Origin of the sequence: Cohnella thermotolerans DSM 17683, from assembly GCF_000429825.1 — a bacterium.
GTDB classification, from domain to species: Bacteria; Bacillota; Bacilli; order Paenibacillales; family Paenibacillaceae; genus Cohnella; species Cohnella thermotolerans.
Map to the genome: position 1 here is coordinate 1 of NZ_AUCP01000035.1, position 57,671 is coordinate 57,671.

Annotated in this window: 45 protein-coding genes and 1 pseudogene (1 of these 46 running past the window's edge); 6 read left to right on the forward strand and 40 right to left on the reverse strand. The window is 58.9% G+C overall.

What is annotated here, in order from left to right; genetic code table 11:
- Positions 1–314, forward strand: a 314-nt coding sequence (locus tag G485_RS30595; RefSeq protein ID WP_027091817.1) for a hypothetical protein, incomplete at its 5' end; no start/stop codon positions are given.
- Positions 315–400: 86 nt separating this feature from the next.
- Here the strand turns inward: G485_RS30595 and G485_RS0106030 are convergent.
- From G485_RS0106030 to G485_RS25310, 7 genes and pseudogenes are all read right to left on the reverse strand, one after another.
- Positions 401–1,258 carry a carbohydrate ABC transporter permease gene (locus G485_RS0106030; protein ID WP_240489075.1) on the reverse strand — a complete coding sequence of 286 codons (858 nt, stop codon included), beginning with the start codon at positions 1,256–1,258 and terminating at the stop codon, positions 401–403.
- 14 nt (positions 1,259–1,272) lie between these two features.
- The gene (locus tag G485_RS0106035) at positions 1,273–2,208 is read right to left on the reverse strand and encodes a carbohydrate ABC transporter permease (protein ID WP_084423139.1); all 936 of its coding nucleotides are present in this window, start codon (positions 2,206–2,208) and stop codon (positions 1,273–1,275) included.
- Positions 2,209–2,287: 79 nt separating this feature from the next.
- Positions 2,288–3,667, reverse strand: a complete 1,380-nt coding sequence (locus G485_RS25295; protein ID WP_084423140.1) for an extracellular solute-binding protein — start codon at positions 3,665–3,667, stop codon at positions 2,288–2,290.
- Positions 3,664–4,617 (reverse strand): amidohydrolase family protein, encoded by a 954-nt coding sequence (locus tag G485_RS0106045; RefSeq protein ID WP_051318058.1) that lies wholly within the window; start codon positions 4,615–4,617, stop codon positions 3,664–3,666. Before G485_RS0106045 ends, G485_RS25295 begins: the two co-directional genes overlap by 4 nt.
- 404 nt (positions 4,618–5,021) lie before the next feature.
- Positions 5,022–5,474, reverse strand: a complete 453-nt coding sequence (locus tag G485_RS29745) for a class I SAM-dependent methyltransferase (RefSeq protein ID WP_156922168.1) — start codon at positions 5,472–5,474, stop codon at positions 5,022–5,024.
- A gap of 313 nt (positions 5,475–5,787) precedes the next feature.
- Positions 5,788–7,605, reverse strand: coding sequence for an ABC transporter ATP-binding protein (locus G485_RS25305; protein ID WP_084423142.1), 1,818 nt, complete (start codon positions 7,603–7,605; stop codon positions 5,788–5,790).
- Positions 7,583–9,405, reverse strand: a pseudogene (locus tag G485_RS25310) (ABC transporter ATP-binding protein). Before G485_RS25310 ends, G485_RS25305 begins: the two are co-directional and overlap by 23 nt.
- A 253-nt stretch (positions 9,406–9,658) precedes the next feature.
- On the opposite strand from G485_RS25310, the gene G485_RS0106070 reads away from it, so the two are divergent.
- Positions 9,659–10,111, forward strand: a complete 453-nt coding sequence (locus tag G485_RS0106070) for a MarR family winged helix-turn-helix transcriptional regulator (RefSeq protein WP_035155001.1) — start codon at positions 9,659–9,661, stop codon at positions 10,109–10,111.
- Positions 10,112–10,176: 65 nt separating this feature from the next.
- Here the strand turns inward: G485_RS0106070 and shc are convergent, their stop codons facing one another.
- The 10 genes from shc to G485_RS0106120 form a co-directional block, all read right to left on the reverse strand.
- Positions 10,177–12,087 carry a squalene--hopene cyclase gene (gene shc / locus G485_RS0106075; protein ID WP_027091823.1) on the reverse strand — a complete coding sequence of 637 codons (1,911 nt, stop codon included), beginning with the start codon at positions 12,085–12,087 and terminating at the stop codon, positions 10,177–10,179.
- A 456-nt stretch (positions 12,088–12,543) separates the two neighbouring features.
- The gene (locus G485_RS0106080) at positions 12,544–13,923 is read right to left on the reverse strand and encodes an ABC transporter substrate-binding protein (RefSeq protein WP_035155003.1); all 1,380 of its coding nucleotides are present in this window, start codon (positions 13,921–13,923) and stop codon (positions 12,544–12,546) included.
- 163 nt (positions 13,924–14,086) lie between these two features.
- Complete coding sequence (locus tag G485_RS0106085) at positions 14,087–15,058, reverse strand: carbohydrate ABC transporter permease (protein WP_027091825.1); 972 nt, start codon at positions 15,056–15,058, stop codon at positions 14,087–14,089.
- Positions 15,059–15,073: 15 nt separating this feature from the next.
- Positions 15,074–15,943 (reverse strand): carbohydrate ABC transporter permease, encoded by an 870-nt coding sequence (locus G485_RS0106090; RefSeq protein WP_027091826.1) that lies wholly within the window; start codon positions 15,941–15,943, stop codon positions 15,074–15,076.
- Complete coding sequence (locus G485_RS0106095; RefSeq protein ID WP_027091827.1) at positions 15,940–18,183, reverse strand: DUF5696 domain-containing protein; 2,244 nt, start codon at positions 18,181–18,183, stop codon at positions 15,940–15,942. The genes G485_RS0106090 and G485_RS0106095 overlap by 4 nt, the downstream gene beginning before the upstream one ends.
- Positions 18,180–20,414, reverse strand: coding sequence for an SMP-30/gluconolactonase/LRE family protein (locus tag G485_RS0106100; protein ID WP_035155006.1), 2,235 nt, complete (start codon positions 20,412–20,414; stop codon positions 18,180–18,182). Before G485_RS0106100 ends, G485_RS0106095 begins: the two co-directional genes overlap by 4 nt.
- Before the next feature lie 19 nt (positions 20,415–20,433).
- The gene (locus G485_RS25315) at positions 20,434–21,282 is read right to left on the reverse strand and encodes a carbohydrate ABC transporter permease (RefSeq protein WP_084423143.1); all 849 of its coding nucleotides are present in this window, start codon (positions 21,280–21,282) and stop codon (positions 20,434–20,436) included.
- A gap of 2 nt (positions 21,283–21,284) precedes the next feature.
- Entirely contained in the window at positions 21,285–22,181 is an 897-nt protein-coding gene (locus G485_RS25320) for a carbohydrate ABC transporter permease (protein WP_338027733.1), read from the reverse strand.
- Positions 22,171–25,158, reverse strand: a complete 2,988-nt coding sequence (locus G485_RS0106115; protein ID WP_027091829.1) for an extracellular solute-binding protein — start codon at positions 25,156–25,158, stop codon at positions 22,171–22,173. Before G485_RS0106115 ends, G485_RS25320 begins: the two co-directional genes overlap by 11 nt.
- 27 nt (positions 25,159–25,185) lie before the next feature.
- Positions 25,186–26,295, reverse strand: coding sequence for an ABC transporter ATP-binding protein (locus G485_RS0106120; protein WP_027091830.1), 1,110 nt, complete (start codon positions 26,293–26,295; stop codon positions 25,186–25,188).
- A gap of 658 nt (positions 26,296–26,953) precedes the next feature.
- Here G485_RS0106120 and G485_RS0106125 point away from each other — a divergent pair.
- Together G485_RS0106125 and G485_RS25325 are read left to right on the forward strand one after the other, a co-directional pair.
- A complete protein-coding gene (locus G485_RS0106125) occupies positions 26,954–28,294 on the forward strand; it encodes an LLM class flavin-dependent oxidoreductase (protein ID WP_027091831.1) in 1,341 nt (446 codons plus the stop codon).
- Positions 28,295–28,321: 27 nt separating this feature from the next.
- Positions 28,322–29,548 (forward strand): LLM class flavin-dependent oxidoreductase, encoded by a 1,227-nt coding sequence (locus G485_RS25325; RefSeq protein WP_051318061.1) that lies wholly within the window; start codon positions 28,322–28,324, stop codon positions 29,546–29,548.
- Positions 29,549–30,268: 720 nt separating this feature from the next.
- Here G485_RS25325 and nfsA read toward each other — a convergent pair.
- Positions 30,269–31,024 carry an oxygen-insensitive NADPH nitroreductase gene (gene nfsA, locus G485_RS0106135; RefSeq protein ID WP_027091832.1) on the reverse strand — a complete coding sequence of 252 codons (756 nt, stop codon included), beginning with the start codon at positions 31,022–31,024 and terminating at the stop codon, positions 30,269–30,271.
- 432 nt (positions 31,025–31,456) lie between these two features.
- On the opposite strand from nfsA, the gene G485_RS0106140 reads away from it, so the two are divergent.
- Positions 31,457–32,596: an NAD(P)-binding domain-containing protein gene (locus G485_RS0106140; protein ID WP_027091833.1), complete on the forward strand. Its 1,140-nt coding sequence runs from the start codon at positions 31,457–31,459 to the stop codon at positions 32,594–32,596.
- Between the two features lie 233 nt (positions 32,597–32,829).
- Here the strand turns inward: G485_RS0106140 and G485_RS0106145 are convergent, their stop codons facing one another.
- The 15 genes from G485_RS0106145 to G485_RS0106215 form a co-directional block, all read right to left on the reverse strand.
- Entirely contained in the window at positions 32,830–34,170 is a 1,341-nt protein-coding gene (locus G485_RS0106145; RefSeq protein ID WP_027091834.1) for a sulfatase family protein, read from the reverse strand.
- A 39-nt stretch (positions 34,171–34,209) separates the two neighbouring features.
- Positions 34,210–35,037 (reverse strand): carbohydrate ABC transporter permease, encoded by an 828-nt coding sequence (locus tag G485_RS0106150; protein WP_027091835.1) that lies wholly within the window; start codon positions 35,035–35,037, stop codon positions 34,210–34,212.
- Between the two features lie 13 nt (positions 35,038–35,050).
- A complete protein-coding gene (locus G485_RS0106155) occupies positions 35,051–36,355 on the reverse strand; it encodes a carbohydrate ABC transporter permease (protein ID WP_051318062.1) in 1,305 nt (434 codons plus the stop codon).
- 90 nt (positions 36,356–36,445) lie between these two features.
- Positions 36,446–37,792, reverse strand: coding sequence for an ABC transporter substrate-binding protein (locus G485_RS0106160; protein WP_027091837.1), 1,347 nt, complete (start codon positions 37,790–37,792; stop codon positions 36,446–36,448).
- Between the two features lie 79 nt (positions 37,793–37,871).
- Complete coding sequence (locus G485_RS0106165) at positions 37,872–38,891, reverse strand: LacI family DNA-binding transcriptional regulator (protein ID WP_027091838.1); 1,020 nt, start codon at positions 38,889–38,891, stop codon at positions 37,872–37,874.
- A 238-nt stretch (positions 38,892–39,129) separates the two neighbouring features.
- Positions 39,130–40,326, reverse strand: coding sequence for an amidohydrolase (locus tag G485_RS0106170; protein ID WP_035155011.1), 1,197 nt, complete (start codon positions 40,324–40,326; stop codon positions 39,130–39,132).
- 22 nt (positions 40,327–40,348) lie between these two features.
- Positions 40,349–41,008: a carboxymuconolactone decarboxylase family protein gene (locus tag G485_RS0106175; protein WP_027091840.1), complete on the reverse strand. Its 660-nt coding sequence runs from the start codon at positions 41,006–41,008 to the stop codon at positions 40,349–40,351.
- 173 nt (positions 41,009–41,181) lie between these two features.
- Positions 41,182–42,516, reverse strand: a complete 1,335-nt coding sequence (locus G485_RS0106180; RefSeq protein WP_027091841.1) for an LLM class flavin-dependent oxidoreductase — start codon at positions 42,514–42,516, stop codon at positions 41,182–41,184.
- A 25-nt stretch (positions 42,517–42,541) separates the two neighbouring features.
- Positions 42,542–44,572, reverse strand: a complete 2,031-nt coding sequence (locus G485_RS0106185) for an ABC transporter ATP-binding protein (protein ID WP_027091842.1) — start codon at positions 44,570–44,572, stop codon at positions 42,542–42,544.
- A gap of 13 nt (positions 44,573–44,585) precedes the next feature.
- Positions 44,586–45,479: an ABC transporter permease gene (locus G485_RS25330; RefSeq protein ID WP_035155014.1), complete on the reverse strand. Its 894-nt coding sequence runs from the start codon at positions 45,477–45,479 to the stop codon at positions 44,586–44,588.
- Positions 45,476–46,426 carry an ABC transporter permease gene (locus tag G485_RS0106195; RefSeq protein ID WP_027091843.1) on the reverse strand — a complete coding sequence of 317 codons (951 nt, stop codon included), beginning with the start codon at positions 46,424–46,426 and terminating at the stop codon, positions 45,476–45,478. Before G485_RS0106195 ends, G485_RS25330 begins: the two co-directional genes overlap by 4 nt.
- A 15-nt stretch (positions 46,427–46,441) precedes the next feature.
- Entirely contained in the window at positions 46,442–48,091 is a 1,650-nt protein-coding gene (locus G485_RS0106200; protein WP_027091844.1) for an ABC transporter substrate-binding protein, read from the reverse strand.
- Between the two features lie 50 nt (positions 48,092–48,141).
- The gene (locus G485_RS0106205) at positions 48,142–49,467 is read right to left on the reverse strand and encodes an LLM class flavin-dependent oxidoreductase (protein WP_027091845.1); all 1,326 of its coding nucleotides are present in this window, start codon (positions 49,465–49,467) and stop codon (positions 48,142–48,144) included.
- 69 nt (positions 49,468–49,536) lie between these two features.
- The gene (locus G485_RS25335; protein ID WP_205620119.1) at positions 49,537–50,784 is read right to left on the reverse strand and encodes an MFS transporter; all 1,248 of its coding nucleotides are present in this window, start codon (positions 50,782–50,784) and stop codon (positions 49,537–49,539) included.
- Between the two features lie 332 nt (positions 50,785–51,116).
- Entirely contained in the window at positions 51,117–51,350 is a 234-nt protein-coding gene (locus G485_RS0106215; protein WP_027091846.1) for a sensor histidine kinase, read from the reverse strand.
- Between the two features lie 153 nt (positions 51,351–51,503).
- Between G485_RS0106215 and G485_RS25340 the strand changes: the two genes are divergently transcribed.
- Positions 51,504–52,427 (forward strand): LysR family transcriptional regulator, encoded by a 924-nt coding sequence (locus G485_RS25340; RefSeq protein ID WP_051318063.1) that lies wholly within the window; start codon positions 51,504–51,506, stop codon positions 52,425–52,427.
- On the opposite strand, the gene G485_RS29750 is transcribed toward G485_RS25340, so the two are convergent.
- The 7 genes in view from G485_RS29750 to G485_RS0106245 are tightly spaced (at most 45 nt apart) and all read right to left on the reverse strand, a layout consistent with a single transcriptional unit that may run on beyond the window.
- Complete coding sequence (locus tag G485_RS29750; protein ID WP_156922174.1) at positions 52,361–52,615, reverse strand: hypothetical protein; 255 nt, start codon at positions 52,613–52,615, stop codon at positions 52,361–52,363. The two genes, G485_RS25340 and G485_RS29750, sit on opposite strands and share 67 nt — an antisense overlap.
- Before the next feature lies 1 nt (position 52,616).
- Entirely contained in the window at positions 52,617–53,015 is a 399-nt protein-coding gene (locus G485_RS28800) for a M20/M25/M40 family metallo-hydrolase (protein WP_084423146.1), read from the reverse strand.
- Complete coding sequence (locus tag G485_RS25345) at positions 52,991–53,833, reverse strand: M20 metallopeptidase family protein (RefSeq protein WP_051318065.1); 843 nt, start codon at positions 53,831–53,833, stop codon at positions 52,991–52,993. The genes G485_RS28800 and G485_RS25345 overlap by 25 nt, the downstream gene beginning before the upstream one ends.
- A 45-nt stretch (positions 53,834–53,878) precedes the next feature.
- Complete coding sequence (locus tag G485_RS0106230; protein WP_027091847.1) at positions 53,879–54,868, reverse strand: ABC transporter ATP-binding protein; 990 nt, start codon at positions 54,866–54,868, stop codon at positions 53,879–53,881.
- Positions 54,846–55,862, reverse strand: a complete 1,017-nt coding sequence (locus G485_RS0106235; RefSeq protein ID WP_027091848.1) for an ABC transporter ATP-binding protein — start codon at positions 55,860–55,862, stop codon at positions 54,846–54,848. The genes G485_RS0106230 and G485_RS0106235 overlap by 23 nt, the downstream gene beginning before the upstream one ends.
- Positions 55,840–56,763, reverse strand: a complete 924-nt coding sequence (locus G485_RS0106240; protein ID WP_027091849.1) for an ABC transporter permease — start codon at positions 56,761–56,763, stop codon at positions 55,840–55,842. Before G485_RS0106240 ends, G485_RS0106235 begins: the two co-directional genes overlap by 23 nt.
- A gap of 18 nt (positions 56,764–56,781) precedes the next feature.
- A protein-coding gene (locus tag G485_RS0106245; protein ID WP_027091850.1) for an ABC transporter permease crosses the window boundary here: on the reverse strand, positions 56,782–57,671 show its 3' portion. Its footprint extends 61 nt past the window's final position; only the last 890 of its 951 coding nucleotides appear in the window; the start codon falls outside the window, past its right edge — the gene reads right to left on this strand; the stop codon is at positions 56,782–56,784.

Here is a 57,671-nt window from a genome sequence, read left to right on the forward strand (position 1 = left end):
ACCTTCCGCGAACGAACAATGATTTAGAGCAATTTTTTCGGCAGACGAAGGCTAACCACCGCCGCATCACGGGACTTCGGAATTGGAATACCTACATCCAGCGCAATGGCGAATTGATCGTCCTCATTCGGGACGCACTTGGTCAGGAACACATTGAAAGCCGCTTACGCTCCGTTGACTATACCACCTATAAGAAATGTAAATTGGAATGGTGTTCCCGTTTGAACGAGCATGTAGAGCGCAGACGTTTTAATCGAGATCCCAAGGCGTACCTGGCTGCACTTGAGCATGAATGGGAGCAATTGTTTTGTTAGCTAATTATGCTGTCGTAGAAAAAAAACCATCCCGAAAAGGATGGCGGCGGAACTCGATGGCCACGGCCCACTCTTGGGCGATGACGTCATTTCATGCCGCTCAACGCGATGCCCTGAATAATTCGCTTCTGGAAGATCAGAAACAGAACGATCAGCGGGAGCACGGAGACGGTCGCCCCCGTCATGATGAGAATCCACCCGCTGTTGTCTTTTAATTCACTCGAAAAATAGACCATGCCGACCGGAAGCGTATACTTGGTCTCCGTCTGCAACACGATAAAAGGCCATATAAATTGGTTCCAGCTTGAGATGAGGTTTAGAATCGCAAGCGTCACGACGGCCGGCTTCACCAACGGAACCGCGATGGAGGAGAACACCCGCCATTCGTTCAAGCCGTCGATGCGCGCGGCGTCCAGCAGCTCCGATGGCAGGGTTTCCATGAATTGCCTCATAAGGAAGATCCCGAACGCCGTCATTAACCCGGGCAGTAATACGCCGGCGTACGTATCTGACAACTGAAGGTTCGAAGCAAGCAAATACCACGGGATAATCAGCATCTCCGTCGGTACCATCAATGTGCTGATGATCATGAGAAAAATAATCTTCTGCCCTGCGAACGTGAATTTGGCCAATACGTACCCGACGGCGGTGTCGAAAACCAACACGGACAGCGTCGTGATGAACGCAATCGCCGAGGTATTGGCAATCCAATGGCCGAACGGAGCCTTGGCGAACAGTTCCGTGTAATTATGCCAAGTCGCGGGTGAAGGGACAAGACTCAGGTCGAATAAATCCTGGGGCCGCTTGAACGAGGACGCCGTCATCCATAAAAACGGGAACAAGGTCACAGTGATGCCCGCGAACAACAGCGTATATCGAATGACCGACAGAGCCGCTCGCAAGGCGAACGTTCTGCCTCCCCTGTCTGTTGTTTTCGGATTCAACGGTTGCCCCCTCCTCAATAGTCGACCTTTCGGTTTAGGATTCGCAGTTGAAGCAGCGTGAACGCCAGGATGATCGCGAACAGAATGACCGTTGCGGCCGCAGCGCTGCCCATATCGAAGCTCTTAAACGCCAATTTGTAGATGTGATAGACAAGCGTTCTCGTCGAATTCAGCGGGCCGCCGTCCTGCGTCATGCTGACGATATGGGCGAACGCCTGCAGATAGGAGATGCCGGCGATGACGGCCGAGAACAGAATAACGGGGTTGAGCAGCGGGATCGTAATATGGCGGAATCGCCGCCAGGCGGTCGCGCCGTCGATGTGGGCGGCCTCATAGTACATCTTCGGAATGCCTTCCAGTCCGGTGATGAAGATCAGCATCTGGAACCCCAAACTCTGCCAGATCATGGCCAGGATGACGACATACGGCGCCTGATGCGGAGACTGGAGGAACAACTGCGCTGGCAGACCGAGATTCAGGAGCTGTTCGTTCACCCACCCGTTGGGCATCAACAGCCATCGGAATACCCAACTGACGGCGACGATGCTCGTCACATAGGGAATGAAATAGACGGTACGGAAAAACCCGCGCAGCTTCGTCGTGCCCTGGAGCAGCAGGGCGACCGCAAGTCCAACGGCAAGCTGTCCGGGGATGCCGACGGCGACGAACAGGAAGGTGTTCGCGAGCGACTTGCGGAACGCTTCGTCTGCAAACAGCGAGGCGTAATTCGCTAAGCCGACATAAGGTTTGGACCGGGAGAGGATATCCCACTCCCGGACGCTGATGCTGAAGGAATAGACAATCGGAACGAGCCTTGTGACGAAGAAGTACAGCAGGGGAATCCCTATCGTCAAATAAATGAACAGGTACCGCTGCATCCGATAGGTCGCCCGCATCGCCAGCAGCTTGCGCCCTGCCCGGGTGCTCCGCCGAATCGCGTTCGTGATCATGCTCCCCACCATCCCTCCTCTCCGGATGCCGGCCGGGCGCCGGCTCGCGCCGCGCCGGATTCCAGACGGCCATGCCGTATTATTTGCCGTCCGCTTTGGCCCAATAATCGTCGTACAGCTTCTGGGTTTTGGATACGAGATCGGCGAACGCCTTATCGACCGGGACGTGATTGCGGAGGACTTCGTTCGTCGCGTCGACGAACAACGTTCTCTCCGCCGTCTCGTCGATGAAGAAGTGGGCCTTGCTGTTGTCCAACTGGCTGATGAACGCCCCCAGCTTCTCGTCGTTCAGGTACTTGTCCTGCGTGGCGACCGCTTTCTGCGCCGGCAATTCGCCGACCTTCTCCACCCATTGTTCCTGGACCTCTTGGCTGGTAAGAAATTGCAGGAACTTCGTAGCAGCCTCCAGCTTCGCGCCGGATACGTTCGCCGGTATGGCGTTCGCCCAGAACGAGGAAGGCACGGACTTGTTCTTGTAGGACGGCAGCGGCGCGATGCCGTAATTCAAATCGGGAGCGTCCGTCTTCAAGGATCCGAGGCGGAACGAGCCGTCGATGTTGATGGCGGCGTGGCCCGTCTTGAAGGCGGTTGCGTCGTCGGTGAACACCCCGGTCGTACCGACTTTGTGCTTGACCGCAAAATCGATCAGGTATTGAAAGGCCTCGAGCCCTGCCGGCGAATCCGCCCACAGAACCCGACGGCGGTCTTCGCTAAGATCCTGTCCGCCCGCCTGGGGCAGCAAGCCGTCTCTGTACCAATGATGAAGCTGCGCGCCCGGCTCCCAGGCCAGACCTTCGACGACGAACTGTCCCTTGGCATCCTTCTGCGTCAGCTTCAGAGCGTCATCGACAAGTTCCTCCCACGTAGCGGGGGGCTGCCCGATTTGGGCTTTGGCGAATAAATCCTTGTTATAGAATAAGGCAAGCGTGCGGACGGCCGTCGGAATGGCCCAATAGGAGCCGTCGATTTTGGCTGCGCTCACGAGCGGATAGTAATCGCGCTCAATCTCCGACGCCGGGAAGGCGGATTCCGGCAGCGGCTGCAGGAACCCGGAGGATACATACTTCGGCAGCCAGCCGTAGTACAGGTTGATCACATCCGGGCCTTTGCCGGCTGGCACGAGAGTAGCCACTTTCTCGTTGTACTGATCGTAAGGAAAATTCGTCTGCTTAACCGTTATGTTTGGGTTCTGTGCCTCAAATTGCTTGATCAGTTCGTCGATAAGGGACACTTTGGCCGGATACTCGTATTGCCAATATTCGATGGTCACCTTCTCCTGGCCTTCGTCCTTGGAAGCTGCGGACGAAGCCGGAGAAGCCGAGGATCCGCTTGATCCTAGGGGCGACGAAGCCGCACCTTCGGCGTTATTGCCGCCGTTGCCGCCGCAAGCGGCAAGCAGCGCCGCCGTAACGGCGAGTATGGTGGACAGCTTGGCAGGAACCGCTAAGCTAGATTTCATCGGATCGTCTCCTTAAGTTCGGATAATGGAATGGACGGTTCAAGGCGAAGCAGCTTTCTCGCGTTGTTGCCGAAAACGCCTTCGATCTCCGATTCGGAGAAGCGCAGATCACGTGCCGCTCGTACCTGATCCTGCAAATAACGGTAGTTGTACCCTCTGGGAAAGCCGAGCGAATCGCTGCCGAATATAATTCTCTCCGGGCCGATCAGCTCGTAGGTCTTGCGGAACAACGTCTCCAGCGTCAGCTCGTACGGCATCCAACGGATCCATTGGTTGGATCCGGACGTATCGACGAAGATGTTCGGACAGCTCCAGCAAAGATGCAGCAACTCTTGGAAATACCCGCAGCCGAAGTGGGGAATGATGATCGGAATGTCAGGATAACGGCGGGCCACGTTGAAGATGGACAGCGGGTTTATATTTGTATGCTGGACGATCCCGCCGGCATGGCCGAGCAGGCCGAAGTGGATGAGCACCGGGAGCTCCCGTTCGGCCAGAAACGTCCATACGGGAGCAAGCGACTCGTCGTCGAACGCAACGGGCGTGAGCGGCCCGAACAGCTTGTAACCCTTCAGGCCGAGCTCGTCGACGGCCCGCTTCAACTCTTGCGCAGCATCCGGTCGCTCAATCGGATGGGAAGCAAATCCCGTGAACCGGTCCGGCGCGAAGGCGATCTGCGCGGCCAGTTCATCGTTTGTCCACCCGGTCAGAAAGTTCAGCCCTCCGATCCCGTAGCGATCCAGTTCGTCCTTCCACCGCGCGACCAGCGGCCTCTTCGCTTGGCCGGGATCCGCTTCGGAAGCCGGGAAGTCCCAAGTTAACCGCATCCGTTCGGACCGTTCCCTACCGTACTGTTGAATCTTCTCGTGCTTCTCCCCCGTGCTCGGATAGTTATAGGGCAAATGCCCGTGGATGTCGAATACCTTAAAGCCCTCTCTGAACAAAACCATCCCTCCTTATAGCGATCTATCGGCGGCTGTTGGATAAAGAAAAGGAGACCCCTATCCCACATCGGGCAACGGTCTCCAGTGATCTGGTAGAAGGATTGCGGTTCCTTATCCATATAAATCCCAGTTGTTTACATTGGTTAACCCATACTAACACCCATAATCCCAAGGTGTCAAACGGATTTATAATAGAAAATTCCAATCCAAGAATTTATTTCTTTTATTAAACTTATGAAGTCACCCGAATGATTCCCCTAGCGCCCGATGACCCTGAAGGTCGTAAAAAAAGGGCCCGCGCGTCCACGTACAGACCAGATGCATGAGCAATTCCGCCGTCATCCGCTCCCGTAACGCGAACCGCGTTCGTCCTCGTATAAACGTCTGCCCGCGACATACAATATTGTCTCTTATTTCTTTCTCCAAAGTGAAGTCCATAGAAATGGGACTCCAAAAAGATCACTTTCTTGATCCTTAGCTTCCATTATTCTTAATTCGGTGCATTCAAAATAATCAGACATTAAATATCGAATTTTCTCGTCAGAGAAAGCAAGCCCACCCTTCATGGTCTTCTCTTCATATACTTCCCAGTCATTCATTGTAAATTGCGGCCCTCCAACTTCCCCATATCCTGGTGCAAAGCAAGTCAATCCAAAATATCCGCCTGATTTTAAACCATTATAAATCATATTTAAGCATTGAATTCTGCGATGAGGCAAAATTCCATGCATACATCCGGAATCATAGATCAGGTCAAATTCATTGATTGGATTTAAATCAAAAACGGACTGACATTTAAAATTAATATCTAAGGCTAATTCAATAGCTCGCTCTTTGGCCCAATCGATTGCAACTTGCGAAATATCTCATTCCAGACTTATTAAAACGGATCCCCCGCATTCACGACACGACCCGGCCCTAGATAGTTCCTATCTTAGGCCGGGTCGTGTGTTGTCTAAGCTTCTTCATGATCATACATCTGACGAACAAAGGGCGAAAGCCCCGCAACGTGAACGCAATGTTCTTGATCAACATTTCAATGATCTTTCCGTCCAAGTTAACCCTTCCGCCGGCGCTGTTCTATTTCCTGGCCATGAATTAAGAAGTTCCGCCAGAGGCAAGACCCGGATGCCGCTCAGCGGTGCGGGGTCCTCTTCGTCCGGGCGCCCGCTCGGCTCACGCTTCATCCGCCTGATCGCCATGCGAATGCCGGTACAGTTCGGCGTAATAGCCTTGCCGCGCCAGCAGCTGCGCGTGAGTGCCTTCCTCGGCGATGCGGCCGGCGCGCATGACAATGATCCGGTCGGCGTGCCGGATGGTCGACAGCCGGTGGGCGATGACCAGCGTAGTGCGACGGCGGGAGACGATGCTGAGCGCGTTCTGGATGAGCTGCTCCGTCTGCGAGTCAAGATTCGCCGTCGCTTCGTCGAGCACCAGAATCTGCGGCTCGAACACGAGAATCCGGGCGAACGAGATCAGCTGCCGCTCGCCGGCGGACAGGCTGCTTCCCCGCTCCGACAGCATCGTATCGTAGCCGTCCTTCATCCGGCCGACGATGGTGTCGGCGCCGACGAAGCGGCACGCTTCGATCGCCCTCTCGCGGGAGATCGATTCGTCGAACAGGCGGACGTTGTCGATGATCGTTCCGGTGAACAGATACGGTTCCTGCTGGATCAGCCCGATCATCCGGTGCAGCTTGTCTGACGGAATGTGCCGCACGTCGACGCCGTCGATCTCCACCGCACCCTGCCCGACATCGTAGAACCGGCAGAGCAGTCCGATCAGCGAGCTCTTCCCCGCACCCGTCGTGCCGGCGATGCCGATCATCTCGCCGGGTCGGATATGCAGGTCGATGTCCCGGATGACCGGCACGTCTTCCTGATAGGCGAAGGAGACGCGGTTGAAGTCGATCCTTCCCTGAACCGGTAGCCGAATCGACCGCGGAAGCTCCGGCTCGGCGATGGCGGGCTCGATCGCCAGCAGACTGTTGATCCGGTTCATCGACACGATCGTCGACTGCATCGTGTTCCACTGCTGCGTAATTTGGTTGATCGGCTGGAAGAACTGGCGAATATACGAGATGAAGGCGTACATGACGCCGTATTCGATGCTGTGGTTCAGCACGGCTTCGCCGCCCAGCCACGCGACGAGTGCGACGGACAGGTTGCCCAGCGTATCGAAGGAGCGGTTGAACAGCATGTTCGCTCCGACTTCCCGCAGGCTTGCCCGGTAGTAGCCGCCGTTGCGCTCCGTGAACCGCTCCCGCTGCTCCTTCTCCTGATGAAACGCCTGCACGATGCTCATCCCCGCCAAATTCTCCGCCACGAACGCGATCAGCCGCGACAACTGGGCGCGGGACTGCTGATACGCCTTGCGCATGTAGGAGCGAAAGCCAAGCGCGATGGACACGATGACCGGAATGAGCAGGAAGCAGTAGCCGGTCAGCCGCGGGTCCAGTTGGAACAGGATGACGAGAATGAAGATCAGCGTCATGCTGTCGCGCATTAGACTGAGCAGCACATTCGAGAAAAATTGATTCAGCGTCTCCGTATCGCTCGACACGTTCGTAATTAGACTGCCGCTGGACATCCGGTCGAAGAATGACATCGACTGCTTGGAGATGTGCGCCATCAAGTCTTTGCGAATGCTCGACACGATCGTCTGTCCGGCATACTGCAGCAAATTGTTTTGCAGGTAGCTGAAAAAGAAGCTGAGCAGCGTCAGCCCCACGTAGACGCCGATGATCCCCAGCAGCTCCGCGAAGTCGGCGCGGCCGGCCATCAGGTGATCGTCGATCGCCACCTTCACCAGATAAGGCTGCAGCAGGTCGGCGGCAATCGCCAGCAGGGCGCACAGGAAGACGAGCAGGAACGTGCGACGCTGCGGCTTGGCGTAAGCCAGCAGCGCGCGCAACGCCGACTTGGCGTCGTCCCGCCGCAGCGGCGGCGGCGGCGATTGGCCCGTCTGCAAATCAGGCTGGCCCGTTCTCGGCATATCGGTCGCTTCCTCCCTGAATAGCATACAGACGGGCGTATATGCCGTCTTGTTGTCGGAGCAGCTCGGCGTGGGTGCCTCGCTGCACGATGCGTCCTTCGTCCAGCACGACGATCTCGTCCGCGTGCCGGAGCGCGCTGATGCGGTGCGCGATAATGAGCGTAGTCTCGTTGCGCCGCTCTTCGCGCACGGCCCGGATGATCTTCTTCTCCGTCACCGAATCGACGGCGCTGACGCTGTCGTCCAGCATGAGCATCGGAGATCGCTTGATCAGGCCCCGGGCCAGACTCGTCCGCTGACGCTGTCCGCCCGACAGCGTAATGCCCCGCTCTCCGAGCCTCGTCTCGTACTGGTCGGGAAATTCGAGAATGCTCTGCTCGATCTGCGCCTGTTCGGCCGCCCGGCGCACGGGCCAAGCGCCGAGTCCCGGCGGTAGAAGGCGATGTTGTCGCGGATGGTGGTGCTGAACAGGAAGCCGTCCTGCGGAACGTAAGCGATCTGCCTGCGCAAGCTCTCCAGACGGATCTGGCGGATGTCGACGCCGCCTACCGCAATCGTGCCTGCCGGCGGCTCGTACATGCGGAGCAGCAGCTTGACGAGCGTCGTTTTGCCGCTGCCCGTCTTGCCGAGAATGCCGACCGTGCGGCCCGGCTTGATCGTCAGATCGATGTCGTGCAGCACTTCGCGGCCCGCTTCCGGATACGCGAACGACAGGCCGCGAATCCGGATCGTATCATGGCGCAGATCGCATTCCGCGTCGGAGGGCTCCGCCGGGTCCTCCGCGCCGGTCGAAAGCATCCGGCCCAGCCTCTCGAATGACGCCTGCGACCGCTGCATCGTATTGATGACGTTGCCGATCTGTTGCAGCGGGTTGACCATCATGCGCACATACAGCGTCAGCGCCACGAAGTCGCCGAGCGAGATGCGGTCGCGGATCGTCAGGTAGCCGCCGAAGCCGAGCGTAATCGCCAGCGACAGCGAGCCGAGGAACGGGATCAGCGCCTGGAACAGCGAAGACACCCGCACGAGGCGCACCTGGCTGTCGCGAATGCGGTCGACAGTCTCCTCGAACCGGCGAAGCATCGTCCGCTCCGCGGCGAATTTCTTCGTCACCCGGATGCCGCAGATCTGCTCCTCCGCCGATGCCGTCATTCGGCCGAGCGATTCCTGCACCGCCAGCGAACGCTGGCGGATGAGCGGTTTGAACCGGTATACGAGCACCGGAATCAGCGTCAGCGGCAGCACGCAGACGGCGATCAGCAACAAAGGCACGTCGCCCAGCAGCATCATCGTGATCGCCGATACGATCAGCATGATCGAGTTGACCGACTGGCTAATGCCTCTGGACAGCGCCTCCCGAACGGCCGTCACGTCGTTCATGAAGTAGCTGAGCAGCCCTCCGACGCTCTGCTTGGAATAGAAGCTCTCGCTAAGCCCGGTAAAATGATCGAACAGCCTTTGCCTCATGACCGCTTCGAACTTCCGTCCCAGTCGCATGATCGTCGACTGCCCGGACATCCCGAGAATGCCGAAGGCAAGACCCGTCCCGAGCAGCAGCAGGGTGTACTCGAGCAGCATGGACGGCGTCAGATCGCCGCGCTCCAACCCGTCGGTCAGCTTGCCGAGCAATCGCGGCGAATACGATTGCGCGAGATTGGCCAAGCAAGTAAGCAATATGGCCGATGAGTAGTACAACCCGTTCGATTTGACGTAAGGCAACAATAAACGCTGGCTTTTCAACAGCCGATCCCTTCCTCCTGCAGTTCCTCTTCCACCAGGCAACGGCAAAAAGAGGCACATCGCAAACGTGTGCCTCCAGTGATCTGGTCAACAGCCATATATATTCCTAGTTAAACGCTCGGAGAAATCATAGCATTGTAAAATCTTTATGTCAACTATATATTCTTACCCGATTTGAGGGCACCGCTGCGAATAATCGGCTTTAAACCGGCCGTTTTCCGTCGATTTCGAAGAATTGAATTGACTTTTTATTTAGCTAAACTATATATTTGAGGGTAAAGAATCTCGGCTGCGGCTGGAAGGAGGAGCGCCCATGGAACCCAACGAAACGGCCGACGAACGGCTGCTCAGGCTGACCCATCTGCTGGTCGCCATCAACCGCCGCTTGCGCAGGAAGTCGTTCGCCTTCGAGCAAGGCATCGTCACCCGCGTCCAATGGCAGCTGCTCCGTCAGATCGGCCAACAGCCCGACCCGACGGTCGGACAGCTGGCCAAGCGGATGGGCGTACGGCAGAGTACGATGACGCAGATGCTCGACCGGCTGGAGAAAGCGCAGCTGATCGAGCGCCGGCCGTGGCCTCGCGACCCGCGGGTCCGGACCGTGACCATTACGGCCGAAGGCCATTCGCTCATCCGGCAGACGGAGGCGATGTGGACCCGCGAGCTCGCCGAGCCGTTCGAGCGGCTGTCGCCGGCCGAGCGGCTGATGCTCGTCGAGCTGCTGGGCAAGCTGTGGGACGGCCTGGCCGAGCCGGAAGAGCGGTAGTCCCGAAGGGAAACGAAGCTGGCGCGGCCGGCTTGTCCCGCCGGCTCGGCCCGGCCGAGCGCTGTCTATGAAGAATATTTGCTTTTATAGTGAGCGAGCGCGAACAGCGGCCAAATGTACCGGTAGCTGTAATAGTGGGAATAGAATATGCCCGGAAGACCCGCGCCGGTCGGATAGGCGGCGAACCGGCTCTCTTCCTGGAGCAGACCGATCAGCCGGCGAATTCCCCTGTCGATCGTCGGAGTCGGCGCCTCATGAACCGCGATGAGCGCATCGAGCGCCCAAGCGGTCTGCGAAGGCGTGCTCTCCTCAAGCGGAATATAGCGCATCTGCCGATCGCTGTCGCAGGATTCTCCCCAGCCCCCGTCGGCCTGCTGAATGTCCGTCAGCCACTGCGCTCCCGCGCGTACGGCCGGATGATCGGCTCGGATGCCCGCCGCCGCAAGCCCTGTTAAAGCGGCCCATGTGCCGTAGATGTAGCAGACGCCCCACCGCCCGTACCAGGAGCCGTCCTTTTCCTGATGGCCGATGAGCCAATCCGTTCCTCTGCGGATGAACGCGTGACCCATTCCCAGGCCTGCGTAATTCCCCAAGAATTCCAGCGTTCTCCCTGTCAAATCCGACGTCGACGGATCGATGGCCGACGACTTGGCTTCCCGGAGCGGAAGCAGGACAAGAATCTGGCGGTCCGTGTTCTTCTCGAACGCCGGCCACCCGCCGTCATCGTTCTGCATCGACAGCAGCCAGTGCAAGCCGCGGTTCCACGCTTCCCGATAGGCCGGGTCGGCTCCCGCTTGGCGCTTGATCGCTCTCAAAGCGGCCGTCGTATCGTCCACGTCCGGATTGATCGTGTTCGTATCCGAGAATCCCCACCCTCCGGGAACCGCGCTTGGATTATGCACCAGCCAATCCCCCGGTTTGCGATGCTGCTTGGCCAATAGATACGCGTTCGCGCGGCGGATCATCGGACTGTTCGCGTCGGCTCCCGCTTCCTGCAGCGCGCTGCTCAACAGGGCCGTGTCCCATACGGTGGAAGGAGCGTTCTGCAGGAAAATCGGTTGGGCGCCGCGGCAGACCATGGCCCGTAGGCCTTGAACGGCGTTGCGGATGACCGCGTGGCGTTTATCGTAGCCGATGGCGAGAAGCGCGAGAATCATCAGGAACGTGCTGGTAGCGTAACTGTACAACGTTCCGTCCGCTTCGATCCGCTCCAGCATGTAGCGCTCCGCTCGCCTGACGGCTTCCTCGTGAAGCTGCGACGGTATCCCGTTCAGACGTTCTATACCTTTGCCGATCTGCTCCAGCAGCGATTGAAGCTCACGGGGGTGACCGCGGCCAAGCGCCGGGTCGAACCAAGACGGCGGCTCCCGCGATCGGTCTCCGGCCAGCTCGGACAGATCGGGGGACGTCTTCGTCCGGAGGGAGAACCGCCGGTCGGCGAGCAGCAGAGCCGGAATCATATGAACGCGTGCGTATCCGGAAAAGTCGAAGACGCTGAGCGGAAATTGGGAAGGCAGCAGCAGAAATTCCAAGGGGATCTTCAGGGAACGCGGCCATGGATATTGGCCCGTCGAGGCCAGCATGACTTTGGTCAGCAATCCGCCGATCTGCTGAATCCCGCCCTTAGCCAGAATGAACGCCCGGGCTTTGACCAGCGGAGGATCTGCATCCCGGCTGTAGCCGGAATAGAGAAGCGCGTAATAACATTCGACCGTGGCGGACAAATTGCCTTCCCGCTCATCGGGATAAGCTCTCCAGGCACCGTCCGCGTACTGAGTCGCCAGCAGCCGGTCGCGGAGCTGGCGGATCAGGGGTTCATCCGCAATCTCCAACGTCCTCAGCGCGATGATCATATAGGCGTCCGTTAGCACCGCGTTTTCGTAGCAGAATCGCCAGGAGCCGTCATCCGATTGCATGCGGGACAAGGATTCCGACAACCGTCCGACGGCTTGATCGACTTGGCCGCTCAGATTCATTCCCCATCATCCCCTCCCCCACTATCTTATTAGCGAAAACAGCCTTCATGCGGCGGAATCCCGATAAAGACCGGTCGTTCGCGTTCCGGGCGCAATCGGTCTTGAAGAGGGGGGGATTTATCCCGAACTTCGGAACGAATATACCGGATCGTAGACCACGCTTGTTATGCCGTCGAACAGCACGAATGCCATTCGCATAACCGCGCCGGCCCTGTCTTCATCTCGAAAATAAAAAAAGCGTTTGATCGTCGTCCTGCTTCCGGATACGGGCGAACGCTACCTGTCGACCGAGCTGTTCCCGGCCGAGGTCATCTGAATCCGCCGCATGCCCGGAACGCCGCGCGGGCGATCCACTCCCCGCCTCCGATACGGAAGCGGCAATCGCATGCGAACAGAACGGAAGGACCGGGCCCCCTGGCTCGGTCCTTCTCCCTTCCTATTCGCCTATCAATCCGATTACGGCTCTCCGATCGTCGTCCGCAGCGTCTCGACCTTCTTGTTGATCGCGTCGGTCGCCTTGCGGATCGCCGAGTTCACATCCAGGCCGTTAATCGCCAGATCCTCGGCCGCCTGCGTCATCTCGTCGCCGATCTCCAGCTCGTACGGGCTCGTATAGTGCTCCTGCAGCGGCTCGCCGACGAAGATGTTGGATACCGTCTTGCCTTGCAGCACCGGAACGTCCTTGCCGTAATCCGCATTCAGCGATTCGTCGTTAATCGCCGGTACGCGGCCGTTGCGGGACAGAATGTCCTGGCCTTCCTCCGACAGAATCTCGGCAATGACGTCGAACGCTTCATCCTTATGCTTCGACTTGCTGTTGATGGATAGCGTATGCACCTGCGCTTCTCTCGTCTTGCCGAGCTGATCCTCGAAGTTCGGCGCCGGCGCGAAGTCCCAGTCGAACTCGACGCCCTGCTGACGCAGCTCCTCGAGCGGTCCGACCATGTTGGCCAGCCAGGAGACGCGCATCGCGATCGTCTGGTCCTTCATGAACTGGTCGCGGCCGAAATTCCACGTCTTGTCCGGGCCGACGTAGCCGGGAATCTCGAAGATCTTCTTCTGCAACTCGAACGTGCGCCGCCAATCCGGCGTATCGAGAGCGGCGTTGCCCGTCTGCCGGTCGACATACGGCAGGCCGAGCCCTTTGGCCAAGCCGGTCAGGTTGTCGACAGCGAGGCCGACATAGTGAACACCGTTCACCGTCCGCGTCAGCTTCTTCGCCAGCTCGAGCGTCTGATCCCACGTCATCTGCTCGCCCGTCGGATACGGCACGCCGAACTTGTCGAAGATGTCCTTGTTGTAATACAGCACGTGCTGGTTGGAGTTGTAGGGAATGGCGTAGATCTGGTCTCCTTTGCCCTTGGTCATGTCAAGCACGTAATTCCACAGGAACGGCTTGATCTTCGACGTATCGAAGTTGTGCGTCCGGATCAGCTCGCGCAGATCCTCGTAAGCGCCGGCCCGGATAATATCCTGGTGCGAGGAGGAGGACGAATAGATGATGTCCGGCGTATAGGTGGACAGCACTTCCTCGTTGGTCGTCTGCGCAGCCGGCGTAATCCGTTCGATCGTCACGTTCGGATACTTCTTGTGAATCGGATCCGCGATCTCCGCTTTGAACTCGGTATCCGTGAACGTGCCGCTTGTGACGTACAGCGTCAGCGTCAACGGCTCGTCGCCGAGCTTCTTGTACGTCGGGGCGGCGGAAGCGGAACCTGATGCGGCGGAATTGTCCGATCCCGATGCCGCCGGAGCGGCGCCCTCATTCTTGCCGGCACAGCCGGCCAGCAATCCGACCGCCGCCAGCGCACTAAGCGATAAAGCCCCTTTTCTCATAGTTGTCACCAATCCTTTTCCTATTGAATTAAGTAGATTTCTCTACGTCTCGCTTATACCGCGATGGAAGGCTTGCCCTGACTCCTCATTTCCGGCGACAATCATACAAAGAGCCGGCCGGCTGCCGATGCATCTTGATCACCTCCCCGTTGAACCGCATCCCTCACTCGACAATCCCCGTCCGTTCCACGCCTTCGATGAACCAGCGCTGGGCGAAGAAATACACGATCAGCAGCGGGAAAATAATGAGGAACGAGGACGCCATCTTGATCGCTTCCTGATACACCGACATCTCGCCCGCGCCTTCTGCGGCCGCCATCTCGGCGGCCACCCGCGCCAGCGTAATCGACAGCGGCACGTGCTCGGCGGTGAACATGAAAATCGACGGCAGGTAGAAGTCATTCCAGTTCCAGACAAAGGCGAACAGCACAACCACGACGATGACCGAACGGGAGAGCGGAAACATGACGCGGAAGAACAGCCTGAAGGCGTTCGCCCCGTCGATGCGCGCAGCCTCGTCCAACTCCTTGGGCAAGGTCGAAAAGAACGAGCGATAGATGATGACGAACATCGCGCCCTTGAGCCCGTGACCGAAGATGGCCGGCACGATCATCGGCAGCACGGTGTCCATCCATCCGAAGCTCTTGAACAGCATGATCGTCGGCAAGATGACGACCTGCGGCGGCATAATGAACGTGAACAGCAGCATCGCGCCCCAGAAGCGCTTGAACGGAAAGTCCAGCCGCGCGAACGCGTAGCCCGCGACGGCGCACGAGAACACTTGCAGCACGGAGACGGAGCCGGCCAGCGTCACGCTCAGGAGCAGGCTTCGGCCGTACTCCAGCATCTTGCCCGCCGTCTTCAGATGCCCGAGATAGATGGTCTTCGGCACCCAGATGACGGTCGGATCGAGAATGTTCTTCGCATCCTTGACCATCGTCGTCACCATGTACAGAATCGGCTTGAGATAGATGAACGCGACGTTGATCAGCAGAATGTAGATGATGAGCTTGAACAGCAGGCCCTGATCGATCTCCCGGCCGACGATCCGGTAGCGGAGCCGTTGGAACGTTCGCAGCCAGGTGTCCCGGGAGCCGCTCCACGGGACGGGCTTGCCGATGGGGATTTTAGCCAATGTTCTCGCCTCCTTCTACCGGCGCGCGCCGGAGAGCGCCTTGTCTACCCGGCTGTAGAGCAGCAGCGTCAAGCCGACGAACAGCAGAATGATCGTAAAGTAGATCCACGCCAGCGCGCTGGAGCTGCCGTAGTTGGTCGTGTTGACCTTGCTCACGATCGGATTCGACGGGAAGGTGAACAGGTCGACGACCGTGTACATCAGATTCAGGAAAATGTAGGGCACGAGTCCCGGCAGCGTAATTTTCCAGAACGTGTTCCACGGCCCGGAGCCGTCGATGCGGGAAGCCTCGTACATCGATGCCGACAGCGTCTGCCGGCCCGCCAGGAAGATCAGAATTTGCACGCCCGAATACCAGAGCACCAGCACGAACGAGCTCATCACCGTCGTGATCGGATCCGCCCATCCCGCCGGCACGTAATCCCGCAGATAGCCGTCAATGTTCAGCGACTGCAGCACCGTGAGCGAGCCTTCCCCCTGATTGATGAATTCCTGCACGATCTGCCCCGACGAGAAGATGACCGGCAGGAAGAAGATGACCCGGAACAGCGTCCTCCCCGGGAACCGCATGTTCAGCAGAATCGCCACCAGCAGCGAGAAGACGAGAATGATCGGAATCATCATGAGCGCCTGCTTCAGGAACGGGATCAGATCCTCATAGAGGAGGCTGCCGTTGGCGATCAGAATTTCTTTGTAATTCTGGAAGCCGAGAAACGTATAGACGACGGAATGGACCGTAATGCGCACCTGGAAAAAGCTCATGTACAGCGAGTAGCCGAGCGGAAAAGCGACGAACGCCAGAAATCCGAACACCCACGGCGCGATGAACAGGGAGCCCTCGATCTTCCGCTGCGTAGCGGCATGAAGCCGGCCTTTTCCCCTCATGGCGTCTCCCCTCCCTTCACGATGGCGAAGTCCTGCGCCGGCACCTTCACGCTGCCGACGTCATACGCCGACTTGCCGTAGTTGACGACGACGCGGTAGCCGCCCTCGTAGATCGTCTCTTTGACCTGCGGAGCCAGCGCGCGGTGGCCGACGATGAATTTGTCCTGCACCGGCGCGAGCGCCTCGTCGGCCTTCCGGTACTCTTCGGTCAGCTCGGGCAGCCAATCCCGGCCGTTCATGCTGTAATACCAGGCGGAATACGCGCCTTTCAGCCGGTCCGACGGCGCCGTCGTGAGCAGGTAAGTCGGGTATGCCCCGTATTCGATCATCCGCAGGAACTCCGTCCGCGACTCGTTGCGCAGGTTCGACCATTGGGACGTATAGGGGATGAGCCCGTGCAGCGCGATTTGTGCGAAAGGCACCGCCTCGTCGGTGAAGATGTCGTAGGAATCGTCGTCCGTCAGCAGCGGGATATGATCGATCAGATCATACGTATAGGCGTTGGCGTTCGACACGGCGACGGAGCCGAGCGTTTGCTTCGTCTGCTCGATCACCTGCCTCTGAATGCCGATCTCATCGGTGCGGCTCCCCCCGTAACGGCTGTTGAAGTCGGTGGTGAGCCGCTCGCCGATGCCGTTCTCGAAGCGGATGCCGTCCGCGCCGAGCTTCTTGAATTCCTTCAGATCGGAGGCCAGCGTCTTGCGGTAGAAGCCGGCGCTGACGAGCTTGGCGCCGTCCGGCGCCTCCAGCACATTCCCCGACAGGTCCCGCACGCCGTCCCGCCGCGACCAGAAGCCGTCGTCTCCGTTGTTGTTCTCCGTATAATTGGCGGTCAGGTAGACGGGAATGCCGAGCGTATGCGCGAAGTCGATGAACGCCTTCATCCCCTTGCTGCCCCCGATCCGCGAATCGACGGGAAAATAACCGCCCTGCGTGCTGTAGCCGTCCTGCTGCCAGCCCGCGTACTGCACGACGATCCGATGAATGCCTTGATCGTAAATCTCTTGCAGCAGCCCCTTCGCCTCCGAGGTCGGCGTGGCCGTCATGTAGTCGTCCAGCAGCAGCCCTTTGCGAATGTCGCCGCCCATCAGATCCAGGTAGAACGGGATGTCGGACGGAACGTTCGCCAGCCGCTGCACCTTCTGTTCCTTCATTAGATAGTTGCGGTAGACGCTGGCCATCCCGACGTAGCCGCTGTCTTCGCCGCTGAGCGGATAGTAGCGTACGGAACGGCGCGGGGATTCGAAGCGGTCCTCGCCGTACGTGTAGAAGCCCGCGTTCGTGCTGCGGCTGACGCTCTGGAAAAATCGCTTCCGGTACTGCCACTCCGCCGTGACCCAGTTGGACGTTCCGATCGCGCCGGACGGCGCCGCGAACACTTTGGCGAAGGCCGCCCCGTCCGTCACCACCGCCAGAAACCCTTGATCGCCGGACTTGAGTCCGAATACCGGCAGCAAGATGCGCTGTCTGTTCGGATCGTCCAGGTAGAAGGCCGCGTCGTCGCCGAAAATGCTGTAATTGTAGACCGATTGCGGCAGAATCCGCCCGGACTTGAAGCGGATCAGCGAGCCGGAGCCGTCCGGCACGAACAGATAGCCGTCCTGTCCCTTCGTCGCCTGCCCGCCGAACAGCGGGTACAGCTTGACATTCAGCAAGCTGTTGTCTCCTTCGGCAAGCCCCTGATCCAACAGCGCCGTCTCTACGTAATCGTCGTGCAGCGTCACCTCCACCGGCAGCTTGAAGCCTCCCGCCGGAAGCACGAACGTCGCGGTGAAGCCGTCCGGCTTCGTCTGGAAGTTCTCTACATAACCTTTCTCATCGACAAGCCCCACCGTCTTCGAGGCCGCCTTGTAGTTCGACAGATTCGCGTACTCGACAATGACGGGCGAGAGCAGATTGTTTTTCCAGACGCCGGTCAGCTGCTCTTGCTTCCAGTCCTCCGGATCCGGATAAGAACGCCAGACTTGCCCGGTCGTCTTGCTGACGACCTGGAAGTGCGCCGTCGCCGGATCGGCCAGAAGCGTCAGCGACGCCGATTCCGCCGCCTTGCGGAAGCTTCCCTCGTTCGGCAGCTGCGGCCGGAACAGCGCGGCGCCCGCCGGTGTCTCGATCGCGGCCGACGCGGCGGCCTCTTCGGTGCCCGGCGTCTGGGCGACCCGGAGCGCGAGCCAGCCGATTGCCGCCAGTACGATGGCTCCGGCCAGAAGAGGAACGATGCGGCGCCAAGGCCATCGGTTCATCGGATCGCCACCTCCTGGTAGATGGAATAGATAAAGTCGATCAGTTCGCCGCTCAGGCTGACGAAGATAAAGATCAGCACCGCGATCATCGCCAGCGTCAGCAGCGAGAACAGCATGTTCAGCAGCGCTTCGCCGACGTTGTAGTTTTGAATGCCCTGCACCATCCAGAAAAATTGCAGCGCCGTCCAGACGAGCATCGCCAGCTGCAGGAAGTCGAAGATCGGCTTCTCGCTCAGCGTCAGCGCATGCGACAGAATCGTCAGCGGAACGCCGAGGGCAATGATCGGCAGCAGCGCGTAACAGCTGCCGTAGAACACGTCGCGGAAGCGGCCTTCGCCCCGCATGAGCGAACTGACCAGATAGTTCGAGACGACCCAGCCGAGCCAGATGCCCGCGAATTGCACGAGCAGCGGTCCCAGATTGACCCCTTTGTATACGGCGGTGTTAAACGTGAAGCTCGTCCCCGCCTCGATCCACGAGAACGAGGCGACGGCGGCCGCCAGCACAATCAGGCTGCTGACCGCCCCGGCCTTGCCCTGATAGCGGATGGCGTGATAGCCGTCGATCGGATGCTTCACCAGGTAGCGGACGTGATTGAGCTGCAGGATCAGCTTGTGCCGCGGCCGCAGCCGCTCCCGCAGGCGGTCCCGCCATTCCCGGTTGCGCGTGAAGCGGTGGAGCAGGAAGGCCGCGAGCAGCACGCCGATCGCCAGATCCATCCAGAATGCGAAGTGCCGCTGGAACCAGACGAGCCGGAGCTGCCAGAAGGCGTCGGAATAGCCTTTGTTCACGCCCGCCTTGTAGAACAGCTCCTTCGCCCGCGAGTAGTCCTCGCGTTCGTAGGCGGCTTTGGCTAGGCCGATCAGCGCCGGCGTGTAGTAGGCGTTCTGCCGGTACACCTCCGCCCAGAGCGGCTCGCTCTCCGCATAGCGGCCGTCGCGGGTCAGGCTGTTCGCCTGATGAACCAGCGAGCCGAACTCGGTCAGCTGCAGCCGCTGAATGAGGCCGTTCACGCTGTCGAGCACGAGCAGATCGCCGTCTGCGGTCGTCGCGATCGCGGCTGGCGTGTCGACGATGCCGAGCTTCGGGGAGCCTTCGGCGTGCGTGCCGTTCCAGAAGAAGAGCAGGCTGCCGTCGCCGTCATACTGACTGATCGTGCCGGTGACCGCGTCGATCACCGTGAAGTTGCCGTCACGGTCGACGGCGATATCCTGCAGTTGAACCGCCGGCACCCAAGCGGGCGCCGCCGGCGCGACGCTCGAGGAGGACGAAGCGGACGAGGATGTCGTCTGCACCGGAGCGGGCGGCGACAGGTCGCCGTAATATTCGCCGAACTGCTTTTTCTTTTTCTTCTTGACTTCGAATTCGCCCCCGGTCTCGAGCTGATTGAGGCCGGCGATGTTGAACTTCTTGACCTGCTCGTTGCGGATGTCCTTCGTCACGGTGTAGATGAAGCCGTCGTCGTCGATCGCGGTATTGACGATCGCCCCCGGCAGCTTGCTCAGCTCGCGCTGGTACATCCGCCGCGTATACACGAGCCGCTTGAAGGCATCGAATAGCGTGAAGGCGACCTTGTTGGCGCCGAAGAACGTCTGGAAGCGGCCTTCCGGGTCCAGCTCCAGCAGCCCTTGGAACGCGCCGAGCGTCGTCACGTACAGGAATCCGCGTTTGTCCACGACCAGCTTCGTCGGCTGGTACTGGAACGAATCCGGCAGATAGCTCGATTCCGGACGGCCGTATTCGCGCAGCAGCCTGCCCTCCGGGTCCAGCTTGACGACGCGCCGGTTGCCGGTGTCGGCCACGTAAATGTCGCCGTTATCGTCCACGAACAGTCCGCTCGGGCTGCTGAGCGGGCTCTCCTTCACCGCAAACGTTGCGAGCAGGTTCCCCTGCCGATCCAGCTTCACGATCCGGTTGTTGCCCGTGTCCGCAATGTAGATCCGGTCCTGCCGGTCGACGAACAGGTCCTGCGGCTGGCTCAGTCCGGCGGGAAGCGGCTCCTCGCCGGCCGCGGCCTGCCCGCTGTCCGCACTCTCGCCGCCGGCTCCCAGATTAAAGCCGATCACGCCGGCCGGCCGGTAAGCGGACTGAATTTGCATATATTGCTGATAGGCGTCTTTGTAATAGGTCGCATAAGGGGAATATGCGTCCGCCGCGGCCGGCTTCAGCGCCGCTGTCAAAGCCGCCGCCAGAACCGCCGCCGAGACGCGCAACCACCACCGACTGTTCATGCTGCGCCCTCCCCTTGTCTCATTTGATGCCGGAATGGGCCATCGTATCGATGACTTTCCGCTGCAGAAGGATAAAGAACACGAGATTGGGCAGGAGCACAATCAGCGTCGCCACCGCCGCCGCTCCCTGACGGGCGACATTGTTGGCCAGGTTGCTCGTCAGCGTCGACAGGAAGAACGGGAACGTCTTCATGTCGTCGTCCTGCATAAAATAGGCGGATGTCTCCAGATTGCTCCACGAGCCTTGGAAGGCCAGAATGGCGACCGTCGCGACGGCCGGCATGCAGACCGGCACGGCGATCTTCAGGAACAGCCCGAATTCGGTCGCGCCGTCGATGCGCGCCGCTTCGAGCAGCGAATTCGGAATCTGCTCCATGAACTGCTTGAGCAGGAAGACGCCGACCGGCAGCGCAAGCAGCGGCAGGATGTGGCCCGGATACGTGTTCATCAGCCCCAGGCGGCTGACGACCAGGTAGCGCGGAATCTGCACCACCTCCGGCGCGAACATCAGCATCAGCACGATCGTCGAGAAGACGAGCTGCCGGCCGGGGAACGGATGCTTGGCGAGCGCGTAGCCGCACATCGCGCTGATGATCGTCGACAGCACGACCGTCAGCGCGGAGACGACGATGCTGTTGAACAGGTAGCGCGAGAGCGGAATGAGCGAATTCGACGTCACCTGCATCAGCTCGACAAAGTTCTGCGTCGTCGGATGCTTCACCAGAAATTCGGGCGGATAGACGAACAACTCGTCGTACGGCTTGAACGCATGGCTGATGATAAAGACGATCGGCAGCAGCATGAACGCCGCGAAGAGCAGCATCAGGACGACAAACGATATGCGCGACAGCGAAAAACGGAGTCTCATGCCTATTCATCCCTCGTTCCGAACAATCTCCAGCTCAGCCGGTTGGAAGCGTACATCAGCAGCAGGAGAAAGACCGAAATCGCGGCGGCGTAACCCATCTCGTAACGAATGAAGCCGAAGTCGTGAATGTGGTTGACGATCAGGTTGCCCCCGTACTGCGGCGTCGGATTCTGCCCCGACAGCTCCACGCCGATCTGCCCGGTCTTCAGCGTCGTGACGATGGCCATGACGCAGCCGAACAGCATTTGCGGCTTCATCGAAGGGATGGTCAAATACCAGACCTCCTGCAGCCGGCTGCGGATGCCGTCGATGCGGCCGGCCTCGTACAGCTGCGGGTCGACGTTGAGAATGCCCGCCAGCATCGCCAGAAAGCCGACGCCCATGCTCGACCAGAGCGAGACGACGATCATCGAGCCCATGAGCAGATGCGGATCGGTCACCCACAGCTTCGGAACGGAGATCAGGCCCTGGTTCAGCAAGAAGCTGTTCAAATAGCCGATGCGGTCGCCCGACAGCAGCGGCAGCCAGATGATCGTCATCGCCGTGCCGGCCGTCAGCGACGGCGCGTAGACGGCCAGCGCCACCCACTTGCGCAGCCGCTTGCCGAGCAGGGAGATGAGCCAGGCCAGAACGAATCCCGCCGCGTAGCCGCCCGGTCCGACGACGATGGCGAACTTGAACGTGTTCGGCAGCGCGTACTGCAGGAACAGCAGATCCTGAGAGATCAAATATTGGAAGTTGCTCCAGCCGATGAACCGCGGCGGTTCGATCCCGTTGTAGTACGTAAAGCTGAGCCCCGCCGTCATGACGACCGGAATGACGATAAAGGCCAGGAAGACGAGCATGAACGGAGCGATGAACAGATACGAGACGCGATATGACCAGATTCTACTCCACATAAGGATCGATTCCTTCCCACGGCTTGCGGATCACCGGAATGTCCAGCCGCTTCAACCGGTTGCCGCCGGCGTCGACGAAGCCGAATTCCTGCTGCTTGCGGCGAAGCTCCCGGTTGATGTCACGGTTGGCTTGCTCCAGAGAAGCGCGGTAGTTGACCTTGCTCACGACCGTCCGGTTCCAGGCGTTGTTCAGCTCTCTCGTCAGGAAGTAGCCGCCGGGCACGTTCGGAATGTCTTTGTACCAGCGCCACTGCTCGAGAATGACGCGGGCGTCCTCCTTCTTCCAGGGAAGCCGGGAGAACGCTTCGACATTGGCCGTGTTCCAACGGAAGGCGACGCCGTTGATCGCCTCCAGATCCTCTCCGAACGCCTGCTGGACATCGGCCGACGTCCACCATTGCAGGAACCGCCACGCTTCGTCCTTCTTGTTCGAGCGCTTGAACATGACGTCCGTCTGCTGGCCTCCGCCCGCCCAATGGGTGACCGTCCCGTCCGCCTGGCGGACGCCGGGGATCACCGCGATGCCCCAGCGGCCGTTCAGTTCGGGCGCGGCCGCGGCCAGCTGCACGTACGTGTTGTAGTCGGAGATGCCGATCGGCATCGTGCCGTCGCGGAAGTGCTCGTAGAAGCTCGGCACCTGCTGCTCGACGGCGTACGTCGTGAACAGATCCGTCCACCGCTTGAACGCGCTGAACGCCGCGGGCGTGTCGAGCGCCGTCTTCAAGCCGTCCTGATCGTAAAACTCGACATTGTTGTTGTAGAAATATTGCGAGAATTGCGTCGGATCGACATAGAAGTTCATCGCGTTCTGCTGCAGCGTCGGCAGCATCGCGTACACGTCGTCCCACGTCTGAGGCACCTTCAGGCCGAGGCGGTCCAGAATGTCCTGACGGTAGAAGAGCACTTGGAACGACTGCGTCTCCGGCAGCGCGTAATAGCCGCCGTCGTAATACAGCGGGAGCCAGGAGCCCGGGCTGAACCGTTTGTACGTGTCGTCGAAGCCGCTCATCTCCGACAGATCCTGCAGGCTGCCGCGAATGGCCAGGTCGACCGGCATATCCTGCGTCAATCCGAGCGCAAGGTCGGGTTGAACGCCGGCCGCGTTGGACAGCAGCAGCAGCTCCTGATTGGCGATCAGGTTCACCTTGACCTGAATGCCGGTGGCTGGCGTAAACTCTTCGTCCGCCAGCTGCTGCAGCTGGTCGACGTAGTCGCGGCCGCGCCGCACCCAGACGTTCAGCTTCGTGTCGTCCGTCTTCGCGATGCTGTCCCGGCTGTTGAACGAATAGGCGAAGTTTTGCAGACTGCCGGTCACCCGGTTCCAGATGGACGCCTTCATGCTCGGGAACTTGGCGTCCTTCGGCGCGATATACAGCTCGTCGAGCTGCAGCGCCTGATCCAGCAGCGAGTCGGCTGACACATTCAGCTTCTCTCGGATCGCCGTAATCTCGTCCGTGTTGTACGGAATATCCTCCGGTTTCTTTAGAATCGTACGGATGTCCTTGGCGCCCGCCTTCAGCGCTTGACTGACGGCGTCCGAACCGCCGTTGATCCGCACGGAATCGTCCGCCAGCCGATCCATTCGTTCCGCCAGCTCCTGCAGCTTGCCGGGCAGCTCCGGATAATCCCGCTCCGGCACCCACGTCCGGTTGCGGTCGATGACCGCTCCGACTAGCCCGCGAAGGTCCCAGTTCACGGAATCGAGATCGTCGGACAGATGCTGAATCCCTTCCAGCACCGGTTGCACGGGTGCATGGGTGACCGCCAGCGAGATTTGGTGCGTCCCCTTTGTCAGATAAACCAGATAGGGTTTGCCGTCGCCGTCGGCGATCACCTTGCCCTTCCAACTCGCGGTATAGGGAAATGCGTAGGCTTCGAATTCCCGGAACGGCACCCGGCCGTCGATCCGGATCGTGCGGAACGACGTCTTCTGCGACACGAGATTTTGCAGCATGCGGAACGCGAACTTGTACTCGCCGTCGGCCGGCACCTCGAACGTCCACGTGATTTCCTGATTTTGTTCCACCCATCTTGTCCCGCCGACGGTGTTGTAGGTAATTCTCCCTTTCGCGCGGGGCACGCTGCGCGGATCCCGGTCCGAGAACAGCTTGATGGCGGTGTCGTTCTTGTATGTAAAATCTTCGGCCTGGATTGTCTGCGCTTTGCCTTGCGACCGCTGCGCTTCCGGCGTCTGCTCCGGATACCCGGCGGAGACTTCGGCATAGGATGCAACCGGCTTGCTCGGCGCCAGATCGAACCGCTCCAGCGCAACGGGCTCGTTGCCGGAGAAGCGAATGACATGCTTGCCCTGCGTGAAATACCATTGCAGCGGTTCGGAATAACCGCCGGCCGCGTCGAGCAGCGGCTTCACGCTCCAATCCGACACCTCTTCGGAGCGCGGCCGGATCTGGTCGCCGTCGGCATTCTTCAGGATTGGACGATCGTCCTTCCAGAGACGGTACAGCGCGGTTGAGGAAGATTCTTCGAACTGGCGCTCCCCGTCGATCGAGACGTCCCACAGAATCGGTCCCGTGCCTTCTCCGGCGATCGGTTCGTAGGAGACGTCGATCTCGTACAGTGCGCTCTCCGGCACGCTCGCCTCGTACTCCACCCAGTTCTCGTTCGAGGAGCGCCACAGCAGCACTCCCGACTTGCCCGCGTAGTCGCCGATCGTCAGCTTCGCGGCATCCGAGACGCGATGCGGCTGCCCCGCGTCGACCGACACCGTCTGCCGGGCGCCGGCGATCCCCTTCGCTTGCCACTCGAGCTTCTTATCCGCATAAGAGGGATCCCTATGGATGGAAGTCTCCGAAGGAGCAACGGCGGCCTGCGCCTGCCGGACGGACCCCGCCGCGGCATCGCCGCCCGTATCCGCTGGGCCGCCGGATTCGGAGAAGCCGAGCTGCGACGGAATGACGAAGATCAGAGCGGCGGCCGGGACAAGAGCGCAAGCTTTCTGCCACAATCGAATATTCAATGTTGTCCTCTCCTTCCAGACGGAGGTCTAGTCCGCGAACCTCACGCCGGTGTCCGGGTGGAAAAACAGCATTTTCAGCGAGTCGATGCCGAGACGGACTTTGTCGCCGGGTTCGAAGCGGACGGAAGGACTGACGCGGGCCGTGAGCAGCTGATCCTGGCCGATGTCGAGGTAGATGAACCGGTCGGCGCCCATCAGCTCCGTGAACCGGTACGTTCCGGTGACGACCGCGTCGGAGAACAGCGCTTCGAGGCTGATGTTCTCGGGACGGATGCCGAGCAGCACCTGCCGATTCACCTGCCCGTGCTTGCGCAGCAGCTCGGCGTTCGACTCGTGAATTGCGATGCGCAGCCGCGAGGTGAGGAATTCAAGCCCTCCGAGCGCATTCTCCTGGATGCGGCCGCTAATCAGATTGATCTGCGGCGAACCGATAAAACTGGCCACGAACGTATTGCTCGGCAGCGTATAGATGCGCTCCGGCGTATCGATCTGCTGGATAACGCCTTCCTTCATGACGACGATTCGGTCGGCCATCGTCATCGCCTCCACTTGATCGTGCGTCACATAGATGAAAGTCGTCTCCAGGCTCTGATGCAGCTTGATGATCTCCATCCGCATCGCAACCCGCAGCTTGGCGTCCAGGTTCGACAGCGGTTCGTCCATCAGGAACAACTTCGGATTGCGCACGATCGCCCGGCCGATCGCCACGCGCTGCCGCTGGCCGCCCGACAGCTGACGGGGCTTGCGGTGCAGGTAGGATTCAATCTCCAGAATGCGGGACGCCTTCTTGACGGCAAGCTCGATCTCGTATTTGGGCAGCTTGCGCATGCGCAGCCCGAAGGCGATATTTTCAAAGACGCTCATGTTCGGGTACAGCGCGTAGTTCTGGAACACCATGGAGATGTCGCGGTCCTTCGGGGGCAAATGGTTGACCAGTTGATCGTCGATATAAATCTCGCCTTCCGTAATGTCCTCCAGCCCGGCGATCATGCGCAGCATGGTCGATTTGCCGCAGCCGGACGGACCGACGAACACGATAAATTCCTTGTCTCGGATCTCCAAGTTGAAATCCTTCACGACCGGATGTTTGTCCTTGCCGTAGCGCTTATAAATGTGGTCGATTCGAATATTCGCCATAGAATTCCGCTATCTCCCTTGTCGTCCACGACGCAAAAAAAACGGAGACGCTCGGCGGGATTTAAGGGAATCCCTGCCGAATGTCTCCGTTCGAACGGTCGCTTGTCGTTATTGCGGCCTTGCGGCCGGTGGAAACGAATTCCTAATAAAACCGATTAACTTGGTCTGCTTTATGATCGGGTCTTACTATAACAATCCCTTTTCCCATTTGTCAACCAATGATTTTAATTTTTGTCGTTCGTCCGTGATCATGTCAGCCCGTAACTGTTCTGAGATCATGTCACTATGGGACAGGAGAGAATGATATTGACAAACGCTGAGTGGGATGGCCATATGACGAATCTGAAGCGAGCGCAGAAGCCGGAGTATCGGCCGAAGGCGAAAAAGAAATAGGCGGGCGCTGCGCCGCCACGCAAACCCGCCGCCGGTCACCTTGGAGAAGGGCGCACCGCGGATTTTAATTTTTTGTAAGGTGATTGACGAATCCGTCGACATCCGTTAATATGCGGGTAAACGGATTGGTTTACATATAAATTGGTCCAGATACCGGTCAACCGGATTCATGGCGTTGCCGCCACGGGTCCGGTTTTTTGCCGTCTCCCGGGCATGTTGCAAGCCGATGGTCCGTACCATGCACAAACCGAAGGAGAGATGTAAAGTGGGAAAGAAGCGGAAACAGGTTCATTTTAACGTATTTATCCGCGGAGCCGGCCACCATGCGGGCGCATGGAAGCACCCGCTGGTCAATCCGCATACCGATCTGGATCTGGAGCATTACGCGAATCTGGCCGCCATCGCGGAACGCGGACTGTTCGATTCGCTGTTCATGGCCGACAACTACTCGGGCCTTGGACGCCGGCTGGAGCCGTTCACGCTGCTGTCTGCGCTGGCGGGGCTGACGAAGCACGTTGGCTTCATCGCCACGGTCAGCACCACCTACAACGATCCGTACCATGTCGCCAGGAAGTTCGCCTCGCTCGACCACATCAGCAAAGGACGCGCTGGCTGGAACATCGTCACCGGCCATTCGCAGGAGGACGCGGACAACTTCGGCAAGCCCGGCCATCCCGAACATTCCACGCGCTACGACATCGGCACCGAATTCATCGAGGTGACGAAGCAGCTGTGGGACAGCTGGGAGGAAGACGCTCTCGTATACGACCGCGACAACGGAGTGATGATCGATAACAGCAAGGTGCACGAAATCAACTTCAAGGGCAAATACTTCAACGTCAAAGGCCCGCTCAACATTCCCCGGCCGCCGCAAGGCTATCCCGTTCTCGTTCAGGCCGGCTCGTCGGAGAGCGGCAAGGAGCTGGCGGCGCGCGCGGCGGAAGTGATCTTCACCGCGCAGCAGACGCTGGGCGCGGCCCAGGAGTTCTACAATGACGTCAAATCGCGGCTCATCCGCTACGGCCGAACACCGAACGAGCTGCTCATTATGCCGGGTCTCAGCCCGATCGTCGCGGATACCGAAGCCGAGGCGCGCGACCTGCAGGAGGAGCTCGATTCGCTCGTGGATGCGAAGCGTTCGCTGAAGCGGCTGTCGAACTACTTCACCGTCGATCTCTCCGAATACGATCTGGACGATCCGGTGCCGGTTGAGAAGTCGAAGCCTTACGGCTTCTCGCAGAACGGCATTACGAGCCGCCACGAGGCTGTCGTCGATGCGGCGATCCGCGACAAGATGACGATCCGCCAGTTCCTGAGCCGCAGCTACGCGGGTCACGGCCATGTCTCGTACACCGGCTCGGTGCTGCAGGTCGCCGACTTCATCGAGAAGTGGGTGACCGAGAACGGCGCCGACGGCTTCAACATTCTGCCGCCGCTGTTCCCGAGCAGCCTCGAGACCTTCGTCGACAAGGTCGTTCCCGAGCTGCAGAACCGCGGGCTCTTCCGCACCGAATACGAAGGAACGACCTTGCGCGACCGTCTCGGCCTGACGCGGCCCGAGAACCAGCACAAGCAAATCTGGGCGCTGAACCGTGAGGCCAATTAACCGAACCGTTCGAACGGAGTGAAGCAGATGGCAGATTACCAATCAGAAGATATCGAGTTCGGCTGGTACATGCCCACGCGGGGAGACGGGCCTTATATCGGCGTCGAATCCGAACGGGTGGTGGACACCGCGTACATGATCCGGGTCGCTCAAGCGGTGGAGGAAGCGGGCTATACGTTCGGCCTGATTCCGACCGGCGGCACTTGCGCCGACGCCTGGATCATGGGCGCCACGTTGGCCGCCCACACCCGCGTGTTCAAGCCGCTGATCGCCATGCGGCCGGGGCTGATCGCCCCCGCCCTGGCGGCGCGCATGGGTGCGACCTTGGACGAGGTGACAGGGGGACGGGCGCTCTTCAACATCGTCACCGGCAGCTCGCCTGACGACATGCGATCGATGGGCGATCCGCTCGCCGATGACAAGGAAGCCCGCTACGAACGCACGCTTGAGTACATCCGAATCGTGCGCGAGCTGTGGATCCGCTCGCACGGCGCGGAAGGCCGCCGGCTGCTCGCCGGCGGCAATCTGGCGGCCGGCAATGCGGAACAGGCGGCGCCGACGCTCGACTATCAGGGCAAATACTTCTCCCTCGAAGGAGGTAAGAGCTATCCTCCGCCCGTACAACGGCCGCATCCCCCTTTCTACTTCGGCGGAAGCTCGGCGGCGGCCCAGCGCACGGCGGCAGCGATCGCCGACGTGTATCTGATGTGGGCGGAGCCGGTCGACTGGATTCGCGAGCAGATCGCGGAGGTCGAGCGGCACCGCGAGGAGCTGCGGCGAACGGAGGGAACCGAGCGCCGCATCCGTTACGGCCTGCGGGCGCAAGTCGTCATCCGCGACACCGAGGAGGAAGCGTGGGCAGCCGCTTGGCGCATTATCAGCAAGGTTGACCGCAGAGCGCTGGAAGCGTCGGAGCTCCAGTTCGCGTCCTCGCCGTCGGTCGGCCAACAGCGGCAGAATCAAGTCCGCGAGTTGGCCAAAGCGAACGATTACATCATCGGCCCCAACTTCTGGGCCGGCCTGTCCGCCATCCGGGGCGGGGGCGCCATGGCGTTCGTCGGCACGCCCGACCAGGTTGCGGACCGATTGCTTGAATACGTCGACATCGGTATCTCTTCCTTTATTCTGTCCGGCTATCCGAACCTGGAGGAAGCGACGATCTCCGGCCGGCTCATCCCCGTCTTCCGCCGCAAGTTCGCAGAGCGTCTCGCGAATCAGCGAGGCAGCGGCCAAGCCAGTCCGGCAGCGACATAAAGAGGGCGCGGCTCTACGGCGCACGGGGCTGTCCCCGAAGGTTTTGAAGACCTGGGGACGGCCCTTCTTTATGGCAAAGCCGCGAAGAGTTGCTGCAGTAGGCCGCCTGTTCTTCCGAGGGAGCAAGATCCTGGCTTCAAATCGATTTTCGATCTTGCAGCTCGCAATCGCGCCGAAACCCCGACCACAACACGCCGCTGTTAGATCGAAAATCGCACCAGCTTTGCATACAAACTTTAGATACTCGTCCACGAGACTTTATGGGGATGTTTATTCCGTCTACAGTCCCCTTTTTTATTCGTGTGGGTACTCCGATTCCAATCTTAGGATTACCTTCGCTCTTACGGACCCTTGATCCGCTATTTCATGTCTGGAGGCCTATCTAAGCTATGGAACGGACAGAGGATCCGCTATTGGCTTCAATCCGTGCCTCCATCGCGGAAAATCCGACGCATAGCGGAACCAGGGTCCGTTAAAATATCAAAAACGCGTTTTTTAGACAAATAACGGCCCTGTGTCCGTTAGCGTTCGGAATTCTGCTAGGTCACACTCCATGCAGCCCTAAAGATGCCGAAGACGTGTTTGCTTGTGGAAGAACCCTGATTTTGTTATGCAAAGCTAGTGCGAAAATCGATCTTGCAGCCGGGGCCGCGGTGCGATTACGAGTTGTAAGATCGAAAATCGATCTTACAGCAATTGTTCGGCCGAACGCAACTGATCTTATTGGAAGCGGAAGCCTTGACCTTCGATAAAATCCCGCAAGTGATAACGCAAGCGTTCCTTGCGGAAGCGCGAGGCCATCTCCTTGGACCAGTAAGTGTCCTTGATGCCGCCCGTACGACCGGCGTAATACTGCCTTGTCGCGTCGTCATACGCACGAATGCCGTCGGCGAAAGCGTCCGTCCGGTAAGTCTCCGCGTGGTAGACGGTTTGAACGGGCAAACGAGGCCGGAGCGTCGGCTCCTGGTCCGGCACGCCGATGCACATGCCGAAGACCGGATAGACGAGCCGCGGCAGCCCGATCAGCTCGGCCGCACGCTTCGGGTTGTTTCGGATTCCGCCGATATAGACCGTCCCCAGTCCGAGCGCTTCCGCCGCTATCGTCGCATTCTGTGCCGCCAGCGTTGCGTCGATCGTGGCGAGCAGGAACGTCTCAACGTTCTGATCGAGTTCAAGCTCCGGATTGTTCTCCTGCAGCCGGATCGCCGTCTGCAGCCGGTTCAGGTCCGCACACCAGACCAGGAAAATGCCGCTCTCCTCGATGTGCTTCTGACCGCCGGCGAGCTCCGCGAACTGCCGCTTCGTCTCGGGATTGCGGACGCCGACGACGCTGTACGCCTGAATGTTGGAGGAAGTCGGCGCGGATTGGGCCGACGCCAGAATTTGCGCCAGTTGCTCCTCCGTCACCGGTTCCGGCTTAAACTTGCGAACGGAGCGATGCGACTGCAAGTGCTCGATAATGTCCAGTTTGCTCATGGTTCCCTCCTGCGCATGATCGTTAACTCCTGGGAAAACACAAAAAAAGAGCACAAGTTTATCCATCTTGTGTCTCCAGGGGTCTGGTCAACATATTCCGCAATTCCTACTTATCATATCGGCTTCATACTAGCATGCCTCTTTAACCGCGTCAAGACGTACCGGTCGAATAGGATAGCGCCGTAAACTGTCCGGCCGATCGTCTCGGCATAGCGCGCACGACGCAATCGAATCCGGCCGCGGACGGCAGCCCGTCGGCCGCACTTTAAGACGGACGACCGCCGTGTTGACGTGTCGGGAGGGACAAACAATCCGGAGCGGGTCGCCACCGCGAAGGCCAAGCTGGCCGCCACCGAATGCTGGCGGCTGATCATATAGAGTTGCAAATTCCTGCTATAGTAACACGCTCATTTGATACGGGAGGATTCGTCCATGGTCGATCTGGTCATTATCGGAGCGGGACCTTACGGCATATCGCTTGCGGCCCACGCCAAGTCCGCCGGCTTATCCTACGTGCTGCTCGGACAACCGATGCATTTCTGGAAAAATCAAATGCCGCAAACGATGTTCATCCGCACGAATCCGCGCTACATCAGCCTCTCTGACCGCGAGGACCGGTGGACGATCGACAGGTTCAGCGATGAGACGGGCACGCCGCTCGACTCCCCTTTCCCGCGTCCCGCCTTCGTCGATTACGCCTTCTGGTTCGCCCGGCATGCCGGCGTCGAATTTACGCCGGAGTTGGCGGTCAGGGTTGACCGCACGCCGGAAGCGTTTACCGTCGTGACGGAAACGGGCCGCCGCTGGACGGCCGCCCGCGTCATCGTCGCCACAGGCTTGCAGCATTTCAGCTACGTCCCGGATGAGTTGCGCGCACTGCCCCCCTCCCTGTTGACGCATACGTTCGGCCAGACCGATTTTGAACGCTTCCGGAACAAGAAGGTTGCCGTCATCGGAAGCGGCCAGAGCGCGTGGGAGGCGGCGGCGCTGCTGCATATGGCCGGAAGCGACGCGGAGATATTGTTCCGCCGGGAAGCCGTGCAATTCGCGGGAGAAGATAACACGGCCACCGGTCTGCGCCTGATTGAATCCGCCGAGCAATTTTACCGCCTGCCGCTCGAACAGAAGCAGGAGCGTTGGAATACGCCGCGCCGCGGCAGCGTCGCTTTATTTCTGAAGCCTTACGTGGAAGGCAAAGTCAAAACGACCGGCGGCGTGGAGATCGTTCGGGCCGAAACTTGGGGCGACGGCCAGGCGCGCCTGACGCTGACCGGCGGCGAAACCCGGATCGTCGATCATGTTGTCAGCGCCACTGGATATCGCATCAAGCTGGATTTGCTGCCGTTCCTGCCTCCCGCGCTGCTGGAAGCCGTCGAGCGGGAACCCGAGCCGTATCACGGCTTTCCGCTGCTCAGCGAGCAGTTCGAGAGCAGCGTGCCCGGGCTTTACTTTACCGGCCCGCTGGCCAGCCACACCCATGGTTCCGCCTTCGGCTTCGTGGCCGGTATCCGTCAGGCGTGCCGCTCCATCATCCCCCATATCGAACAGGGCAAAACGCAAATGGATCCCTAATCAATCAAAATGCCTCTGTCCAATCGGCATAAACCACCCGATTTTCTCCCATTTTTTACTGTAAATTTATCGTGCCCACAACCAGCTTCTAAGCTGTTGGGTACTCCTCAACCACTCCATCAATCTTTCGTCAAATATGGCGCGAGGCCGACCGCGAGAGACACTCCGATAACGGAATTCAAAGGCGCTCAGCAAGCTGTCCGCCAAAGTCGAAACGACGATGCCGATATTGCTTACCGCCGCTTGGCGCCGTATGCCGTTCCGTTGTCGAACTGCTCCTGCCAGTCGGGCGCCGCAATGCCCGGCACCTTGCCTTCGAGCAGCCGGTCGTTCGTTCGCCGCATCCAGCCGTCCACTTTGGCCCGAAGCTGCTCAAGCACCTCCCGATAGCTTTCGTCCGCAGCCAGATTGTGTTGTTCCAGCGGGTCGTTCACCAGATCGTACAGCTCTTCCGGAACGTTCGGCTTATAGTAATCCTTCCGCACGTCCATGCCGGACAAGCTGCGGTGAATATCGAGCGGCAGATAGACCGACGGGCCTTCTTCGAAATTACGGATATATTTGTACCGTTCCGTCCTCACGCCGCGCATCGGGTGATACCAATCATGCCAGGTCAGCTCCGAGAAAAAGTGGTCGCGAACCGGTTCCTCCCCTTCCCGTGCGAGACGGTGCCAGAAGCTCTTGCCGTCGAGACCTTCGGGAACCGTTGCGCCCGCATAGGTCAGCAGCGTCGGCATCAGATCCACGTTGCACAGCAAGTCGTCGACGACCCGGCCGCGGTCAAGAACCCCCGGATGCCGCATGATCAGCGCCGTCTCCAGGCCGGCGTCCATTAGAGTTCCCTTGGCCCGGGGGAAAGCGATGCCGTGGTCGGTCGTGTATACGACCAGCGTATCCTGAGCCAATCCGGCGGCTTCCAGCGCATCAAGAATACGTCCGACCGCGGCATCCAGCGTCTTGACCGAACCGTGCAGCAGCGCGAAGTCCTCCCTCACGTTAGGGGTGTCCGGCAAATAAGGAGGAGGCGTAATTGAGTCCGCCGGATCCGCTACTGGCTTATATTCGTCAAAGTCCCGGTGCGTCTCGAAAAATCCGACGGAGACGAAGAACGGACGGGAGCCGGCTCCGTTCGCGCGTTCCTGCAGGAAGCCGGCGACTTGCTCCGCGACGTCGGGCGCACGGTCTCCCGGCACCGGAATGACGGTGTTATACCCGAGCTTGTAGGTGGAGGATGTGATCCGGCTGTCGGGTTCGCCGATCGTCTCATGGCTGAAACCGATCAGCACCGTGTCATAACCCGCTTCATTCAAGCATTTCGGCAGCGTGGTGACGGCTTCGCGCATGGAGAAGCCGAGATGGCTGAGTCCGATCATCCCGTGATTTTGCGGATAGAGCCCCGAGAGGATGCTTCCCCGGCTTGGACTGCATTGGGGAGCCGGGCAGAAGTAGCGGTCAAACCGGATGCCGTCCTCCGCCAGCTTGTCGATGGCGGGGGTGTTCACCGGCTTCCCGTAACAGCCAAGGTAGCGGCCCGTATCGTGCGAGATCATGAACAGAATGTTCTTATGTTTCATCGAATCCAGTCTCCTTTAGCGGGGAAATGAAGAAACGGGCTATTCCTTCACCGCTCCGGAAGTAAGTCCGGAGATGATGCGGCTCTGGAACAACAGGACAAGGACGATAATCGGAAAAGTGACCGTAACCGTTGCAGCCGATATTTCGCCCCAAGGAAACGTAAATTCGCCCTGGAACATCGCGATGCCCACGGGCACGGTCATCATCGCTTCCTTCGTATTGATCGTGAGCGCGATGAGGAACTCATGCCAGGCGTCGACGAATACGATGATGGCGGTCGTAAACAGACCGGGGGCGACCAGCGGCAGGAGCACCTTGCCGAAGACGACGAGCACCGATGCGCCGTCCATCTTCGCCGCTTCTTCCAGTTCATAGGGAATCTTCCGGAAGAACGTCGTCAAATACCAGATCGCAAGCGGCAGCGCATAGGTCGTATACGGAATAACCAATCCCGCATACGTATTGCGAAGCCCGGCCGACTGCATGAACAAAAACAACGGCGAGAGCGTCGCGATCTGGGGGAACATCGATACGGCCAGCAGAACGCCCAGGAAGAACGATTTGCCCCAAAAATGGAGCCTTGCTATCGCGTAGGAGGCGAAGGAAGCGACGACAAGCGACACGCCCATCGTAAGCAGCCCGACCGCAAAGCTGTTCAGCAGATAGCGGCCGAACGGATGATTCGTAAAGACCGATACGTATTGGTCAATCGTATACTTCGGCACGATGACGTCGAACGCATAGTCTCCGTACAGATAGGCCGGAGCTTTCACGGACGCAAGAAAAACCCAGAAGAACGGGAACAGAACGATCAGTACGAAGACGGCGACAACCGCATAGAAAGCCGGACCCGCACGTTTGTTCATCTAAGTCCTCCTCCTATCCGATTCGCCGGCTCAGCACTTCGCCGCCCAGCAGTTTGACGTAAACGATGCTGATAAGAAGAACGCAGGCGAAGACGATTACCGATAACGCGGAGCCGGCGCCGAAGTCGAGCTCCGCGAACATCGTCTTGTAAGCGTAGATCGAGATGGATTCGGTCGAATTGGCGGGGCCTCCGCCGGTCAGCACATAGATCAGATCGAACACCCGGAAGGCGTCCAGCGTCCGGAACAGCAGCGCGACGAAGAAGGTCGGCTTCAGCATCGGCACGGTCACATGGACGAATTGCTTCCATCGGCTCGCGCCGTCCATCTGGGCAGCCTCATAAAGAGAGGCGGAAATCGTCTGCAAGCCCGCAAGAAGCAGCAACGCGACGAAGGGGGCCGTCTTCCACACATCGGCAAGCACGACTGCGAATAAAGCCCAGGCACGGGTTGACAGCAGGGCGCCCATATCCGGAATCAAGCCGATCTCCGCAAACAGCTTGGCGACGATGCCGTTCTGGCCGTCATAGAGAAAATGCCAAATCATGGCCGAGACGGCGGTCGGAGTCGCCCACGGAATGAGAACGGCAGCGCGCACAAGCCCTCGTCCGCGGAACGCGCGGTTCATGAGAAGCGCGATCAGCAATCCGGCCAGCATCTCCAGAGCGACCGCAATGGCGGTGAACAGCGCCGTATGATCCAGCGCCTCCCACAGCCGCGGTTCCGACAGCAGCCTTGCATAATGGCCGAATCCGACAAAATTCGGAACGGTGAACGACTGCTGCACCGCCTTCGCCAGTCCGATCGCCTCGTCCGCGCGGGACAAGGCGCCTTGCTCCTTCAGCGTCTGAAGCGATTGGCCGATACCGGACAATTCGCTTCGCATTCGTTCCGCTCCGGTCTTGTCAATATGGATATTCTGCATATCGGCCGGGACCGGCTTGAAATCGTCCAGCAGCGCATTAATCCGATCCAGCCTCGTCTGAAGCGCCGCGTCTTCCCTCAAGCCGGCGTCGGCGCGGGCCAGCCGGTCCGCCAGCTCCCGCAGCTCCGTATGCGATTTCCCGCTCGCCGCTTCGGCTTCTTTGTTCAGCAGCGAGAGCAGCAGCGGCATTGAATTCGCATATTTCTCCGCGTTGATGCCGTACGAGACGTTCAATTCGTTACGTGCCGGGTCGTTAAGCCGTAAATCGTACATGCTGATCCAGAACGTACGGATCAACGGCCATACGGCGATGACGGCGATAATCAGAACCGCGGGCAGCACCATCGCGTAAGCCGTCCAGTTCGCCGTACGGATACGTTGTCGGAATCGCATTCTGTTGTTGTCCCTCCTTGCCCTCCGCCTCTGAAAACAAATGAAGAGTCCCTGCGGGCGACTCTTCATCTGCCGGTAAGCTACGGAACGTTACTTGGCCGCGTTCTGATCGATCTGCTTCTCCAGATTCGCAAGCGCTTGTTCGGGCGTCTGCTGCCCGGCTATCGCCTTGGATACTTCCACCTGGATCAAACCCGATATCTTCGCATAATCCGGAGTGATGGCGCGCGGAACCGCGCTTTTCAGGCCGTTGACGAAATCGCGGCTGGCAAATAGCGGGCTCGCTTGCTGAACCTCGGCGTCGTCGAATAGCTTGAGGTACGTCGGCGTCTGCGTGCTGTTGACGGCAATGATCTTCTCGCCTTCTTCACTGACCAGGAACTTCAGAAATTCCCAGGCTTCCTTCGGATGCTCGGAATATTTGCTGATCGCTCCCAGCCACCCGCCGAGCGCGGCCGCCGAACGGGCATCGCCCGCCGGAAGCGGAGCAATGCCGACTTTGCCGACCACTTTGGATTTGGACGGATCGTTCGCTTGCGCATACAGGGCCGGCCAGTGGCGGGCGAATACCGCACGGCCTTCAATGAAGGCGTTAAGCGTCTCCTTTTCCGTAAAGGTATTGATGTTGGAAGGCACCGCGGGGGAAGTGTAAATCTCGATCAGCTTCTTTAGACCTTTCAGCGCTTCCGGGCTGTTGACCGCCGATCTGCCGTTCTCATCCAGAATGGTTCCGCCATAAGCGCCGACGAGCTCCGTGAATCCGACCGTCAGACCTTCGTACTGCTTCCCTTGGGAGACATAGCCGTATTGCGTGCCGCCCTTGCCCTTAAGCTCCTCCGCCTGCTTCAACAGCTCGTCCCACGTCTTCGGCACTTCCTTGACAAGATCCGTCCGGTAGTACAGCAGCCCCGAATTGTTGTAGCGCGGAAGCGCCCACTGCTGGCCGTTGTAGTTGCCTGCATTCACGCCGCCTTCGAGATATTGGGAGAGATCGAGGCCGTCGTTCTGAATATAACGGTCAAGCGGAAGCAGAAACCCGGCCTGGGCGAATTCCGCGGGCCAGACGACGTCCAGGTTGACGACATCGAGCTCGGGCGATTTCCCGCCAAGAATCGTAACGAGCTGATCGTGCATCTGAGTCGAATCGTTGGGAAATTCCCGCACATCAACGTCAATCTCCGGGTGCTTCGCCTCGAATGCTTCCACGAGCTTCTTCGTGCCGTCCGTCTGGTCCGCCCCCTGCCCGAACACGATCTTCACTTTGGAAGCGGGCTGCCCCCCGCCTGCCTGAGTCTGTTCGCTCGCCGAGGCCTGCCCGTTCGAAGCCGTGTCAGCAGCCGGATTCACATCGTCTCCCGTTCCGCCGCAGCCGGCCAGAAGTCCTCCCGCCAGCGTGACGGCCGAACCGGCACTCCACCATTTTTTCGACATTGTCATTTCCTCCCGTTTTATTCGTTATGCGTTCAGATGAGTTTGAAAAGCTTTTCAGAAAAGATAAAAACGCGTCTGACCTCCATCAAATCCGCTTGCCCGGTGCCGCGACCGAATCCCGTTCGACAATGCTGTGCGGGACGATCGTCCTCAGATCATCCACCGGTTCGCCATTGATAAGCCGCAGCAGCTTGACGACGGATAAATAACCGATGTCGTACAGCGGTTGGGCGACCGTCGTAAGCTTCGGAAAGCACATGCCGGCCATCCGCGTATTGTCGAAACCGATAACCGATACTTGTTCCGGGATGCGGATGCGATTCTCGTGCAGATAGGAGATGGCGGCCAGCGCCCGTTCGTCTCCGGAAGCGAACACGGCCGTCATGTCCGGATATTTGGCATGCAGCTTCTTCATCGCCTCGTAGCTGTGCTCGAAGCGATAGCTTCCATACTCGATGCAGCGTTCCGGGTCGGACTGCAGGCCATGGTCTTCGAGAGCGCGAATAAACCCGCGAATCCGCGGACCGCCGGAGATCGGATCGTCCGCAAGCCCGCTAATCATGCCGATTCGGACGTGGCCGAGACCGATCAAGTAAGCCGCCGCATCGTACGCGGCTTGCTCTTCATCCACTTTAACCGAAGCGATGGCGTAATCGGGACTGTGCGTTGCCGCCAGAACGACCGGACAAGCAAGCTTGGCGATCATCGCCTGATCGTCCGGCAGCACCGGCTCGCTCGTCAGGATAAGCCCATCGATTTGCTTCTCGTCCAGAACTTTCAGGATGGCGCGTTTTCGATCGATATTGTTGTCGGTATTGCAAATAATCAGATTGTTGTCCGACTCGTAAGCAGCGCTTTCCATCCCGGCAAGCACTTCCGAGTAGAACAGGTTGGAGATATCGGGGAACAGAACTCCCAACGTTCTTGTCCGTCTGTGGATGAGTCCCCGAGCCAGGGCATTCGGCGAATAATTGAGCTCTGCGATCGCTTCGAGCACTCTCTCCCGTTTGCTTCTTACAACCATATCCGGAGCGTTGAGCACACGCGATACGGTGCTGATCGATACATTGGCGAGCTTGGCTACATCTCGGATTGTCGCTTTCATTCGAAACACCTTTCCTCGCGAGGTTTGAAAAGCTTTTCAGTCGAAGCGAACCTCCACATCCCTCCCATTGCTCTGGATCCAATGCGGTTGCGCCACGTATGAACCGTTTGCTTCTATATCAGAGTATTATACTTGGCTTTATGGGAATGACAACAACTTCTTTAATAAATCTTTTCTATTTAATATGTAAAAATTTAATCTATCATAACAAAGAGGAGGCGAGCATCGCCTCCATGACCTACCGGCTTCTCTCCCACTCCAGCAGCTTGTCCGCGGCGAGAACGAACAGCCGGACACCGATCTGCAAAGCGTCCTCGTCGAACGTAAAGCGGGGATGATGATGGGGGTACACGATCCCCTTGTCCGCATTGCCGGCTCCGATATTGACGAACGTGCCCGGAACCTTCCGCTGGTAGGCGGAGAAATCTTCGCCCCCCATGCCCGGAGGAACATGGATCACCGCCTCCTTGCCGACAAGTTCGATCGCCGCTTCCTCCAGAACGTGCGTAACCGATTCGTCGTTGACGACGGGATGATAGCCGTAGACGTATTCAATCTCGACTTGGGCTCCATGCGCCGCGGCAATACCTTCCGCGATGCGGTGCAGCCGGTCGCGGGCGTCCGCGCGAACCCGTTCGCCGAAGCTTCGCACCGTCCCCTTCAGAACGGCGGTATCGGGTATGACGTTGTGGGACGAGCCGGCTGTAAACTGAGTCACCGAGATGACCAGCCGGTCCAGAGGATCGGCAAGCCTCGAGACGATATGCTGCAGATTGGATACGATCTGCGCCCCCACCGCGATCGTGTCGACGGTTTTGTGCGGGTACCCGGCGTGTCCGCCGTATCCTTTGATGACGATCGTAAAATTATCCGGCGACGCCATCATGTCTCCGTAGGCGATGCCGATTTGGCCCACGGGAAGCTGGGAAGCCAGATGCTCGCCGACCACCCAGTCCACTCCTTCCATGACGCCCGCCTCTACGAGCTCTGCAGCTCCGCCGGGAAGCCGTTCCTCGGCATGCTGGAAAATAAAACGAATCTCGCCATGCAGCCTCTCCCTGCGAGCGGCCAGCAGCCGCGCAGCCGCCAGCAGCATCGCCGTATGTCCGTCATGGCCGCAAGCGTGCATGACGCCGGGCGTCTGGGACGCGAATTCGAACGTATTCTCCTCCTGAATCGGAAGGGCATCCATATCCGCCCGCAAGGCGAGCGTCTTGCCCGGACGGCTGCCGATCAGTCGAGCCAACACGCTCGTCGGCGTCGGACGGCTGACGATCAGACCGTCGATGCCGCGCAGAATGTCCTCGACGAACCCGGCGGTCCGGTTCTCCTGGAAAGAGAGCTCCGGATGCCGGTGAAGATGTCTTCTCCAGGCGATCAGCTCTTCCGCCAATCCAACCGGCCAGGCTTCGGAAGTCAACGTTTGCTCTGCCATATCGTATCGCCTCCTCCCGTCTTCAGACTCTTTCAAACGCTTGCAGCGCGTTAACCCGATGCGCGATGGCCGACCCCGCTTTGAGCGCGGTAGCGACCAACGTCGTCTCGGCGATCTCCTCGATCGTCGCCCCAGCCTCCTTGGCTTCCCTCGTAAACGTCTCGATGGCATAAGGATTGCCTTCGGCAAGCGCCGATCCGACGGCGATGAGCCGCTTCTCCTTCTTGGCGATTCTCCCCTCTCCTAAGGTGAGCCGCAAATATTCGTGAAAGGCGGTATACAGTTCTTCATTGAAGCTCTCCAGCCGTTCGACCGACTCCAAGTTGCTTAACGGATACAAGTCCGATTCCCGGTTGTCTTCGAACGCCCGCAGCGCGTTCGCGGCATTGTAGAAAGCGGAATAGGCCTTCACCGCCGCTGCGACCGCGATCGATTCGAATATTTCCTCGAAGGCGGCTTGCTCCGCTTTGGACTTGCTTACATGCGCCTCGATGCAATAAGGACATCCCGTGATGTGCGCGACCGCCACCGCGATCAGCTCTTTTGTTTTGACCGGCAACGCGCCGTTCGCCAGCGCCTGCTTATTGAATTCGCCGAACGCTTTGAATCCTTCCGGAGCGTAGCCGGCCAATTTGGCGGAGAAACTCGGGTTATGCCGAACGTACAAGCTTTCATTGGACATGATGATAACCTCGCTTTGATGGATGGTTTTAATTCCTTGTAATCCACTTTCGTTAATAAACTATTTATCTATATAATAGGGGAGAAAACGCAAGATGTATAGTTGTTGCGCCAAAAGATCGGGTGGAGTATTCGCAGACGGGCTGCGGATGCCGGCAAGCGCCCGCACCGCCGTCAAGCCTGCGTTGCGGCGGCCGCATAGCGGTTGGACGGAATCGGGATGCCTAAGTTGCCGCGCAGCGTATCCGCTTCGTATTCTTCGCGGAACAGTCCGCGCCGCTGCAGAATCGGCACGACGCGATCCACGAATTCTTCCAGCCCCTTGGGCGTAACCGAGCCGACGATGAAGCCGTCGGCGGCCCCGGTCTCGAACCAGTGCTCCAGCTTGTCGGCGACCGCTTCGGGCGTTCCCAGGAACGCCGGCTTCGGAGTTGCGACCCGCAGCGCAACTTGACGGAGCGTCAGCCCCTCCTTCTTCGCCCACGCCTTCATGCGATCCGTCGTGCTTTGAAAGCTGTTGCGCCCCAACTCGCCCAGTTCGGGGAACGGTTCGTCCAGCGGATATTGCGTAAAATCGTGATGTTCGTAGAAGCGTCCCAAGAAATCGAGAGCTTTGTCGATCGACACCAGATTGGCCAGTTCCTCGTACTTGCGCTCCGCTTCCTCCGTCGTGCTGCCGATAATCGGCCCGATTCCGGGCAAGATGACGATCTCTTCCGGGTTGCGGCCCAGCGCCTTCGCCCGTCCTTTCACATCGTCGTAATAGAGCTTCGCCTCTTCCCGGGTCTCCGGGCCGGTGAAGATGGCATTGGCCCATTGCGCCGCGAACTGCTTCCCGGTCTCGGACGCCCCCGCCTGGAAAATAACGGGCTGGCCCTGCCTGGAGCGCGCGATATTCAGCGGCCCTTTGACCGAGAAGTAGTTCCCCTTGTGATTGAGTGCATGCATCTTGGCCGGGTCGAAAAAGACGCCGGACTCCTTGTCGCGCACGAACGCGTCATCCTCCCAGGAATCCCACAGTCCCGTCGCGACGGTCAAATATTCGTCCGCGATGCGATAACGCTCGGAATGAGAAGGGTGCTGCTGCTCCGTCTTGCCGTAATTGAGCGCGGAGCCTTCGAGCGGTGAAGTCACGACGTTCCAGCCTGCCCGGCCTCCGCTGATCATGTCGAGCGACGCGAACTGGCGCGCCACCGTGAACGGCTCGCTGTAGGAAGTCGACAGCGTCCCGACCAGCCCGATCTTGGAGCTGACTCCGGCCAAAGCGCTTAAGATCGTGACCGGTTCGAACCGGTTCAAGAAATGAGGGATCGATTTCTCCGTGATATAAAGCCCGTCTGCGACAAAGACGAAATCGAATTTGCCCTCCTCGGCTTTCTGCGTCCACTTCTTATACAGTCCGAAATTGACGCTCGCATCGGTAACGGCGTCCGGATGCCTCCATCCGGATATGTTGCCGCCGACTCCGTGCAGAGCGGCTCCCAGTCTGATTTTTCTTCTCGTTCCCATCGTTTCTCTCCTCCCTGTTTTCAGCTTATCCCGCCGGATCGTGGCAAGCGACAAAGTGGCCTGGGCCGATCTCGCGAAGTTCGGGCGGCTCCAACGCGCATCTGGCCGTCGCCGCCGGACAGCGGGTGCGGAACCGGCAGCCGGAGGGCGGATGGGCGGGCGAAGGAATCTCGCCGTGAATGACCCCGAGATCCTGCTGCCGTTCCGGAACGGGAGTCGGGATCGAAGCGATTAACGCTCTCGTATAATGGTGAGCCGGCCGTCGAAACAGCCGCTCGCCGGGAGCGATCTCGACCAACTTCCCCAAGTACATGACGCCGATGCGGTCCGACACATAGCGTACGACGTTCAGACCATGGCCGATAAACAGAATGGTCAGGTTCAGGCGCCGCTGAAGATCCGACAGCAGATTAACGATCTGCGCCTGAACCGACACATCCAGCGCCGAAACCGCCTCGTCCGCGAGCAAGAACTTCGGCCTCAGGGCAACGGCTCTGGCAATCGCGATCCGTTGCCGTTGCCCTCCGGAGAATTCGTGCGGGTAACGGTCGTAAGCGGCCGGACTCAGTCCGACCAGGCTCAGAAGCTCCAGAACAGCCTCCTTCTTCTCCCGAGCGCCCGCCCGGCCGTGAACGGAGAGAGGTTCGCCGACGATGTCGCCAATCTTCCAGCGCGGGTCGACGGAACCGTACGGGTCCTGGAAAATCATCTGCATATGCTTGCGTTCCTCCCGCAGCTTGGCCGGGGACAACGCACCGAGCTCTCTTCCTTCAAACAGAACGGACCCGGACGTCGGTCTCTCCAGATGCAGCAGCACCCGCCCGAGCGTAGACTTGCCGCTTCCGGATTCCCCGACCAGGCCGAATGTTTCCCCTCTGCGAATCGCCAGGGACACGTCCTCGACTGCCTGAACCGCCCCCTTCTTCCGCGAGAAGACCGAGCGGCCGAACGGGTAATGCTTGGTCACGCGCCGCAGTTCGATCAGGACATCGTCCGGAAGTCCGGCCGAAGCGTCTGCCGGCTCCGGAGTTGAAGATGCGGCGGCGGCGGCTTCGAACGCCGGCGGACGCTCTCCCCGTGCGATCAGCCGGTCCGTGTGCCAGCACGCCGCTTGCCGGCCGCCCCAATCCTTCAGAGGCGGCGCCTCGCTACGGCACTTCTCCGATACGTACGGGCAGCGGGGATGGAAGCGGCAGCCGTCCGGCAGATCGGCATGGCCGGGAATGGAGCCCGGGATCGCGAACAGCCGTTGCGAGCGGTCGCTGTCCATGGTCGTAATCGACTGCAGCAAGCCTTGCGTGTAGGGATGATGGGGCCGGGCGAACAATTCCGCAGTCGAAGCCTGCTCGATCACCTGTCCCGCGTACATCACGACGATTCGGTCGGCTATTTTCGCGGCAACGCCCAGATCGTGCGTAATGAGCAGAATCGACATGTTGAATTCGTTCTTCAATTCCTGCAGCAATTGCAAAATTTGCGCTTGAATGGTGACGTCGAGCGCCGTTGTCGGCTCGTCGGCGATGAGCAGCTCGGGCCGGCAGCTTAGCGCCATGGCGATCATGGCCCGCTGCAGCATTCCGCCGGACAGCTCGCCCGGATATTGCTTTAGCCGCTGCTCCGGCTCCGAAATGCCGACCCGCCGCAGCATCTCCACCGCTCGTTGATGGGCTTCGTTCGGCGTTATCCGTCTGTCGTGACGCCGAATCGTCTCCGTAATCTGCCTCCCGATCGTAAACACCGGGTCGAAGGCCGTCATCGGCTCTTGAAAAATCATCGCCGCCTTCTTCCCGCGAATCGACCGCAGTTCCTGCCGCGGGAGAGCGGCGATATCGGTCCCGTTCAACTTGATCGACCCGGAGCTGATCTTGCCGTTCTCGTCGTCGATCAGCCGCATGACCGCTTTGGACACGACCGTCTTCCCGCTTCCCGACTCGCCTGCCAGACATACGGTCTCGCCGGCGGCGATCGAGAAGCTGACGTCGCTGACGACCTGCAGATCGCCCCGCCCCGTAGCGAACCGAATGCTAACCCGGTCGATCTCCAGCAGTTGGCTCATTCGTCTCTCCTCCCTATTCGCGCCGCTTTCTCGGGTCAAGCGCATCGCGCAATTCATCGCCGATCACGTTGACGGACAGGACGAACAGCGTGATTGCCATTCCGGGAAACGTGCAAATCCACCAAGCGACCGTTAAATATCCTCTTCCCTGCGAGAGCAGCGCTCCCCAATCCGGTATTTCCTTCAGCACTCCAAGTCCCAGGAAGCTGAGGCCGGACCCGGTCAGAATCGACGTTCCCACTCCGATGCACGCCATAACCAGCAGCGGTGACAGCGAATTGGGCAGCACATGTTTGACGAATACCGACAGCTCGCTTGCGCCGATGGAACGGGACGCCGTAATAAACGGTCTGCTTTTTACGCTGAGAATCTGTCCTCTCATGATCCGTGCATAGTTAGGAAGCGAGGCGATGGCCACGGCCAGTACAATATTCCATAGTCCGGGCCCCAGACCGGCGGCGACCGCCAGGGCGAGAAGCACGCCCGGAATCGTCATGATGACGTCGACAATCCGCATCAGCACGCTGTCCACCCATCCGCCCAGATACCCGGACAGTGCGCCGAGCAGCGCGCCGGACACCCCGCCGACCAGAACCGAAGCAAAGCCGATGAACAGCGATTCGCGGGCTCCGTATACAATGAGGCTGAAGACGTCGCGGCCGAAGTAGTCGGTTCCGAGCCAATAAGCGCTCCCCGGAGGGAGAAGAATCCGGTCCGCCTGCATGTCTGTAGGCGAGTAAGGGGCAATCCACTGCGGCACCAGGGCGCAAGCGATCAGAAACAGCACGACGGCCCCGGCGGTCAGCGACATCCAGCGGGCAACGACGATCTTGGGAACCGTGCGCTGCAGCGTTGTCGGGGTTCTTTTCGTTCGCCATGCCGTCTTAACGGAAGCGGCTTCCCTCATGCCCAACCACTCCTTCTGTCGTTATGCAGACGTCTGATCCGCGGATCGATGTATGCATACGAGATGTCAACGAGGGCGTTGACGATGACATAGACGATGGCCGTGAATAAGACGACGCCCTGCACCACCGGCAAATCCTTGGCCATGATCGCGTCGGCAATAATCCTTCCGATCCCCTGCCGCGAGAAAACCGTCTCGATGACGACCGTGCCGGCCAGCATTTCTCCCGCAAGAATGCCCATCATCGTGACGCCCGGTATGAGCGCGTTGCGCAGCGCGTGACGGTACAAGACAGCTCTCTCCGCCAGACCTTTGGCGCGAAGCGTCGTAATGAACGGCTCGCCAAGCACCTCAAGCATCGAATTGCGCACCATCCGAACGATAAATCCGGCACCAAGCATGCCGAGCGTCAGCGCGGGAAGAACGAGCGTGTTCCAGCCGTTCGAGCCCATCGCGGGGAACCAGCCAAGGAAGACGGAAAATATGAGAATCAGCAGAATGCCGGACCAGAAGGTGGGCATGGAAATGCCGAACAAGGCGACGATTCGGACCGCAATATCAATCGGTTTGTTGCGATGCACGGCCGACAGCACGCCTAGCGCCAATCCGACCGTCAGGGACACGAACGAAGCCGAGATCGCAAGTTCCAGCGTGGCCGGCAAGTGAGCGAAGATTTTCGGCAGCACGGGCTCCGAGTTCACCAGCGATTTGCCGAAGTCTCCGCGCAGCACTTCTCTGAAATAATGCAGGAACTGTTCGTAGAAAGGCCGATCCACCCCAAGCTCGTGCCGAAGATTGGCGATCGCTTCCGGGCTCATCGAGCTCGGGTCGATCATATTCATCACTACGTCTCCAGGGAGGACGTATAGGATGCAGAACACCAGTACGGACGAGCCCGCGACAACGGCCAGACAACTGAGCAACCGAACCGCTATGACTTTGGCCATCTTCCGGTCCCCTTCTTACTTGGCAAGCGAGACATCGTTGAAGAGCGGATAGCCGAGCGAATCGAACTTCAAGCCGGACAAGTCGCGCGTTGCCGCCACCGTATACGGGAATACATAAATCGGCAGAATGACGGCATTGTCGATAATATAACGCTGAACCTTCCCGTAAATCTCCTTGCGCTTCACGTCATCCGTCTCGACGACGCCTTGTTCGAGCAGTTTGTCGATCTCGGGATCGGCGAGATGGCTCAACGTCGGACGGGCGCCCGGAGCGATGGAATGATAGAACGAATTGAGCGCAACCGGGTCGGAGTTCACCTGACTGTTGCCATAGAGATCGTACGCTTGGTTCGTATATACGACGGTCGACACATCCTTGGTGATCTCCACTTGGACATCGATGCCCGCTTTTTTCAGTTGCTGCTGGATCATGGCGGCGATGTCGTTGCGTTTCTCCCGGTTCGGCGAACCGTCGACATAACGGAGGACGAGCTTTTTGGCGTCTTTCTCGCGCACGCCGTCCGCCCCTTTGACCCAGCCGAGCTCGTCGAGCAGACGGTTCGCCTTGTCGAGATCCGGCTTGACGCCGTTCTCCAGAGACGGGTCGTAGCCGAATGTAGTCGGCGCGAGCGGCGACCAGGCGCGCTCATAAGTGCCCAGGTACAGACTCTTGACGATGGCGTCGATATCGACGGCGTACTGTACCGCCTGCCGCGCCTTGGCATCGTTCCACGGCTCATGGCTCAGATTGAAGAAGAGCGTATACGGCAACCCCCCCGTATTGACCTGGAACAGCTGCAGCTTGGCGTCGTTCTTCAGCGACAGGACATTTTGCGGAGGGACCGTCTCGATCGCGCCAACTTGCCCGCTCTGGACGCTGCCGATTCGCGTCGCCTCTTCCGGAATGATCTTAAAATCAATGGCGTCCAAATAGGGCGCGCCTTTGTTGTCCACCAGCTCGGGCGCCCATTTGTAGTCGGGATTGCGCTCGACGCGAATGTCCGAATTTTCGTCCCACTTCACGAATTTGTACGGACCCGTGCCGACAGGATGCTGTCCGAATTGGTCGCCGTATTTGCGGGCCGCTGTGGGCGAGACGATCCCGAGCATGGCTTGGCTCAGGTTGCCCAGGAAAGCGACGGAAGGCGTCTCCAGATTCAGCTTGATCGTATAGTCGTCGATCACTTCGGAAGATTGGTAAGGCTTCAACAACGCCGTGGCGTTCTTGGCTCCCGTAGCCGGGTCGAGGATGCGGTCGAAGCTAAACTTCACCGCTTCCGCGTTGAAAGGCGTGCCGTCCTGGAACTTGACGTCCTGGCGCAGCTTAAACGTATAGCTCTTGCCGTCCGGGGAGACGGTCCACGAGGTCGCCAGCCACGGCTTGATCGTATGGTCGGGAAGCTGTGCGACCAAGCTGTCGAAGATCGTGCGGAATACCCTCACCGATACGGCCAAACCGCTGCGATGCGGATCGAGCGTATCCGGCGACGTGGCCAGAGCGTAAGTCAATTCGCCGCCGGATGCGGGCGCCGTGCTCTCGTTCGCTTCGGAAGCGCCGCTCGGGAAGCTGGCTCCGTTCTTCGATTCGGACGCGCTGCATGACGACAAGATCGTCGAGGCGATCAGAAAAAGCGCAATAAATGGAGCCTTCCAACCTTTTCGCATACTTGTCCATCCTCCTGAATATCGATTGCTTGATCGATACGGCAAAGTCTTCATCCGACCGGATTGGACTCCGGCGCATAGCGGTTCCGCGGAACCGTCAGACCCAAATTGCCGCGAAGCGTATCACTCTCGTATTCCGTCCGGAATAAGCCTCGCCGCTGCAAGATCGGAACGACGCTGTCGACGAAGTCGGTCAAGCCGTTCGGCACGACGGTGCGAACGTTGAAGCCGTCCGCCGCGCCGCCTTCGAACCATTGCTCCATCAGATCCGCCACCTTCTCCGGCGTGCCTATAAACGAGGTGGGCGTCGACGCACGGATGGCCGCCTGACGCAGCGTTAGCCCCTGTTCCCGCGCTTCTCGCTTGATTTTGTCCGTTGTGCTGCGGAAGCTGTTGCTGCCCAAGTTGCCGATATCGGGAAACGGTTCGTCCAGCGGGAACTTAGAAAAGTCGAAGTGGTCGAAGTAGCGTCCCAAATAAGACAGCGCCTGCTCGATCGTCACCAATTCGGCAATCTCTCGATACTTTCGCTCGGCCTCCTCTTCGGTTCTGCCGACAATTGGTCCGATCCCCGGAAAAATCAATATCTCTTCGGGTTTTCGACCATACTTGGCCGCCCTTGATTTTACATCCCGATAAAATTCCCTTGCCTCTTCGAACGTCTCGTGCGCCGTGTATACCGCATCCGCCGATTTGGCCGCAAGCTCTTTCCCCGCTTCGGACGAACCGGCCTGGAACACGACCGGGTAGCCTTGTCTGGAACGCGCTACGTTGAGCGGGCCCCGAACGGAAAAGTGCTTCCCTTGGTGATTCAATACGTGCAGCTTGGCCGGGTCGAAAAAGACGCCGTTCGTTTTGTCGCCTATGAAGGCATCGTCCTCCCACGAATCCCACAAGCCTCTGACGACCGCCAGATGCTCTTCCGCAATCTCGTAACGCAAAGCGTGGTCCGGATGATCTCCCTTGCCGAAGTTCAGCGCGGAGCCTTCCAGCGGCGAAGTAACGACATTCCAGCCCGCTCTTCCGCCGCTCAGATGGTCGATTGAGGCGAACTGCCTGGCTACCGTAAACGGTTCGCTGTATGAGGTGGACACGGTTGCCACGAGTCCGACGTTGGAGGTCACGGACGCCAGAGCGGACAACAGCGTAAGCGGCTCGAACCGGTTCAGAAAGTGCGGATTCGACTTCTCGTTAATGAACAATCCGTCCGCAATAAACAACAAATCGAATTTTCCTTCCTCCGCCTTGAACGCCTGCTTTTTGTAATAGTCCAAGCTGACGCTCGCCCGGATCGGCACATCCGGATGGCGCCAGAAGGAGATGCTGTTGCCGACGCCGCTCAAATTGGCTCCCAATTTTAATTGTCTCTTCCCCATGGTTTCCCCTCCGATCAAATACGTGATTATACTTATGATTTTTGTCGGATTTAGAAGTGCATCTTACCGTTACTCATCAAGCCGGCGGTGTCTCGCACCCTTCGGACGCAACCGCGCTGCCCAACTGCCCGGCACCCGCATTCCCGGCCGGATGGAATTCATGCTGTTGAAGCCCCACGCGGCACCAAGCAGCGCAAGGCCGGTCAGAAGAAATACGAACGGAATGCCGATCCACCCGCCCAGAATACCGCCGAGCAGCGGTCCGGCTACAATTCCGAACTGGTTCGCGCTTTGACTGAGACTGACCGCCCTTGCCCGAAACCCGTTATCCGCATTTTGAATGACAAGCGCGTTGATCGCCGGATATACAGCGGCAAAAAACAGCCCGTAACCAAAACGCAATAGACCGAAGGCAGCGAGATGATGCACGGCCAGTTGGAGCAGATTGCCGATTCCGCCTCCGAGCAGTCCGATCAACAACGTTCTCTCATATCCGATTCTCCCTCCGATCCTCCCCCAAACGGAGCCCATGAGAACCGTAGCGAAGCCGACCGCCGAAAACACGATGCCAGAGCTTAGCGCCGCGTTCGTTGCGGTGCCTCCAATCTGGATCACATAAATCGTCAGCAGCGGTTCCAGAATCATGACCGAGGTCGACACCAGCAACATGAGTCCGTACGCCCGCATTAATCGGGGGTTGGCGGCCGCGTGCTTCAGGTCCTGGAGAACGCTGGGGCGAGTCGGGGAACGGGACTCGCGAACTTCCTTCACGCCGAGAACGATGGCGGCCGAGAGCAGCATAATGACACCCGATGCGATAAAGCAGCCCCGCAGTCCGAGCCAAGAGGCAAGCACCCCTCCGGCAAGCGGTCCGAGAATGCCGCCCGCAGCGGTCGAGGTGGAGATGACTCCGAGCGCGTAGCCGACATGCTTCTCCGGCGTATGGGTACCGACCAGAGCTACGGCAGCGGGACTGAAGCCGGCCATTAAACCTTGGAAAATTCGCGCTGCAATGAACATGAACGGATCATGGACGAAATAGTTGGCCAAATGCGCCAGTCCAAGGCCGACACCCGACCGGACCAGCATCAGCTTGCTGCCGTGCTTATCGGCCAGCGATCCCCAGAACGGCGCGCATAAACCGCTGATCAAGAAGCTGATCGAGATGGAGATGCCCGACCAAGCCTCCAGTCCGCTCCGAATCCCCAGAAAGTCCCGCAAAAACAAGGGATAAAAAGGGACCGAGAGCGTAAACGCCATATGATTTAAAAACAAGCCCAGCCATAAAATATACAGATTGCGCTTCCAGCAGGCCACTAAACCATTCCCCCAATCGTTGGCTCTCTTAAGCCTCAGTCCAGTGAGGGGGACGTTGTCGCTCGTCCACGTTCCTGGCTTCATCCTCCTCCTCATTTCGCTCTTTCGGTGTTATTCTTATCATTTCTGTGTGAAAAATTGGTTATTAATAATATAGGGGAAGGCGGATAGGGTTGTATAATTGAAAAAAGCAATCATAATATACAAAATTTATATATATGCCGCTGTTTCCGGAAAACGAAGGTGGGGGTCCGCATGCGAGCGGTTCCGCCGTTAAACAAGCAAAGAACGGCGCAAAAAAAAGGGCTTTGCGCCGTAACGCAAAACCCGCTTCAACTCCCGCTTCCCTCCGGTTCCCGAAGCGGAAGGTTCAGAGAGACGACGGTGCCCCGGCCGGATTTGCTGCGAATCGCAAGTCCGTCTTCGGTGTGGTAGATCAACCGAATTCGTCTTGCGGTATTGGCCAAACCGATGTGCCGGTACACCTCTTCCTCCGATTCGATCCGTCTCCTCACCTCCAGCAGCTGCTCCTCGTCCATGCCCGGTCCGTCGTCGATGACGGCCACGCGAAGCCGATCCCGTATTTCTCGATTCTCCGGGAATGTTCTATCAGAACCGCATTTTCCTATTGGAATAGTATATTTTGATTATGATATACTACTACTCACAAGAAATGGTAAGGACTTTCTATGAATCATTAGGGAAGAAAGGTGTTTGCCATGGAAATGCGGATGATCAAGACCTTTCAAACGATCGTAAAGCTAGGGAGCTTCCAACAAGCGGCAGAAGCGCTGCAATACTCGCAGCCCGCCATCACGCTGCACATTCAGAAGCTTGAAGCCGACCTGGGCACTAAATTGCTCGACAGAGGGAAAAAGATTAAGTTGACAGAGGCGGGGAAAATCTTCTACGCCAGAGCGGATCAGCTCCTCAAAGAATACGAATATTTAACCCATACAATTGCGGACATTCAGCAGGGGAAAGCGGGATATGTAAGGATCGGCGTTTCGGAGCCGACCGCCAGCCATCGGCTGCCCGCCATTCTCTCTGCGTTCGTGGAGCAAAATCCCAGGATCAAGCTTAGCGTGCGCATCGGGGACAGCAAGCTGCTGAATGATCTGCTCATGGACGAGCAAATCGATTTTGCCGTCTGCCCTTCTCCCGAAGTCAGCTTGGAGACCGATTTTCAGCCTCTTCTCTTTGAGCCCATGGCTTTGCTCCTTTACGATACGCATCCTTTTGCGCTGTTAAGGGAAGTTTGTTTGCAGGATTTAAAAGAGCAGCAATTTTTATTTACCCCGCCGAACTGTCCGATCCGAATCCGGATCGAACAGTTGCTTGCCGAGAAACTCGACGGCAAATATCAAAGCATTGAAATTAGCAATATCAGAGCTCACAAATATTACGTGCAAGCGAAGCTTGGCATCTCGATCGCCCCCATCGCTACCATCTGTCCCGCCATACCCGGCACGGTCATAAAGAAGATCGCCGATTTGAATGTCGGTCCGATCGTAGGCATCTTGCGCAAACGGAATACGCCGATCGGTTCGGCGAGCGAAAGGCTGCTTCAAGATATTCAATCCGCCTTATTGCAGCACAATATATACATTCCGGAGTTCGAGCGTCCTTCCAAGATGGCGTAACCTTTAAACGGTTGCCGGCTATTGCCTGTCCAGCCGCCTTTCAAATACAAGAAGGCGCGCAATTCCTCTTCCGAGCCCGACAAGCGCACTTCCTTAGCGATCTGTCCGTTATATTCGGTCAGCAGCTTGGGGTTTATATCATTTAACAGCGAATCCAATTCCGTCTGTTGCTGCTCCGGCTCAGCCATGTCATCCATCCTCCCGCAATCGCTTCAGTGGCTGCTTGGCTTCGTTCAAATAACGAATCGCCGTCTCTCCGAGCACGGATATCCCCGTAACGATGGCGTTCTCATCGAAAATGATAGCGTCGCTGTGGAGCGGAAGCTTGGACCGGGGATCTTCGGAAGTCACGGTACCCAGCCGGAACATCGCACCCGGTACGAATTCCAGATAAGCACCGAAGTCTTCGGCGCCCATGGACGGCTCCTTTAAATAGACGACGTTGTCCCTCCCGATTACGGAAGCCGCAGCCTCCTCGATCAGATCGACGATGCGTTCGTCGTTGATGACCGGAGAGCCGCCGCGGAAGTACGTGAATTCCGCCGCGCCTCCGAAGCCGGCCGCTATCGTTTCCGCCAGCCTGGCGATTGCGCGGGGATCGCTTCGCGGATTTCCTTGCTATGCGTACGGATGGTGCCTCCAAGCCGAACCTCGCTGGCGATGACGTTATAGGCGTTGCTGTTGCTTTGCAGCTTCGTAATGGAAATGACGGCGGAATCGAGCGGCGATACGTTCCTGGATACGATCGATTGCAGCGCGGTCACGATCTGCGCCGCAATGGGGACGGGATCGACGGTTCGATGCGGATAGGCGGCATGGCCGCCTTTGCCGGTGACGCGAATATCGAAGCTGTCGGCGGCCGCGAGCAGTGCGCCTTTCCTCAAGCCGATCGTTCCGGCAGGCAAGTCCGGCCATACATGCAGCGCGATAATGGCGTCCACATCCGGATTCCTTAATAAACCCGCTTCGATCAGATAGGGAGCCCCTCCGCTCACCTCCTCCGCAGGCTGGAAAATAAACTTCACCGTGCCCCGAAGCCGATCCCGGTATTCGTTCAAGGCAGCTGCCGTGCCCAGGAGGATCGCGGTATGAACATCGTGTCCGCATGCGTGCATGACGCCCTCTCGAACGCTGGCGTAGGGCAATCCCGTCTTCTCCACAATCGGCAAGGCGTCCATATCGGCGCGTATTGCGATCGTCGGCCCCTCCTGCACGCCCCTTAACAAACCGATCACGCCGGTTCCGCCTACGCCGGTTTGCACTTCCAGCCCCAAACCGGTCAAGAATCCGGCTGCCAGCTTGGCCGTTTCAAACTCTTGGTGGCCCAGCTCCGGGTTCTGATGGATATGGCGGCGAAGCCGTATCGCTTCATCCTTCCACTTCTCTGCCGCATTGCGAAAACTCATGGTGCAAGCTCGCCTCGCTTTCCGTTCAAGCATTAAACGATTGGATCATTGATGGTATAGGTGACACTTCACTTCGCGGTTCGGTCCGACAAGCTGTCTCTCCGGAACCGTATGCCGGCAAGCTTCCATGGCGTAAGGACATCTCGTATGGAAAACGCAGCCGGAGGGGGGCTTCAGGGGCGAAGGAATCTCCCCGCTCAGCATGACCCTTTGCCGCTTGGCCCTCGGATCCGGAACGGGGACGGCGGACAGCAGCGACTTCGTATAAGGATGCAGCGGATGAGCGAACAACGCTTCCGTGGGCGCTTGCTCGACCATTTCTCCCAAATACATGACGCCTATCCGATCCGCGATGTGGCGGACCACGCTAAGGTCGTGCGCAATAAACAAATACGCGATGCCGAGCTCCTCTTGAACCTCTTCCAGCAGATTAATGACTTGGGATTGGATCGAGACGTCCAAAGCCGAGACCGGCTCATCGCAGATGAGAAGCTTCGGCCCAAGCGCGAGCGCTTTGGCGATTCCGAGCCGCTGGCGCTGGCCGCCCGAGAATTCATGAGGGAACCGATCGTAATGCTCTTCGCTGAAGCCGACTTTCCGAAGCAGCGCCATCGCGATCTCCGTTCGTTCCCGCTTGTTGCCCTTCTTATGGATGAGCAGCGGCTCTTCAATGGAATATCCTACGCGCTTGCGCGGATCGAGCGAAGTATAAGGGTCCTGGAAAACCATCTGCATGTTTTGCCGATAGCTTCGCAATTCCCGTCTGTCCAAAGCGAACAGATTCGTTCCCTCATAGGCCGCTTCCCCGGATGTCGGCTCGATCAGCCTGAGGATGGTCCGTCCCAACGTGCTTTTGCCGCAGCCGGATTCGCCTACGAGGCCGAACGTCTGTCCCGTCTCAATGTCGAAGGAGACGCCGTTCACCGCTTTGACATGCCCCGTCGTCAGGCCAAGCGAAGATTTGACGGGAAAGTGCTTGTGCAGCTCTTTAACCTGCAGCAGCGGCTGCGTCTTAACCGAAAATTCCGAGTTCATGTGCCTCCTCCTCAACCGGCGCGATTCCGGGATACCAGCAGCGCACCGCATGTCCGTCAGCCGTCCGGTTTAAAGGAGGCTCCCGGTGAAGGCAGCGCTCGTCCGCATACTTGCATCGCGGCGCGAACCTGCAGCCGGCCGGAACATGGCGCAGCGACGGCACGGTTCCCTCGATGACATGGAGCTTGCGGTTGCGTTCCCCGTCGATCCGAGGAATGGATCTCATCAATCCGATCGTATAAGGATGCTGTGGCCGGTAGAATAAATCGTCCACGCCGGCCTCTTCCACCACTTGCCCGAGATACATGACGGCGACCCTTGCGCAGATTTCGGCGACTACGCCCAGGTCATGCGTAATCATGATAACGCCCATGCCCGTCTCCGCTTGAAGATGACCGATCAGCTCTAAGATTTGAGCCTGGATCGTAACGTCCAGCGCCGTCGTAGGCTCGTCGGCGATCATCAGCTTGGGCTTGCAGGCGAGGGCGATGGCGATCATGACGCGCTGCCGCATGCCGCCCGATATTTCGTGCGGGTGCTCGTCCACCCGTTGCTCGGGCGACGGGATGCCCGTTAACCGCAACAGCTCGACAGCCGCGCGGCGCGCCTGCTTGCCGCTCAAGCCGCGATGCAGCTTCAGGCTCTCGGCAATCTGCTTGCCGATCGTTTGAACGGGATTAAGGGAAGACATCGGATCTTGGAAGATCATCGATATTTCATTGCCGCGGATGCTCTCCATCTGCCTATCCGATAATTGCAGCAAGTCGGTTCCCTCGTACAGCACTTGTCCGGAGTAAGTGACGTCCTCTTGGTCGAACAGCCTTAGGATCGATTCGGCGGTCACGCTTTTGCCGCAGCCCGACTCCCCGACAATGCCCAGCGTCTCGCCCGCATGCACATGGAAGGTTACGCCGTCCACGGCCACTACGGTTCCGGTCTCCGTTGCGAGAGAGACCTTCAAATCCTTTACTTCAAGGAGAGGTTTTGTTGCCACGGCGTCTTCCCCCTTTCATCCTGCTTGCGCGCGGGTCGAGCACATCCCGCAGACCGTCGCCGAACAGATTGAGCCCAAGCACGACCAGCAGCAGGAAGCTGCCGGGAAATACCGTCATCCACCAGGCGTTATAAATGACCGCTTTTCCGTCGTACAGCATATTGCCGAGGCTCGGAGACGGCGAGGGGATGCCGGCCCCGAGGAAGCTTAAAGAGGCTTCCGTCAAGATGGAGACGGCAAAAATATAAGTGGACTGGATAATCAAAGGGGACAGCGCATTGGGCGCCATATGAATCCAGATGATGCGCCAACTGCTCGCCCCTTGCGCATGAAGCGCTTCAATGTAGGTCAACTCTCTCACGACCAACGCCTTCGAACGGATGATGCGGGCCACCGACGGGATGAAGATTATGCTTAAGGCGATCACGACATTGCCCGGATGCGGTCCGAGCGCAGCCATAATCGAAATCGCCAGCAAGATGGAAGGGAATGCGAACAAGCCGTCGCAGATGCGCATGAAGATAGCGTCCAGAACCGAATAGCACGCCGATAATAATCCGACGATCATCCCGATCAGGGAGGCGATTGCCGTTACGGCAAATCCGACCGCAACCGATATGCGCAAGCCGTATACCGCCCGGGTGAAGACGTCCCGGCCGAAATTATCCGTTCCGAAAAGATGCTGCCAGCTAGGTCCCTTCAACCGGTTAACCGGATCGATCTGAAGCGGACCGTACGGCGTCGCAACCGGCGCAATCGCCGCCAGCAGCACAACGACGAGCAGGATGACCGCTCCGAAAGTCAACAAACGGTTCGCCAGGAATCGGCTGACCGCGAGCTGCCGGCGCTCCCGCCTGCGAAGCGCCGTCGGCGCCGTGACTGTCTCCGAATGGGCCGCCAAGCCTTCTCCTCCTCCCGCTTATTTCTTGCTTAATCGAATGCGAGGATCGACCAAGCCGTATAGCAAATCGACGATCAAATTGATGAAGACGTAAGCGACCGTCACCAGCAGCACCGAACCTTGAATGACGGAATAATCTCTTCGGCTGATGGAGTTGACAATGAGCTGTCCGACGCCTGGGATATTGAACAAGGTCTCAATGACGGCCGCTCCGGTGACGAGTCCTCCGAACGATTCTCCTATGACGGTTAAGATGGGGATAAAAGAGACGCGCAGCGCATGGGTGTATATGATCGTTTTTTCTTTCACGCCCTTGGCCTTAGCCGTCTTCATGAAATTCTCCGATAAGACGTCGAGAATGGAGGATCGGGTCATCCGGGCAATGAGCGCCGCCTGGATGACGCCCAGCACGATTCCCGGCAGGATCAAATATTTCAGATGCGGCCACAGCCCGGCGCTGAGCGGCTGATAGCCCGCGACGGGAAGGCAGCGCAGCTTGACGCCAAAAAGCATGACGAGCAGCGATCCGAGCAGAAAACTCGGGATGGAAATGCCCAGCATGGAGAAGCTCATCACCGATTGATCGATGGCCGTTCCTCTACGCTTCGCCGCCGTGATGCCGAGCAGCAACGCCAACGCGACGCCAATCGCCTGCGCGATGACCGTTAAGGACAACGTAGGACCGAGCCGCTCGAAGAAAGCTTCCGTCACAGGCTTGTGCAGGAAGATCGACTGTCCCAGATTGCCGGAGAGCACGCCCCATATCCATATGCCGAACTGCTCGTAGATCGGCTTGTCCAGGCCCATCTTGCTCTTCATATCGTCGATTTCGGCTTTGTTCGCCTCTTCGCCCAGCAGAATAGCCGCCGGATCGCCGGGCGTTAGATGGATGATGGAGAACACGACGA

Excerpts from the sequence above, each read along its gene's own strand:
- G485_RS0106185 (WP_027091842.1), bottom strand. The coding sequence starts at position 44,572 with ATGAGCCAACTGCTGGAGATCGACCGGGTTAGCATTCGGTTCGCTACG.
- G485_RS0106150 (WP_027091835.1), bottom strand. The coding sequence starts at position 35,037 with ATGAACAAACGTGCGGGTCCGGCTTTCTATGCGGTTGTCGCCGTCTTC.
- G485_RS0106045 (WP_051318058.1), bottom strand. The coding sequence starts at position 4,617 with ATGGTTTTGTTCAGAGAGGGCTTTAAGGTATTCGACATCCACGGGCAT.
- G485_RS0106160 (WP_027091837.1), bottom strand. The coding sequence starts at position 37,792 with ATGACAATGTCGAAAAAATGGTGGAGTGCCGGTTCGGCCGTCACGCTG.
- G485_RS0106195 (WP_027091843.1), bottom strand. The coding sequence starts at position 46,426 with ATGGCCAAAGTCATAGCGGTTCGGTTGCTCAGTTGTCTGGCCGTTGTC.
- G485_RS25295 (WP_084423140.1), bottom strand. The coding sequence starts at position 3,667 with ATGAAATCTAGCTTAGCGGTTCCTGCCAAGCTGTCCACCATACTCGCC.
- G485_RS25315 (WP_084423143.1), bottom strand. The coding sequence starts at position 21,282 with ATGAGACTCCGTTTTTCGCTGTCGCGCATATCGTTTGTCGTCCTGATG.
- G485_RS25305 (WP_084423142.1), bottom strand. The coding sequence starts at position 7,605 with ATGCCGAGAACGGGCCAGCCTGATTTGCAGACGGGCCAATCGCCGCCG.
- G485_RS25345 (WP_051318065.1), bottom strand. The coding sequence starts at position 53,833 with ATGAGTTTTCGCAATGCGGCAGAGAAGTGGAAGGATGAAGCGATACGG.
- G485_RS0106170 (WP_035155011.1), bottom strand. The coding sequence starts at position 40,326 with ATGGCAGAGCAAACGTTGACTTCCGAAGCCTGGCCGGTTGGATTGGCG.
- G485_RS0106180 (WP_027091841.1), bottom strand. The coding sequence starts at position 42,516 with ATGGGAACGAGAAGAAAAATCAGACTGGGAGCCGCTCTGCACGGAGTC.
- nfsA (WP_027091832.1), bottom strand. The coding sequence starts at position 31,024 with ATGAGCAAACTGGACATTATCGAGCACTTGCAGTCGCATCGCTCCGTT.
- G485_RS0106070 (WP_035155001.1), top strand. The coding sequence starts at position 9,659 with ATGGAACCCAACGAAACGGCCGACGAACGGCTGCTCAGGCTGACCCAT.
- G485_RS25325 (WP_051318061.1), top strand. The coding sequence starts at position 28,322 with ATGGCAGATTACCAATCAGAAGATATCGAGTTCGGCTGGTACATGCCC.
- G485_RS0106090 (WP_027091826.1), bottom strand. The coding sequence starts at position 15,943 with ATGAGGGGAAAAGGCCGGCTTCATGCCGCTACGCAGCGGAAGATCGAG.
- G485_RS0106165 (WP_027091838.1), bottom strand. The coding sequence starts at position 38,891 with ATGAAAGCGACAATCCGAGATGTAGCCAAGCTCGCCAATGTATCGATC.
- G485_RS0106140 (WP_027091833.1), top strand. The coding sequence starts at position 31,457 with ATGGTCGATCTGGTCATTATCGGAGCGGGACCTTACGGCATATCGCTT.
- G485_RS0106100 (WP_035155006.1), bottom strand. The coding sequence starts at position 20,414 with ATGAACAGTCGGTGGTGGTTGCGCGTCTCGGCGGCGGTTCTGGCGGCG.
- G485_RS25330 (WP_035155014.1), bottom strand. The coding sequence starts at position 45,479 with ATGAGGGAAGCCGCTTCCGTTAAGACGGCATGGCGAACGAAAAGAACC.
- G485_RS29750 (WP_156922174.1), bottom strand. The coding sequence starts at position 52,615 with ATGGCTGAGCCGGAGCAGCAACAGACGGAATTGGATTCGCTGTTAAAT.
- G485_RS0106145 (WP_027091834.1), bottom strand. The coding sequence starts at position 34,170 with ATGAAACATAAGAACATTCTGTTCATGATCTCGCACGATACGGGCCGC.
- G485_RS0106095 (WP_027091827.1), bottom strand. The coding sequence starts at position 18,183 with ATGAACCGATGGCCTTGGCGCCGCATCGTTCCTCTTCTGGCCGGAGCC.
- G485_RS25320 (WP_338027733.1), bottom strand. The coding sequence starts at position 22,181 with ATGTGGAGTAGAATCTGGTCATATCGCGTCTCGTATCTGTTCATCGCT.
- G485_RS0106175 (WP_027091840.1), bottom strand. The coding sequence starts at position 41,008 with ATGTCCAATGAAAGCTTGTACGTTCGGCATAACCCGAGTTTCTCCGCC.
- G485_RS0106200 (WP_027091844.1), bottom strand. The coding sequence starts at position 48,091 with ATGCGAAAAGGTTGGAAGGCTCCATTTATTGCGCTTTTTCTGATCGCC.
- G485_RS0106230 (WP_027091847.1), bottom strand. The coding sequence starts at position 54,868 with ATGAACTCGGAATTTTCGGTTAAGACGCAGCCGCTGCTGCAGGTTAAA.
- G485_RS0106035 (WP_084423139.1), bottom strand. The coding sequence starts at position 2,208 with ATGATCACGAACGCGATTCGGCGGAGCACCCGGGCAGGGCGCAAGCTG.
- G485_RS0106205 (WP_027091845.1), bottom strand. The coding sequence starts at position 49,467 with ATGGGGAAGAGACAATTAAAATTGGGAGCCAATTTGAGCGGCGTCGGC.
- G485_RS0106155 (WP_051318062.1), bottom strand. The coding sequence starts at position 36,355 with ATGCGATTCCGACAACGTATCCGTACGGCGAACTGGACGGCTTACGCG.
- G485_RS0106080 (WP_035155003.1), bottom strand. The coding sequence starts at position 13,923 with ATGAGAAAAGGGGCTTTATCGCTTAGTGCGCTGGCGGCGGTCGGATTG.
- G485_RS0106120 (WP_027091830.1), bottom strand. The coding sequence starts at position 26,295 with ATGGCGAATATTCGAATCGACCACATTTATAAGCGCTACGGCAAGGAC.
- G485_RS25340 (WP_051318063.1), top strand. The coding sequence starts at position 51,504 with ATGGAAATGCGGATGATCAAGACCTTTCAAACGATCGTAAAGCTAGGG.
- shc (WP_027091823.1), bottom strand. The coding sequence starts at position 12,087 with ATGAATCTGAGCGGCCAAGTCGATCAAGCCGTCGGACGGTTGTCGGAA.